This window comes from Photorhabdus caribbeanensis (genome assembly GCF_018448885.1).
In the GTDB taxonomy this organism is placed as follows: Bacteria; Pseudomonadota; Gammaproteobacteria; order Enterobacterales; family Enterobacteriaceae; genus Photorhabdus; species Photorhabdus caribbeanensis.
Map to the genome: position 1 here is coordinate 1 of NZ_RCWB01000032.1, position 57,671 is coordinate 57,671.

26 protein-coding genes and 1 pseudogene (1 of these 27 running past the window's edge) are annotated in these 57,671 nt (G+C 42.0%); 1 reads left to right on the forward strand and 26 read right to left on the reverse strand.

Annotated elements, in window-relative coordinates:
• The 21 genes from EAE90_RS24505 to EAE90_RS18250 form a co-directional block, all read right to left on the reverse strand.
• The coding region (locus tag EAE90_RS24505; protein ID WP_214054660.1) for a two-partner secretion domain-containing protein at nucleotides 1–4,069 on the reverse strand (4,069 nt) is incomplete at its 3' end.
• Nucleotides 4,070–4,099: 30 nt separating this feature from the next.
• Nucleotides 4,100–5,806, reverse strand: coding sequence for a ShlB/FhaC/HecB family hemolysin secretion/activation protein (locus EAE90_RS18155; protein WP_214054661.1), 1,707 nt, complete (start codon nucleotides 5,804–5,806; stop codon nucleotides 4,100–4,102).
• 794 nt (nucleotides 5,807–6,600) lie between these two features.
• A complete protein-coding gene (locus EAE90_RS18160) occupies nucleotides 6,601–11,061 on the reverse strand; it encodes a type I polyketide synthase (RefSeq protein WP_214054662.1) in 4,461 nt (1,486 codons plus the stop codon).
• 108 nt (nucleotides 11,062–11,169) lie between these two features.
• Nucleotides 11,170–13,734 carry a non-ribosomal peptide synthetase gene (locus EAE90_RS18165; RefSeq protein WP_214054663.1) on the reverse strand — a complete coding sequence of 855 codons (2,565 nt, stop codon included), beginning with the start codon at nucleotides 13,732–13,734 and terminating at the stop codon, nucleotides 11,170–11,172.
• A gap of 26 nt (nucleotides 13,735–13,760) precedes the next feature.
• Nucleotides 13,761–14,219 carry a GNAT family N-acetyltransferase gene (locus tag EAE90_RS18170; protein ID WP_214054664.1) on the reverse strand — a complete coding sequence of 153 codons (459 nt, stop codon included), beginning with the start codon at nucleotides 14,217–14,219 and terminating at the stop codon, nucleotides 13,761–13,763.
• Nucleotides 14,220–14,240: 21 nt separating this feature from the next.
• Nucleotides 14,241–17,375 (reverse strand): non-ribosomal peptide synthetase, encoded by a 3,135-nt coding sequence (locus tag EAE90_RS18175; protein WP_214054665.1) that lies wholly within the window; start codon nucleotides 17,373–17,375, stop codon nucleotides 14,241–14,243.
• Nucleotides 17,376–17,401: 26 nt separating this feature from the next.
• Nucleotides 17,402–17,731, reverse strand: coding sequence for a darcynin family protein (locus tag EAE90_RS18180; RefSeq protein WP_214054666.1), 330 nt, complete (start codon nucleotides 17,729–17,731; stop codon nucleotides 17,402–17,404).
• 5 nt (nucleotides 17,732–17,736) lie between these two features.
• On the reverse strand, nucleotides 17,737–18,486 hold the full coding sequence (locus EAE90_RS18185) for a thioesterase II family protein (RefSeq protein WP_214054667.1): 750 nt from the start codon (nucleotides 18,484–18,486) through the stop codon (nucleotides 17,737–17,739).
• 42 nt (nucleotides 18,487–18,528) lie between these two features.
• Nucleotides 18,529–24,330 (reverse strand): type I polyketide synthase, encoded by a 5,802-nt coding sequence (locus EAE90_RS18190; protein WP_214054668.1) that lies wholly within the window; start codon nucleotides 24,328–24,330, stop codon nucleotides 18,529–18,531.
• 17 nt (nucleotides 24,331–24,347) lie between these two features.
• Complete coding sequence (locus tag EAE90_RS18195) at nucleotides 24,348–28,820, reverse strand: non-ribosomal peptide synthetase (RefSeq protein WP_214054669.1); 4,473 nt, start codon at nucleotides 28,818–28,820, stop codon at nucleotides 24,348–24,350.
• Between the two features lie 60 nt (nucleotides 28,821–28,880).
• Nucleotides 28,881–30,308 carry a serine hydrolase domain-containing protein gene (locus EAE90_RS18200; protein WP_214054670.1) on the reverse strand — a complete coding sequence of 476 codons (1,428 nt, stop codon included), beginning with the start codon at nucleotides 30,306–30,308 and terminating at the stop codon, nucleotides 28,881–28,883.
• A 69-nt stretch (nucleotides 30,309–30,377) separates the two neighbouring features.
• Nucleotides 30,378–31,751, reverse strand: a complete 1,374-nt coding sequence (locus tag EAE90_RS18205) for an MATE family efflux transporter (RefSeq protein ID WP_214054671.1) — start codon at nucleotides 31,749–31,751, stop codon at nucleotides 30,378–30,380.
• A gap of 126 nt (nucleotides 31,752–31,877) precedes the next feature.
• The gene (locus EAE90_RS18210) at nucleotides 31,878–42,137 is read right to left on the reverse strand and encodes a type I polyketide synthase (RefSeq protein WP_214054672.1); all 10,260 of its coding nucleotides are present in this window, start codon (nucleotides 42,135–42,137) and stop codon (nucleotides 31,878–31,880) included.
• A gap of 234 nt (nucleotides 42,138–42,371) precedes the next feature.
• Nucleotides 42,372–43,517: an acyl-CoA dehydrogenase family protein gene (locus EAE90_RS18215; RefSeq protein WP_246550914.1), complete on the reverse strand. Its 1,146-nt coding sequence runs from the start codon at nucleotides 43,515–43,517 to the stop codon at nucleotides 42,372–42,374.
• Nucleotides 43,518–43,526: 9 nt separating this feature from the next.
• Nucleotides 43,527–43,784, reverse strand: a complete 258-nt coding sequence (locus EAE90_RS23980; protein ID WP_214054673.1) for a phosphopantetheine-binding protein — start codon at nucleotides 43,782–43,784, stop codon at nucleotides 43,527–43,529.
• Nucleotides 43,785–43,795: 11 nt separating this feature from the next.
• Nucleotides 43,796–44,920 carry an HAD-IIIC family phosphatase gene (locus tag EAE90_RS18225; protein ID WP_246550917.1) on the reverse strand — a complete coding sequence of 375 codons (1,125 nt, stop codon included), beginning with the start codon at nucleotides 44,918–44,920 and terminating at the stop codon, nucleotides 43,796–43,798.
• Nucleotides 44,868–45,713 carry a 3-hydroxyacyl-CoA dehydrogenase family protein gene (locus tag EAE90_RS18230; RefSeq protein ID WP_214054674.1) on the reverse strand — a complete coding sequence of 282 codons (846 nt, stop codon included), beginning with the start codon at nucleotides 45,711–45,713 and terminating at the stop codon, nucleotides 44,868–44,870. Before EAE90_RS18230 ends, EAE90_RS18225 begins: the two co-directional genes overlap by 53 nt.
• Before the next feature lie 484 nt (nucleotides 45,714–46,197).
• The gene (locus EAE90_RS18235) at nucleotides 46,198–46,644 is read right to left on the reverse strand and encodes a type VI secretion system contractile sheath small subunit (protein WP_214054675.1); all 447 of its coding nucleotides are present in this window, start codon (nucleotides 46,642–46,644) and stop codon (nucleotides 46,198–46,200) included.
• A gap of 612 nt (nucleotides 46,645–47,256) precedes the next feature.
• Nucleotides 47,257–47,547, reverse strand: coding sequence for a DUF6137 domain-containing protein (locus EAE90_RS18240; RefSeq protein ID WP_214054676.1), 291 nt, complete (start codon nucleotides 47,545–47,547; stop codon nucleotides 47,257–47,259).
• Between the two features lie 17 nt (nucleotides 47,548–47,564).
• Complete coding sequence (locus tag EAE90_RS18245; protein ID WP_214054677.1) at nucleotides 47,565–51,332, reverse strand: hypothetical protein; 3,768 nt, start codon at nucleotides 51,330–51,332, stop codon at nucleotides 47,565–47,567.
• 422 nt (nucleotides 51,333–51,754) lie between these two features.
• Nucleotides 51,755–52,210: an Lrp/AsnC family transcriptional regulator gene (locus EAE90_RS18250; protein ID WP_036778185.1), complete on the reverse strand. Its 456-nt coding sequence runs from the start codon at nucleotides 52,208–52,210 to the stop codon at nucleotides 51,755–51,757.
• A 262-nt stretch (nucleotides 52,211–52,472) separates the two neighbouring features.
• On the opposite strand from EAE90_RS18250, the gene EAE90_RS18255 reads away from it, so the two are divergent.
• Entirely contained in the window at nucleotides 52,473–53,087 is a 615-nt protein-coding gene (locus EAE90_RS18255) for a LysE family translocator (protein ID WP_214054678.1), read from the forward strand.
• Nucleotides 53,088–53,293: 206 nt separating this feature from the next.
• On the opposite strand, the pseudogene EAE90_RS23985 reads toward EAE90_RS18255, so the two are convergent.
• The 5 genes and pseudogenes from EAE90_RS23985 to EAE90_RS18285 all read right to left on the reverse strand — a co-directional run.
• Nucleotides 53,294–53,765: pseudogene (locus EAE90_RS23985) on the reverse strand (transposase); the annotation flags it as partial.
• 48 nt (nucleotides 53,766–53,813) lie between these two features.
• On the reverse strand, nucleotides 53,814–55,067 hold the full coding sequence (locus EAE90_RS18270) for an arginase family protein (protein ID WP_214054681.1): 1,254 nt from the start codon (nucleotides 55,065–55,067) through the stop codon (nucleotides 53,814–53,816).
• Nucleotides 55,064–55,771, reverse strand: a complete 708-nt coding sequence (locus EAE90_RS18275) for a cupin-like domain-containing protein (RefSeq protein ID WP_214054682.1) — start codon at nucleotides 55,769–55,771, stop codon at nucleotides 55,064–55,066. Before EAE90_RS18275 ends, EAE90_RS18270 begins: the two co-directional genes overlap by 4 nt.
• 10 nt (nucleotides 55,772–55,781) lie before the next feature.
• Nucleotides 55,782–57,635, reverse strand: a complete 1,854-nt coding sequence (locus EAE90_RS18280; protein ID WP_214054683.1) for an ABC transporter ATP-binding protein — start codon at nucleotides 57,633–57,635, stop codon at nucleotides 55,782–55,784.
• Between the two features lie 8 nt (nucleotides 57,636–57,643).
• Nucleotides 57,644–57,671, reverse strand: partial view of a cupin domain-containing protein gene (locus tag EAE90_RS18285; protein WP_214054684.1) — the end only. It continues 1,097 nt past the right edge of the window; 28 of the gene's 1,125 nt are visible here — the last part of the coding sequence; its start codon lies beyond the right edge, outside the window; its stop codon occupies nucleotides 57,644–57,646.

Consider the following 57,671-nt stretch of genomic DNA (forward strand, 5'->3'; position numbering starts at 1 on the left):
CATCCAGTCCTTTTTCACCAAAGGTTATCGTGCCTTTTTTCACTGCTAAGGCTGCTAACGCTCCGTCTTTATCAAATACCGGTTTTCCAGTCGATAAGGTGACTGCCGGGGTATTAACAAAGCCACAGCCATCACAGGTAATGCCGTTCGGGTTAGCAATGAAGACACTGGCTTTTTGTCCCACGACTTCCAACAAACCTTGCAGATTTGAGGCTAAAGTCCCCACCACTTCATTAATAATCAGCTCCGCCGACTTACCGTTAAAGTGAGGGTTTGCTTTAATTGGTCCTGCCAGTACGGATTGTGTAGCACCGGTAGCATTATTTAGTACCAGCCCTAAAGCCCCAACATTAAACTCCTGATAATAGTTATGAGAAACACCATTGAGGTTAGGCGCCGCAATATGGACAATAGGGAGATTATTTCTCACAGCAACCCGTGCCTGCTTATCTGCAAGTTTAATCCCTGGCATTCCACCTGCTATTTCGGGGATATTGATTGTCAGCCGGGGTACACTGCCTAACCCGAGGTCAATCAGCACAGAAGTCACCGGGGTATACTTCTCTTTAGCTGAGTACAACACGGAGCTGTTTTCGGCGATTGCAACTGCCCCTTCGGCTGACAAGATGGCCTCAGTATGAGTGATATTCCTATCAGCAATCACAGTTAAATTGTTGCCGGCATCGACCTTGCCGACATCAAGCGAGTTACCGCTTGTCAGGGTAATATCTTTCCCTGCGGTCAAGGAAATGCCTTCTAGATTTACCCCCGTGCCAGCATGGATCTCAATATTTTCATCCGCTTCCAATTGACTGAACTGACGCAAGCGCTGGTTAATGAGTTCCCGTCTAGCGTCATCATTCTGTGCATCACTATTCGTACTGTTCTGATTATCACTAAATTTAGCTAAACTAGGGGAGAGAAAAATCCTAATCCCCTCATTGCTAGCCAAAAAGATATTTTTCACTCCGTTAGTCAGCACATTTTCAAGAGAAATTCTTCCATCAGCGATCAAGCTGATATCGCCTTGCGTTGCGGTCAAATTGGCAAGGTTAATTTCCTTACCTGATTCGGTGCTCACCAGACGGATTTTATTGGCATATATCCCCCCCAATGGCCGGCTATCAATCGCTTCCCAAGGGTTATAATCTTCCCCTGTTATGGGGACAATGGTCCCGCGTTTGAAATCAATCTGGTTAGGACCTTGTGTCAACGTCAGGTTTTTCGCCTGTAGTTTACCGTTAAGCTTAGTGATCCGGCTGATAATATCGACATAATCCTGTGCCGTTGCATCCAACCCCTTTTCACCAAAGGTTATGGTGCCTTTTTTCACTGCTAAAGCATCTAACGCTCCATCTTTATCAAACACCGGTTTACCGGTCGATAAGGTGACAGCCGGGGTATTAACAAAGCTACAGCCATTACAGGTAATACCGTTCGGATTGGCGATGAAGACATTGGCTTTTTGCCCTACTACTTCCAATAACCCTTGCAAATTCGAGGCTAAAGTCCCCACCACTTCATTAATAATCAGCTCCGCCGACTTACCGTTGAAGTTAAGATTCGCTCCAATTTGCCCCGCCAGCAAAGACTGCATATCATTGGTAGAATTATTGAATACCAATCCTGAAGTCCCAACATTAAACTCCTGATAATAGTTATGAGAGAGGCCATAAGCATTAGGTGCCGCAATATGAATAATAGGGCGATTGTTTTTAGAGGTGATTCGTGTTTGCTTATCCGCGAGTTTAATCCCTGGTACTTCACCTTCTACTTCTGAGAAGTTTATTGTCAATTGAGGAGCGCGGCTTAGCGCACGTGCAATCAGCGCAGAAGTGACTGGCGTATACTTCCCTTCAACTGAGTTATACTTTCCTTCAGGTGAGTGCAACTCGGTGTTGTTTTTGGTGAGTGCAATCGTCCCTTTTGCTAATAAAGTCGCCTCAGTATCAATAATGTCACCGCCAGCATTAACGGTTAAATTGTTGCCGGCAGTGATGGTACTTTTTATTATCGGGAATTGAAATTGTGAGTAGGATTGTTCATCGTCATCGGTATCCTCATATTCATCTACATCATAATGCTTCTCATAGCCATTTCCATGTTCATTTTGATACTCATAGGAATCTTCCGTACTAATATCAATAGTACCACCACTTGTCAGAATAATATCTTTCCCAGCAGTCAAAGAAATGGTTCGTAGATCAGCAACCTTTCCAGCATGAACTTCAATATTCTCATCCGCTTCTAGACGACTGAGCTTGTGCAGACGATCATTAATTATCTCTTGTTTAGTCTCATCATCTAATTGAATACCTTCAGTGCTACTCTGCTCATCATCAAAATCAGTTAAATCAGCATAGGAAGAAATTTCAATCTTCTCATTGGCAGCCAAAAATATATCTCTCGCTCTGTTAATCAGAATACTTGAAATATTAATATGGCCATCGGCGATAATGCGTAATATGTTATCAGCAGAAATAGTTGTTAATGCACGTATTCCTTCCGGGGTATAGTCGTCTCCAGATTCAATAGAAAGAAACCCCTCAGAAAGCAAGGTCACATCTCGACCTGAGATATCATAACCATCCACATTAAGATGTGATTTGCTATCCAGCACGACATGGTTCCCTGCTTTTAAATTTCCTCGGCCTAAATATAATCCTCCGGCACCAATGGTTAGATTTTGTTCTGCCATCATTGATGCATTATTGACTAAACCTTCGGCGGTTAGGGTGATGTTTTTCCCTGCGATTAAAGCTAAATCAGTGGGTTTCCTTCCTTCTTTAAAATGTTCCTTATCCAAATCAAAACGAAATGTATCTTTAAATGTCGCCGTCAGATCTCCACCAGCACTCAACTTACCAATGATATTTCCCTGACTGTCTTTTATTGCTTTCGCTGAAAACTTTTTACCTGTCAGGCTGAGATTTTGCACCGCGCTTAACTCGCCAACATTATTTATCTCGTTAGCTGTAATGGTGTTGTTTTTACTCGCGGTAATAATGGGGTTACTTTGCTTGGCAGGGTTTACGTTATCAAGTTTAGTCGCTTTAATGGTGACATCACCACCAGCACGAATTTGCCCTTGATTCCGCAGTGTTTCGGTGGTCAATATCAGATGTTGACCCGCTTGCACCTTGCTTTTTGCCGCCGTTTCAATGGCTTTGCTGTTGATATTGATGTCCGTCTTGGCCTGGACCTCCCCCAAGGTAATATTACCATCGGCGGTTAAACTGATATCGTCTTGAGTTGTGGTCAGATTGGTAAGATTAATACCAACACCAGCCTCCGTTCCCACCAGGCGGATTTTATTAGCATACATTCCACCGATAGCCCGAGTATCAACAGCCAGTTGCGGCGTTTCTCCTTCTCCCGCTATAGGTGTTGCGGCCCCGCTCTTGAAATCAACCTGGTTCGCCCCTTGTGTTAGTGTCAGGTTTTTCGCCTGTACTTTACCGTTAAGTATCGTGGCACGACTGATAATATCGACATAATCCTGTGCCGTCGCATCCAGCCCTTTTTCACCAAGGGTTATGGTGCCTTTTTTCACTTCTAAAGCCTCTAACGCCCCGTCTTTATCAAACACCGGTTTACCGGTAGATAATGTGACAACCGGAGTATTAACAAAGCTACAGCCGTTGCAGGTAATGCCATTCGGGTTGGCAATGAGAACATTGGCTTTTTGCCCCGCCACTTCCAACTGGCCTTGCAGTTGTGAATCATTGGTACCAATCACCTCATTAATGATCAGGTCTGCCGACTTATCCTTAAGATTAGGGTTCGCCTCCATTGTCCCTGTCAGTATGGATTTCGCATCACTAGTAGCATTATTTAACACCCCCCCGGAGGGTCCCACATTAAAGTCCTGATAGATATTATGGGAAATCCCCGCTCCATTAGGTGTTGCGATATTCACAACAGGAATTTCTCCTTGCTGGACGACATGTGTTTGACCATTGGCAGCTGCAATGCCCGCACCAATTGCCGGGTGCATTGGATACACAGCCATCAGGTAAGTCAGCAGATAACTCAGATATTTCATTTTAGGGGGGTGTTGTTCGGACATAATAGGATATCTTTTCTTATAAGAATTAACTTAAAATTCAAATGAAACGGCGGCATAAACCGCCCACGCATCAGGCTTAAGAATATGTGGATAGTACAGCGGCTTACCGATCATCAACTGGGATGACAACTCACGCCGTGTCAGCGTGACGCCAAAAGCGCTACCCAGTAAGTGGGCTTCTTCTATTCCATAACAGGATTGTCCAACCAGATAACCATAATCCAATGCACCAGTGAGTGTCAGCGCCCCTACCTTACCCATGTTAAGTTGATGAGTGACTTCCTGACGCCAATAAAGCCCCTGATTACCACTCAAGGACTGTGCTTTATATCCGCGTACCGAGTACAATCCTCCGAGTGACAATCGTTCAGGAGATAGCAGATTGTCAGGACTCAATTGACCATAAAATGAGGTCAAATAGGCGGTATTAGAGACAATTGGATAATAATAACTGCTACTTAAATTGAATTTACGAGACGAGTTTCGCGTTGCAACGGGAGGCAATGTCACAACCTGCCCATACTCAAATGTGGGGTTAAACGTGAAATAACCTCTCCCAAGTACGGCACTGTACCGGGAACTAACATAGGCAGTTTTTACCACTGGACTACTCACTGCGAGTTTTTCACCAGCAATAGCATTTTTCACTACCTTATGGCGGCCGCCTAACTGCAAACTTAGCTTCTGTTTTCCATCCCGGTAAAGGGTACGACTGGTATCAACCTGGTGAGTTTGGTTTTCACTATCATAGGGGTAAGTGTTATACATGGACGTCAACGCTTGCCGTGAAGTATTACGAAAATAGTGATAACGCGCGGTCCAATAGCCATAAGGAACACTTACCGATAAGACCAGATTGCGACTGTGGTGTGCTGACCTAAAATCCGTATCCTGTGCCCAAGAAAGAGACCACTGTTCCCCAAGACTTAAAGGGGCATCCAACACTAATCCAGTGCTAGCCTGATATTCACCAGTACCTTTTTGACCACTGTTCTCTATGCTTAACTGTACTTTTCCGGGAAAATGGCTGACCTGTTGCCTAATGTGCACTATGGAATAACCAGGCTGTATGCCGGGTTGGATATCAATGGTAAATTGGGAAGAAGTCAAGCGATTGAGCTGTTCCAACCCTTGTTCAACATCTCGTAAGTTCAAAACCTTACCCGCCATTCCCGGAAATAGCATCTTTGCCATACGCGGTAGTTCGCCATCAATTTCGACAGATTCAACCCTACCTTCTATCATCGCAATATGGAGCTTACCATCCGCCAAGTTTTGCTCGGGCAGTTGCGCTTGCGAAGTGATATAACCATAAGTGATATAAGTATTAGTCACCGCCCTCACCAGTTGCTTGAGTGCAGCAAGCGTGACACAACGATGCAAATAAGGCTGAATTAGCGTGCTCTGTGCAGAAGCAGGTAAAGATTGAGCACCTTGCAACGTAATTTCATTAATGATGACACACCGGGTATCAACAGTTGAGGTACCATCGGCCTCCTGCTCAGATAATGACAGGGATTTCTGTAGATCCTCACGTTGTTGCTGAGCATCTTCAAGTAGTGTTTTTTGTTGCTGACGCTGGCTGTCCAGTACCGCGGAAGAATTTTCCAGATACTGCGCCTGCTGTTGCTGTTTTTGATGAATAAAGGGTAGCTCATCTGCCTGTACGGATTGTATGGAAAATACAGCCCATCCGACCAGACCTATTATTATTCTGCTGGGAATTACCATTGCCATTAATTGAACCAATAAGATTCTTAATCTTTACTAAATAATTATAAGAAAAATTTGAGGAAGGCTATTATGGTTAACATTGTTTAACTCTTAACCCAACAAATTAAAATTCAATCACAAAGTAATATTTTTAGTTTATTTCACCACAAATATAACAAAAAATCAATTTATTAGTGAAATTAAACATATATTGTATAATAATCATTCATTAAAAGCAGGGGGCTATAAGAAAGCTCAAAATATCGGCTCATGCCAAAGTGGGCAATAATGTCAGTAAGGCTTACCACTACCAGGAAATATCTCAAGATACTTTTTACCTTGGAAAAAAGATTTTGCAGCAAGGGGAGAAAAAGGGTTAATTAATAGCAAATCGTGCCCCGAAAACCCAACTGTTCGAGTTGCACCTATTATTGAAGAGAAAATTTTATACTTTGTAGAAATTTGAAAATCTCTATACCTGAAAGCTACAGTGTTCTATACCGTCACAGCCTTAACCTGCTTCCTCAGAATCTCAGAAAACGCTAAGTCAAATTGATTAAACGATTTGAAAAGAAAATATCGAGGCATCAATTATATCGTTGAGAAATTCCCTTTTAGGATCAAAAATTTTACTAATGACTGAACGATATAAGGAGACGTAAATTTAAAAACCAAATTGGCTGAAATAGGAGGGGAAGGCGTTTTACCACTATCACAAACCATATGGTGACTTGAAAAGTAAAACGCCTTATGAAACTTTGATTGAAAAAATGAGAGCTTAAAAATGCTCTGTCAGGGAAGGTCTGAGATCTAACATGTTATATTGCGTAATTAGCTGATTTTTTTACCCTCTTATTCTTCATTCTTTGCTTTGCAAGTTGGCTAGCTGGAGTTCGATGTTGTGATGATGCTACTTCATTTTCTTGAGTGTGATTCAATTTAGATGCCACTGCATTTTCTAGTTTCGACACGGTGCTGTAGGTAAACATCATTGATATAGGAATATCGTGATAGATACGTTGCTTAAGCCTTTCATTGATTTGAACGATATCCAATGATGTGGCCCCAAGTGCAAAGAAGCTGCAATGTTCATCAATTTCAGAAAGCCCGAGCTGGTGTTGTACTTCTTCTGAAATTATCTGTTTAATTGAAATGCTTTTATCTACGATCCCATTTTTAGTCTCTGCCAAAGTACTGGCTTTCTCTTTTTCCGAAGTATTTAATCTTTCCTCAATGGGTATGACAGAAACTAATAATCGTTGTTGCGTCTCCTGTGAAAGTGCTTGTAAAAATACGGCTTCACCTTGCTGATTGGTTAACCCTGCTGTGGATGCGTCAATTTTCATATTTCTCGACGCCATGCCCACTTCCAGCCAGCGATCCCAAGCGAGAGAATAGACCTTGAATTTTAGATCTCGTCTATCAGCAATAGCGTCGAGAAATGCATTAGCAGCAACATAAGCAGATTGCCCAGGAGCGCCACAGTAAGAAAGTAATGAAGAACATAAGACCATCGAACTTAGCTGTTTCTCTTCAAAGTACGATATCAGGTTCATCGTTCCTTCTACTTTAGCCGTCATGATCTTGCGATGGGATGATATATCTGGTTGCATAATCAACGCCCCGGCATCCGAGCCCGCGCTATGGATCACCATATTGATGGCCCCGTAATCACTTTCCAGACATTGTAACGTGTCGAAAAGTTGGGTTTTATCTGTAACATCCAATTGTCGCAGTATCACTTCGCCACCGAGTTGTTCAACCTTCTCCAAACACTCAATTTGTTCAATTAATGCCGATTGCTTCTTGTTTTCCTTGATACTTGCCCATTGTGAACGTTCAGGAATCGCTGTTCGAGATGCAAGCACAATACGGGCCTTATAATGTTGTGCCAGGCTTTGCGATAGCTGCAAAGCAATTCCCCCCAATCCACCACTGATTAAGACTAAACATCTCTCATGCAATCCATTACATTGTTGACGAGTTTCAACGCTTTTACTCGGCAGTGCTTTGAACTCAGGCAACCAAATTTGGTTATGTCTTATTGCCACTCGATAATTAATATCAGAACTAACTAAACGACGAAGTAAAGATTGGGTTGAATTATCCTTTGCTAATTCGTCGAAAGAGATGTCAATTTGATAGCCATAGTGTTCTTGATGCTCGTGGTTGATTGACTGTATTAAGCCTTTCAGTAATGAAAGAGCTGCATCAGTGACTTCATATCCGAGCACATTCTCAATTTGAGGCGTTAACAAAATAAACCGAGAAGCTGCAAGTGATTTAACGGACAATATCTCTTTAATACATGGAAGCCATTCAAGATAATGTGCTATTGGATCAGCAACAAAGTCTTCTGCATTAGGGATTAATACAAACGAACAACAGCCTGTTAGATTTAACGCAGGCAGCTTGTCAGCCTCATCGACAAAGATAACATTTTGCATTGGTAAAACATTATCGACTAGCGTTCTATTATTATCAGCTCCACGACGTGTGGTGAGAACATATATCTGCCCTTCATGTGTCATTTTCTCAATATCATTACACGAGCTTCTATACCACACGGGTTGATACAAAATATTTTGTTTTATATCCGGTGATTTAATCTGTGGTGTTCGACCTTTTACCAGTCTATCTCTGAGCTTTGTGAACTCTTTCTCAGCAAATGCGTACACAGGTAAGTGAATAAGACGACCAGATTGGCTGCTCGGCACTTGCCAGTCGCCTAATCCGACAGTACACCACAACTTAGCAATTTGACTGTAAAAATAGGCGACATCACCCTCAGGCAAATTCGGATGCCTTAGCATATTAGCAATATGTATTTGTTGATCCGGTTTTTCTTTAAAGAATTTTTGCACACAACTGGCGAGCGTGTTGCCTGGCCCTACTTCGATGAAAATAAGATCCTGCTGCGAAGAAAGCGTCTCTAAACACCCTAAAAAGTCGACTTTATCTCTTTGATGAGACAACCAATATGCCGGTTTTCTAATTTCATTGTCGTCATGCCAATCACCAGATAGGTTTGACAAAATTGGGATACCTACAGAATTAAACGCGACGGTTTGCAATACCTGTTCATATTCATCCTGTATTTCATCGATCGTTTTAGAATGGAACGCATGGGTAGTTTTTAGTTGACGCGAATGAATGCCCTGGAGTTGCAAGCAGGATTTCAGGTTCTCAATATCTTCGATAGAGCCAGACAATACTGTCGACTCTTTACCATTAACCGCCGCAATTTCTAAACTTCGCTCCAATAGCTCTGCCGCTTGCTCGTTTGATAAAGGTACGCTTAACATAGCGCCTGGAGACATTTTCGCCATCAATTGTGCTCGCCTACCAACCAAAAATAGAGCATCTTTTAGCGTAAAAACCCCTGCAATAGTCGCCGCCGCATACTCACCCAGACTGTGACCTAGTAATATATCAGGCTGAATACCCTTTGATTCCATTAATCGCGTTGTCGCGTATTCAATGATGAATATAGCAAGCTGTATGATTTCGGCAGGAAACGCATTAGAACTTTCCGGTTCCATTAAGTAGTTTCTTATCTGTTCTCTTTTTTCATCGTCCAACAGCGATAAACAGTGTTCTACTTGCTCTTTAAAAACCGACTCACGGAGATATAAACCTAGCCCCATAGTCTGATATTGCGAGCCTTGACCAGGATAGAGAAAAACAATACGTCTGTTTGCATGTTCACATCTACCACGAACGAAGTCGGCTGTAGAGTATGTCCCCCTGTCGTTTGAACAAACCAATACAGATCGATAACCAAAATGTTCGCGACCATTTTGTAAGGTATGCGCAACGTCGGCTAATTTATTAGGATTAGAGGCTAACCACGCGATTAACCGGTTCTCCATTTCACCCAAGCTCCACTCAGATTTAGCAGACAGCGGGAGTAGTTTTACTGCATCAGAAGCTTGATCATCGTGAGGCTCATCGACATATTCTTCCAGTATCACATGAGCATTTGTTCCCCCGATACCAAATGAGCTCACCCCTGCTCGCCTCACGGTTGCACTATCCCAATCTTTACTGTCGGTATTAACATAAAAAGGTGAAGAAGAGAGTTTTGTTTTGGGATTCGGATTCGTAAAGTACCGATTAGCGCACAGCTTTTTGTGTTTTAACATCAGAGCCGTTTTTATCAACCCGGCCATTCCAGCCGCACTATCAAGGTGGCCAATAATCGACTTTACCGACCCAATAGCAATACTCTGCTGTGGGACTTTGGAGAAAACTTTATTCAGAGCCGTTATTTCTATTGGATCACCAAGCTTTGTCGCCGTCCCGTGAGTTTCAATATAAGAGATGGATTCAGCTTCAACCTTAGACATAGCCAAAGCGCCTCTAATCGCTTCGAACTGTCCGTCAATGCTCGGCGCGGTGTAACCTACCTTTCTTGAACCGTCGTTGTTAAGCGCTGATCCCTTAATCAAGGCCAAAATAGGCCGTCCCTGCTCTAATGCAATTTTGAGCGGCTGCAACACTAACGCACCAACGCCTTCTCCACCGACAGTACCATTCGACATTTCATCAAATGGTCGGCAAGTTCCATCTGGAGAAGTGATCATGCCATCTTGATATAGGTAGCCTTGCTGATTGGGTGTCACTAAGGTCGCAGCGGCAACGAGCGCTGTCTGGCACTCACCTAATAACAAGGCTCTTGATGCCAAGTGTATTGCGGTGAGAGACGAAGAGCACGCTGTCTGGACGGTAATTGCAGGTCCTGTCAGACCTAATTTGTAGGCCAGTCGAGTGGCTGCAAAGTCTTTTTCTACTAAGTTAAATGCAGAAAAAAGACTGGCGCCATCTTGTTCACACTCGTCATAAGCGGCCATTTGCCAACTAAGTTGAGCGCTTGACGCTAAATAACAACCAACCGCCCCCTTGTATGCCGAAGGAGCAATACCGGCAGAACCTAACGCTTCAAAACCACACTCATGTAATTTTCGAATTTGTGGCTCCAAAAACTCAGCTTCACGTTTGTTATAATCAAAAAAATCAGCATCAAATGTTAAAGGGTTATTAATCACTCCCTTAGCATTGACATAATTTTGATTGGCATAATGCTGTTCAGGTACGCCATTTTTCGCCAATGTTTCATCAGAAAAACGAGAGATACAATCCTTGCCTTCTAAACAGTTTTTCCAGAAACTCTCTACTGTTTCACTATTAGGGAAACGACAAGAAACACCTACAATAGCTATTTCTAATCCTGTTAACTTTTGCCTGGTAAATTCGTGCATATGATTATCTTTTTTCATAATTTTCACTATTAAGAAGTGCTAGATTAATTATTGAGAGACGTTTAATTAAAACATAAATACATTGCAGTTGATATTTTCCAAATGGATAAATTAACAAAATTAAATTTAAAGACCAAATATCTTTAACGCTTCATCAAACTGTTCTGTTGAATTAGCGCCATTATCGGAACTATCTAATAGTTGTTCATTTCCATCTATATAGTGTGCTTGTGATTGAATCGTCGTGTATTGAAACAAATTGACAATTTCTATTTCTCGCGCAAACACTTCACTCAATTTAAAACTAAGCTGTGCTAACTTAAATGATGAACCACCTAAATCAAAGAAGTTATCTGTTAAGCTGATATTCTCTTTTCGCGTATTCAGTAAATCTGCCCAAATATCCAATATTTGCTGTTCCGTCTGGTTACTACAGGCCACAATTTTCTTTTGCACCACATCGCAGCGAGGATCAGGCAATTTAGTATTGTCAATTTTACCACTGCTATTTTGTGGGAATGTATCAACTGCAATGAAATATGCTGGTACCATATAATCAGGAAGATGAGATGCAACTTCCTGACGAAGTGCATCGAAATCAATTTCCTCATTAGAACAAATGTAAGCAATTAATAATTGATTATCAGGATCTTTATTATTTACTATCACATGGATATCAACCACGGGCTTAATATCAGCCGCGGAATACCGTTTTAATATCGCTTGTTGAATAACGTTCTCTATTTCGCCAAGTTCTATTCGATATCCGTTTATTTTTACTTGGCTATCTATCCGCCCTAAATACATCATACCTTCCTCACCGATATATCTTGCCAAATCACCGGTTCGATAATAACGCTTACCATTTATCAAGATAAAAGATTCTTGAGATAATTGAACATTATTGATATAGCCTTTTGCCAACCCTTTGCCGGATATAGCAATTTCTCCCACAGCCCCTTTGGGAAGAATCCGCATAAACTCATCAAGCAATACAATTTCCTCACCAGACATTGGCAAACCAATAGGAATCGTCTTGGTATTAATTTGGCTTGAAGCGTTAAATTCAAAAGAGAGCGATTGTACGCAACATTCTGTAGGCCCATATGCATTAGAGGCGTTAGGAACCGACGCCCAGCACTGGGCGAAACTCAACCAGTTTTGCTGTTCTAACTTTTCGCCGCCAATCATCAGATGCTTTACCTGACAATCAATGCGCTGGCCATTCATTTGTGACCTAATCATCCTTAAATGGGTTGGAGTGCAATCGGCAATGTGGATCTTCCTGTCACGCCAAAATTGGCTGATTCTCTTGCCGTCTTTCCTGATCTCATCAGGCACAATATGCAGCGTATGGCCCAGTAAAAGCGCTGGATACATCTGCTGTACCGACGCATCAAAACTGAGTGCTGATATCATTGAGACGTTCAAATCCCACGGGTAATGGCGATAAACCTTTTGATATAACCCTTTGACCAAATTGACGACGGCACGGTGAGGAATTTCAACCCCTTTTGGATTACCCGTCGAGCCAGAGGTAAAAATAACGTAAGCGGAATCTTGACCATTAATTTCAGGCAATTGAAGGTCTTGTTTTGCATCAAATCCATCTTGTTGCAGATTGTCATAGGTAATCTGGCGGTACTCTTCCAATTCCAACCTGGTATCAATTGACGATATAACTAATCGCATGTCTGCAATATCTAATACATATTTCTTTCTGCCAACAGGCCAATTTATATCGAAAGGACAGTATTTTCCGCCTGCTTTAAGCACCGCGAACATTGCTATTATTGCTGAGCAAGAGCGCGGCATATGTATACCAATCGTATCGCCTCTTTCGATACCTAACTCTATTAACTTGATGGCGCAGGCATCGCTCAATTTATCCAGTTCAGCATAACTCAACTCTCCCACACCATCTGCGATAGCCGTTTTTGCTGGATGAGTACCTACCTGTTGTTTAAATAAAGCCAATATCGACTGTTCGGTATTAATACCATTTTCTGCTTCAACAACATTTAAATAAAAGGGCTCAGGTATTAACAACTCAGAAATTTTACCATCAGAACGTATTTTACTTACCCAAGACTCCACCATATTCATTATAGTGATGATGTATTCTGAATCGTATATGGAAGTCACTTCACATGATATTAGCGCATTATCATGTTCAAAGCATAATTGCGATAAGGAGCGCTCAAAAAATTCATCAGACTCCTTTTGACAATTTTTCAATATCACAGCTAAAGGGAAGGTGACTGTACTATCAAAAATGTTTTGAAAAGATGCTACGGAATACGCCAGCTTTTGCTGAATATTTGTTGAAGCAGCTACGATCACCTCTTTTAAGGTACACTCACTATCGAAGTTAAACGGTAAACATAATACCTTTGCTTCAGTTGAATCTTCGAGATAATTTCCAGTAAGAACCGTTATCTCAGAACTCTTCAACATAATGGCCTGCGCATAAGCGACCAAAGACATGAGCAATATGCTCAACCGTTTATTTGAACCATTTGCAATTGAAAGTAAGGTCTTTGAAGTTTCTTCAGAAAAGCTAAACTTTGTTGGCTCAGATGAGATATCTTTGCAATAAGAAATCTCACACTCTGGACTATGGTATTCAGATAAGAATCCCTTCCAATAATTTACCGCAGCTTCACTAATTACATTACCATTATCAGCCATTTTTATATCTCATCTTTAAAAGTTAATTAGCCATTCCACTTCATTGTAATTTCTAACTCACCAGTATGTTCATCTACACCTTCCTTTTCCTCGATAAAGCCATTCATTCTATAAAAATCTCTCGCCAGTTTATTTTTTGAATAAACATTAAGAACCAAATCACTTCTTTTACCGAAGGCGTCTAATAGTAATTTCTTGCCAATCCCTTTACCTTGAAAATCAGGGTGAATAAATATTGACGCCAGAATATTATCAACCAAACTGATAAATCCAACAATTTCATCATTATACTTGGCAACTACAGTTTCAGCGCCAGGAATATAGATATTCATCATATCCTCCTTACATGAGTGCCAAAAACTCTCGCTAACAAAGTGATGGCATTTAATCGAAGCAAGATACCAAATATCTACAACCCTTTTTATTTCTTCAACATCACCATTTAACTCTGTTAAGACAACGTTTTTAACATATTTTGCAGTCATGATTATTTATCTCCATATTTATTAATTAACAAAACTAACTCTTTTCTTCATTTTTCCACGACGTTCCGCTAGCCGATCTCGTCTCGACATAGACTCTTCTTTATTGACTAAGTTTATTTCCTGTTTTTCACCGGACTCAATATATGAAATAAGAGTCGCCATATTCGTGTATGTGAAGAAATCAACAACCTTTAACGGGAAAGGTAGGAACTCATTCAAAACATTTGTGATTCTAAGAAGTTTTATTGAGTTAGCCCCCAAATCAAAGAAACTGGTCTTAAGGTCTATTTGATCTATCTCTAAAATTGAAGAGAATACCTCAATCACTTTATCTTTATAACTTGAACGCTCTAAATCAACAATATTTGGGCTTGTTAAATCAAGATCAGGCAGGCTTGCTAAATCGACTTTTCCATTTGTTGTCAATCTAATTTCATCGACAGCTTTAAATATACCAGGCACCATGTAACTAGGCAGAGATTCAGATACATAACGCCTTAGATTATTCTCTGCAATATCTTGATCAGAAATGTAATAAGCAACTAGCTGATCTTCTCCATGAATCTTCTTAATCACCACAACAGCATTACGGCATCCGTCATATGACTTTATTTTTGTCGCTATTTCATCTAGCTCAATTCTATAGCCTCTCAATTTTATTTGATTATCTACTCTACCGATATATTCAACGTCACCATCACCGTTAAAGAAAGCTAAATCACCGGTTTTATATAGTTTTGATTGATGATCAAACGGGTTATCAATAAATTTTTCAGCGGTTAAATCTGGCCGATTCAAATATCCCCTGGCGAGAACGCTCCCCCCGATATAAATCTCACCGGGAACACCTATTGGTTGAGGGTGTAAATTTTTATCTAAGATATATATTTTAGCGTTATTTATTGGTCTGCCTATGGGAACAACAGGATTTTCTTGTTGATCTTGTTGATATCGATAGATCATACAACCAACCGTGGCTTCCGTTGGGCCATATTCATTAAAAATAGTTACGCCAGGTTTCAGTTTATCCGTGATTTCTTTACACAATTTACTTTCTAATTGTTCACCACCGAGAATAAACGTCTGTAATGAACTTTTATTATCACAGATTTGATTGAGTAAATTTAATTGTGAAGGTGTGATTTTGACATTACTTAGACTTTGGTTTTTAGCCACATCTTGTAAGGCTTCAAATGATTGTTTATCGATAATTTCTATTTCTCCGCCAGAAATTAGCGGACACCAAATAGAAGTCACGGTTAGATCAAACGCGAGACTGGTAAACAAAGGATAAACCGAACGATAACCCTCTGCATGATAGGAACTCATCGCCCAGTAAATATAGTTCATAACCGTGTGGTGCTCCAACATCACCCCCTTTGGTTCTCCGGTAGACCCTGAGGTAAATATGGTGTACACAAGGTCATTTTCAGAGTATGCCAAACTTGGTCGCTGGCTGTCACCCTCTTTTACTTCTGACAAACTGAGCAAATCATCATGATAAATAATATGTTTAATGCCATTAGACAAGATCTTATTCACTCGTTCTTCTGGAGTGGATATATTGATTGGGACATACGCAGCACCCAACTTATTTATCGCAATTAACAGCGCTATCGTATGAATACTGGCACGACATTTGACGGCGACAAGTTCCTGATGCTTAACACCTTTTGCATAGAGACCTTTTGCAATTTGGTTAGATAGTTCATCGAGTTCGGCATAAGTGACGCGAGTGCCTTGCTGCCTAATAGCGATATCACCTTGATATTTTTCCACCGCAGCCTGCCATGCGAAAGTTAAGTGAGCAGGCCCAGGTAATGGAACATCATTATTATTAAAATCAATAACTAACTGATTATATTCTCTCTCATCTAAGAAACAGAGTTCAGATAACGTTTTTTCTGCATTATAAGCTAGCGCTTTTAATACTCTCGTGAACTGTTTCAGGATGCCATTAATAAAATATTCTTGGTATTTTTCGGAATTATAACTTAGTTTTAAAATCGCGGAGTCAAGCAAATTGACTTCTAAGCTCAGATCGAAATTTGTGGTTTCAGACGTTGTATATGAAAGAATATCCACACTTGCTGACAGCTCTTGTAACCTTCTTGAAATGGGGTAATTTTCTATCACCACAATACTATCAAAAAGATTATGCTTTATTTTATTAACACTTTGTATTTCAGAGATTGGATATTCTTTATAAGCATCCCTATCCAATATACTGGTTTGCACTCTCTTCATGATGCTTAAAAGCGTCGTTTGACCGGAGAGATTATCGACTAACAATGGTGGTGTTTGAATATATAAACCAATGCTATTTTCAATGCCAGGAATTAAATTATCTCTACCAGATACTGTGGTACCAAAGCAAATGGATTCTGCATCATTATACTTTGATAAAACAGTTGACCAAGCAGCGTATATTGCAATAGCAAGCGTAAATCCATTCCCTTTACAATATAACTCAACTTCGTTTATTAGATTTTTATCTAATGTACATTCAACTTTACCTACTCCTTTTGAGAGCAAATTCTGTTTACTTGGTAAACTAATTGCTGCGTCCTGAGATATGACGCCAGTCCAAAATCCTTTTGCTTCATTACATTGCTTAACTTTATTTAAATGAACGATATAATCTTCATAATCAAAAATTTTTCCAACACATTCTAATTGAGGATGATCATAATAATCCCAAAGTTGGGTTATGAGTAGCCCCAGACTCCAACCATCCATACAAATGTGATGATATTGAACATGAAGTATATAATTATCTTCACTGACTTTATATAAGTTAATCTTGATTGGGCAATGTTCTAAATCAATTTCAGTTTTTTGAGAAACTATCTCATTAATATTTTCTTGAACTTCCCTATAGCGATTATTTTCAAATGTTCTGAAATCTATATTAAGCGGTTTATTTTCAAAAATAATCTGAACTGGATGGCTTAACCCTTTCCAGCGATAAACCGTTCGTAATGCTTGATGTTCCGATACCACTCTGTTCCATGCAATGTCTAATTTCTTTTCATCAATCAAACCAGCAATGGTTAAGGTAAAGTTTGTCACGTAAACATCTTTGCCGCCCTCTTCAATGGAATGATAAAGCATTCCCTCTTGCATTGGACTTAAAGCGACAATGTTATAATTCACTGGCATTTCCTAATCCGTCCATTCCATTACATTTTATGTGACTTATATATTTCATGGGCATTTTCTATGCCCATTAATATATTGGAAATTTTTAAATACCCATCTGATATTACTGTTGTATTTCGCATATCCTGGAGCATACAGTAGTAATGTTCTAAGCTTTCCGTCTCAATAATAACAATATCTTGAAAATCGGCAGAAAACCCTTCCGAGTCTACGGTTCTAACACTAATAAAATCATGGTACTTCACTAGAATTTCAGGCAGCGATTCATTCTGCAATTGTTCTCTTTGAGAACGATTTAAAGCATTCCATTTATCACTAAAAACCAAGGTCCAAATAATCACATATTTCATATAAATCACCGATTGAAATTCAGATCACTTGCTATTTTATTTATTAAGCTACTTGGGAAACTATTAAGGTAAAAATGATCTCCATCAAAAGTACTATGAAGAAATTTACCATTAATGTAATCTTTCCAAGAAGAGATCATTTGAGGCGTTGCTACAGCATCATGTAGACCAGAAAAACCATGCACTGTCGTTTTGTCATTAATTTTCACATCACTCATACGCCAGGACTCTATTATTCTAAAATCACTCCTCACAATATCTAACATCATTTTCATAACAGCATGATCTTCACAAAAATCCTTCGAGCCGCCCAATTTCTCAAGATATTCGATTAACTCACTATCACTTAATGACGCACGAGATAAATTCTCTTTATTCTTTAAGTGTGGCGGTTTGAAAGCTGAAATACCTAACCAAACAGGGGGCGTACCTAAATTCTGTAACCTTAGCGTTAATTCATACGCTATAAGGCCCCCCATACTATGGCCGAAAATGGCAAATGGCTTATCCGTCTGAATTTGATTCAAAAATAACTCGATGACCTGCTCCATAGATTTTAAGAATGGCTCACCAAAACCCATGCCTCTTCCCGGTAGTTCAAGAGCGATACACTTTATCCAGCCCGGCAATAAATGCGCCCAAGGTCGATAAAGCATATGCGAACCACCAGCATGATGAATCGAATAGAGCCGAACATCTGCATTTTTGCTATCGTTAATATCTATAAAATTTTTCATATTTTTAAATAATGTCAATAAAATGGAGCGGGTTTCAGTTTCACTCCATTTATCAATCCACTAAAAATTAAATTCTAAAAGACTTTCATCTTTAGGAATATCCAAATTCACTTTTGCATGTTTAAAGTATTCAGAAATAGCAACATCCGGATTATTTAAAACATCATCTACCAAGTTAATATATCTCTCTATGAAAAACTTAATCTTTTCACTTGTAAATAACGCACTCTTATATTCAAAGCTAAATTCATATCCACCGCCGATCTCTTTCACAAAGAATGCCAGGTCAAATCTGGAACTCTCTTGTTCTATTTCATATCGGCTTAACTTCAAATTAGGCATCTCAAAATCAGCCATGCCAATATTCATATATGAAAATACGGTATCGAATATCGGCATTCTATTTTTCTTAGGTTTTATATTTATTGCTTTAACTATTTCTTCAAATTGAATATTAGAATTATCAAATGATGAGACAACAACATCAGAAACCGAGTTAACTAAATCCCTAAAAGTTGTCGCTTCATCAAAATCAAATGGAATGGGAAGAAGGTTGACAAACATACCGATTACATCTTGCAACTCACTTTGTGGCCTACCCAATATTGGTGTTCCAATACAGAATTTCATCTGACTTGTTAAATCAGCTAATAGCAAATAGTAGGTAGATATGAAGATCATGAAATTAGTCGCACCATCTCTACTGAACACATTAACGAGTCGTTCTGTCGTTTCATTTGCTAAATAAAAGTAGAGTCTCTCCCCACAATCATCGGTTATCTGTTCCCGATCAAAATCGTAAGGGAGTTTAAGTTCTGGTACGTTTTTCAGCTTTCCTAACCAGAAGTCTTTTTGCGCCAATACCTTACAACTATTTGCAATTTCATTTTGCCAAATAGTGTAATCTTTGTACTGTATATTGAGCGGCGCTAATTTTACGCCTTGATATATATCCAGGAAATCTCTCACAAAAATATCCTGAGATAGACCATCAGATATAATGTGGTGAATATCCAAGAAAAATAGATATTCATGTTGTTTTAACTCAATAAGAATCGGCCTAATTAGCGCATCTTGATGTAGGTTGAATGGTTTTATTAACCGTTTTACCTGTTCTTTAATTTGCAGCGGACTTAATCCTTCTGTGTTGAATTTAATATGTTTAAGTTCAACAATTGGCTCTTGGTGACATTTTTGCCGCGGCTCGCCATTAATTAATACTATCGAGGTTCTAAGCGATTCATGTCGTTGTATTAACTGCTGTAGAGTTTCCCTGAATTTTGCTATATCCAAATAGCCGACAATATTAAAAACTGCGGTTTCATTATAAGCAACAGATGCTTTATCAAACATTTGTTGTAGATAAATACGTCTCTGGCCGGGAGATAATGGATAAGAATCCTGTTCAGCAACAGGCTGAATTGCCTGATATCCTGACGTTTCAGATTGAACTCCAGCAAATTCGGCGATCTCTTTAACCGTTGGATGTTTGAAGAAATATGTCAGCGGCACATCAATACTACAGCTCTTGTGTATCTGCGACAGTAAAGTAATCGCTTTGAGGGAATTTCCGCCTAAATCAAAGAAATCATCCTCTATGCCTAGCGGCTTGATACGTAAAAACGCTTCCCAGATTCCAATCAGCTTAGTTTCAATTTCGTTACGAGCGGTAACAAAATCACATTCAAGATCTGGCCTGCCTGAATACTCTGTACTTCTATTATTACTCTCTTGCTCTTCAAGTTGACTTGGTTTAGACCATTGCGCAATGCGTGCATTAATATCAGCGGTCGAGATAATCAAAGCGTCTTTTTCTTGGTAATTGAGTACATCTGCCAGTAGTAAAATACCTTCTTGTTTCGTTACCAATAAATGCGACAAACTAGTGCCAATTTTCTCATTAATGTCACTTTTTACCGCGACTTCCCATCCATCCCAATTGATCAATGTCCAATTATTCTGGTTATATTGGTTGTGCTGAATGACAAATGCATCTAAATAAGCGCTAGCGGCGGCATAAGCATAGAACCCAAGCCCCCCTAAAATTGGAGCAAGTGATGAAATAACAACACAGAAATCATAATCAACTTCTGCTAATGCTTGCTCTAAGACTTCAATTCCTTTTTGCTTAGCTTCAAGGTGTGCCTGAATATAAGCCTTATCAGTTTCAATAATAGACCTTAGTGACGCCTCTCCTGTAATTCCCGCCAGGTAGAATACGCCATCTATCTTGCCATGATATTTAATAACGTTTTGAACAAGTTCAGACATGGCATCTAACTCTTTCGCATCAGCTTGGATCAACTGCAACGAAGAAGCCTGTTTATCTATTTGTTGCCAAGAATTATCCAAATAAGCACTAGAGCGCGACGTAATAATTAAATTAGCTTGATATTCTTTAGCGAGGTAATTTGAAAACGTTTTACCAATAAAGCCCGCGCCACCAATCAATAAATAAGTCCCTTCCTTTTTCAGACTGACGTGATTTCGATCGGCTAAAGACACGTAAGGAACGAAATCCTCACACCACCTTCTGTTATTGCGATACGCAACAGTCTCGTTTCCACCATATGCAATTTCAGCAAGTAGCTTTGTCGTCCCGCAATCTGTTGCCATATCGCCAACATCTATCGCACGACAAGATAAATCTGGAAACTCTTGCCGGATCACGGTGCTGATTGCCATAACCGCCGCTGATGATGGATCAATGCTCTTTTCATTGCATACCACGACGGCATATTTCACCAGCAAAGTGATATTTTTAAGAGTACTGTCGGCTGTTTGCGCACGATATGACTTTAAGAGATGAAGAATCTGTGACAGCAATTCATCGACAGCCAGCGCTGAGTCAATGCAATCAATAACAATGTTCGATACAGAAACATGACTCTGTTCGAGCAACTTAAAGAATTGATTAAAGTCTTCTTGGTTATCGAGTCTAATTTGGTTTTCGCCATCCAGATCAAACACCTTCTCGTTGCCCACATGAATCTTTATTAATTTCTTGTAGTAACGTTGTAAGCTACTCTCCATACAGCATGTTGGCGCCGATGGCTGTCCGAGTCGTAGCAAGAGCGTTGTTTCATCACTTGATGGCGCATTTGATGTGCTCAACGGCTGTTGTTTCCAGCCATGTTGATAAAACCAGTCAGACATCCGCCCTTTCCTTTCAACTTTTTTCTCTGCTTCTATTGCGCTTGATGCGTTAGAGAAAATATTCAGGAAATTTGCTTCCTTGGGCCAAAAAACACTTCTATCGAAGGCATATCCGGGCAATGGGATACGCCTGCAATTATCGGTAAATCGCACCTTACGCCAGTCAATCTGAACGCCTTGTTGCCACAGTTTACCCAACGCCCCCCAATATGAATAAGGAAGATCTGGCGCTTTGATCTCTTCTGGCAGTAACTGGATAAGCACATTAGAACTCTCCTCCTTAGAATCATCTTGAGAGAGATATCGCCGTGTGAGATTGATCAGATCACGGCCAACACCCACTTCAATAAAAATAGAGGCTTTGTGTTTTTCAATCAGGTGCTCAAATCCTTTAACGAAACAAACTGTACGTTCAGCTTGTTCTGCCCAATATTCCGCTGACATTGCCTGCGAGGCGGTTAACGGCAATCCTGTCACGGAAGAAATGAGCGGGATCTTTGGCGCACTGAGATTAAATTGAGCTATCACAGCCTGGAGTGCGCCATTAATTTGTTTCATCGCCGGCGAGTGCGCCGCATGCTTAGATTTGATTGGCGCGGTCAGGATACGCTTTTTCTTGAGGATCGCTGCGAATTCTTCGATATTTGCTGCCGATCCCGATACAACACACGAATCTTTATTATCGATTGCCACAGCTATCCCTGCCGGGCATATGGCGTTAACCTCTGCAACGGGCAGCGGGATACTCAGCATAGCCCCCACCGGCAAATCTTGCATCAGTTTGCCACGAGCAATCACAAAGCTAATGGCATCTTCCAAGGAAAACACTTCTGCAATCGTCGCAGCGACCAATTCACCAAAGCTGTAACCGAGCAAGCTTGAGGGTTGAACGCCAAGTTCCATCAGGCAATGCGCGAGCGCATATTCAACAATAAAAATAGCAGGTTGAGCATACTTCGTTTGCTGTAATTCATTTGAAACACCATCGGTAAACCACTTTTCTTTCAGAGATTCACCTAGATGGTGAGACGCTATCGCAAGACAATGGTCAACAATATCCCGGAATTCCGTATGAGTGTCATACAAGGCACGCGCCATATTGGTATATTGCGCTCCCTGACCGGGCATCAAAAATATTATCTTATGCTCTGTCCCAGAAACTTTTGTCGGTTGGGAACTTGGTTTTCGAAGGGCTTTAATTAAGTCGCCGCATGAGGAAGCAACAATTGATTTTCTATATTTATGATGTACTCGGCCCTCCTGCAATACGTATGCAACGTCAGATAACCTGATGTCCTGCTTAGTCTGGAGCAAGTCAGCTAAATTATGTTGATTATTAGTGAGCGATTCAGGCGTTTCGCCCGAGAGCAAGAACACATTCGGTAATATCTCGGCCTCTGTTTTCAGAACGGTTGGTTCATCCGCTTCCGCTAAAATGATGTGGGCATTCGTTCCCCCAATGCCAAATGAACTGACGCCGGCAATGCGTTTCTTGTTTCCTGAAACTGCCCACTCCATTGGCCTATCAACGACTTTGAATGGCGTCTCTTCAATATGTAGCTTGTCGTTAGGCTCGTTATAGTGGAGGGTTGGCGCGAGTTTCTTATTTTTTAAAGACATCACCGTCTTTATTACACCGGCAACACCAGCCGCTTCATCCAGATGCCCGATATTACTTTTCACCGCACCAAGCATGCATACATGATTGGCGTTTCCGAACACTTTAGACAGCGCTGATACCTCAATCGGATCACCTATCTCTGTAGCAGTGCCATGACACTCGATATAGCTAATATCTTCCGGTTCAACGCCAGCCAACATTTGAGCACTGGCTATCACTTCCGCCTGTCCTTGAACACTCGGAGCGGTAAAGCCAACCTTGCGCTGACCATCATTGTTTATCGCGGAGCCTTTAATCACCGCATGAACATGGTCATTATCTTCAATGGCTCTATCCAAAGGCTTAAGCAATAAAATGCCGACCCCACTACCGCCCACAGTACCATTGGAGTTGATGTCGAAAGGCCGACAGTGACCATCAGCAGAACGCACCATGCCTTGCTGATAAAGGTAGCCAGACTCTTGAGGTAAGGTTAAAGAAACCCCGCCAGCCAACGCTAAATCACAATCCCCGCTTAAAATTGACTGACACGCGGTATGAATAGCAACCAGCGACGTTGAACAAGCAGTGTGAATAGCCATTACGGGTCCATTCAACCCTAGCCGATATCCGGTTCTTGTGATGATGGACTCAGGTAAATTCCAATTCACTACATCGAATGTTTCAGAGGGAGTAAGTTTGCTCTTTAATAAACTTGATATCCAAGGAATATTTGAAGCCGCCCCGGCAAATAAACCTATTCTTTCATCGCTATTTTGGCCGATATAAGCAGCGTCCTCCAATGCATTCCAACAGCATTCGTGTAACAATCGACACTGCGGGTCCATTTTATCAACTTCGTCTTTTAAATATCCGAAAAGATGATTATCAAAGGATTTATAATCTTCAAGCGTCGCTTTAGCTGCGACAAAGTTGGGATTATTGATATCTTCTGCTTTATAACCATTAGCAAGTAATTCATCTTGCGTAAATGTTTTAATGCTTTCTTTTCCTGATATTAAGTTCTGCCAAAACTCGTCTGGATTTTTAGCATCTGGAAATCGGCACGCCATACCCACTATGGCAATATCAAATGAATCTGTCATAAGTTAATAACCCAAATTTAAATTGAAAGCAGAGATAATTCAGAGATCAGTTGTTCAAGTTCGGTATTTGATAATGAAATGGTAGGAAAATCACTTGGTATATAAAAATCCTTGGCATCATCATGGTTTAAATCAATAAGTTCCTTAAGCTTGCTCGCCATGACATTAATGATATTTTCAATTTTAGGAATATCTATCAACTGCTCAAGATAGCTCACGCTCACTTTACACCCTTGTTCCCAATAAACATTGAAATCAAAAGCATCCGTATAGATATTATCTACACTGGAAATAGCATGGGGGTAAATTGACTTGATGTTCACGACACCCTGGTGAGCCGATCCTGAAAAATCACCTAAATAATTGAACTTCGGCACGTTGTGAATACTACTTAAGTGTTTTTCTGTCGAGCAGTAACGCATGGATTGATAGGCCATGCCATTATCATTAACCCGACGCATTGCTATTTTGGTCTTTTTTATATGGGAAGATATATTATCTTCACAGTGGCATAGTAGTGGATAGATTGATGTGAACCAACCTATATTATGGCTTAAATCCACCTCACTCTGCTGTGAGCTTCTTCCGATACCTTCAAGCTCAACGGTAAAATTATTTTTATTGAAAGTCTTAAATAATGAGTAGGTAAATAACGAGAAAAACAACTCATTAGGTTTGATTTTCAACATTCCACATAATTTGGTAAAACTTTCAAAGCTAACAGCCTCTATTTTACTGGTTAACAAACCAAGCGTTAATTTACGATTATATAAGTCTTGATAAGTGAATAAAGAAGAACCACTTATTTGCTGTTGCCAAAAACCGATCTCATCCTCACTGACTGCTTTTGCATAGTGTTCAGTAAAATCAATCCATCTAGCGTAATTGTTATTTTGTCGGCGTAATTTAAGCGGCTGATGATTTAAGTGCTGCTCAACAAGTGTATTTATGTCTGTGATCAAAATACGCCAGGATACACCATCAATAATCAAATGATGGGCAATAAGCAATAATTCGGTCTCGTTACCATCATCAAGGATAATTGCCTGAAATAACTCAGATTCAGGCCAGCTTGATTCTTCCAGGAGCGTTCTCGCAACACATTCTCGTTGTTCAAACCCGGTCACATTCACTCTACGTGTTTTAACATGCGACGTCTCCTCTCGTACCTGCAAAGCGAAGTGCTTATCTTTTACATAGCTATTCAGGATCGGATGAGATGAAACAAGGGCAGCCAAGATCCTATCCAGCTCTGTTTGATCCAAACATGATGGCAGAGATAAGGATAACATCTGATGGTATATCTCTTTCTTTCCTAACAACAGGCCACTAAACCATTTCATAATTGGCGTAGGTGAGAAAGTAGATATTTCGATGACTTCTTCTTGCTCTATAAGCGCCGCTCGACTGTCAATATGGCGACATAACAGTTTTGGCGTTGGTAACTGGAGCACCTCTTTCGCTGTTACGCTAATGCCTTTTTTCTGTAGCAATGTGACTAATTGAATCGCTTTTATCGAGTCACCGCCAGATTGATAAAAGTCACTGTGTATAGATAACTCTGTGCTACCCAGTACCCGTTTAAACTCTTCGAGCACCGATATTTCTAAAGTGCTCATTTTTTCATTGTCATTGGCGCCGGTTTTATCATCTTCAAGCTCCAGCAATCTGGCACTATCAACTTTACCGTTAAAGGTTAAAGGAATTTCACGAATACATTTAATGAATTGTGGCACCATATAGTGAAGTAAATGACTCGATAAATACTGTTTTAATTCCTCGCCACAAACAGGCGATTCCTCCGGCAAAACAACAAAAGCTTTTAATATTGCAGCGTCAGGATTAGCTTCGTCGACCAATATAACTACGTCCTGAACATCCTGGCGCTCTAATAGCTTTGTTTCGATCTCTTCGATCTCAATTCGATGTCCCCTGATCTTGACCTGTTTGTCGATACGGCCTAAATAAGTGACTTGCCCAGACTCATTGCGATAGGCGAGATCGCCTGATAAATAGGCTCTTTGTTTTGGATAGAATCTGTCAGTGATGAATCTCTCCTCAGTCAACTCCGAGCGATTCCAATAACCGGCAGACACGCCATTGCCAGCAATGACCATTTCACCTTTCATGTACGGAATACAGTGGCGCCCATAGCCATCCACAATATATATCTGCGTATTGTCGATAGGTTCACCAATCGGCACGGAAACGTCTCTATCTTTGGCGGGATCAAACTGGTGAATCATACAACCAACCACGGTTTCTGTTGGTCCATATTCATTGAAAATATCGGCTTTACCACCAAATTGAAGGTATGTGTGATTTGCGACGCTAACTTTTAAGTTTTCTCCACCAACGATAAAGCGCTTAATCGCACAGCGAGGGCCGATAATTTCATGTTGGATAGCGCGTAAATGTGATGGCGTACATTTTACGACTGTCGCCACACCATCGTGAATAATATCACTCAGGATAAAGTTTGATGTTTCTGTGTATACCTTAATAGCCGAGCCGGAAATCAGCGCCGGGAACAGTGAAGTCACCGTTAAGTCAAAAGTCAGCGGTGTATAATATGCCGCGACATCAGATTTTTCGGGGTAATAAACTTGTGCGGCCCACCGGCAATAATTCACAAGCTCTGATTGACGAATAATTGTCCCTTTCGGCAGGCCGGTGGAACCAGAAGTATATATTAAATATGCCTCACTAGTCGGTTCACACCTTACTTGTAATTGCGACGAATCATCTTGTAGTAAAGTTGCAGATAAAGCCGCACTATCACAATAAGCCACGCCTGCCGGCAGTAACGATGCCCAATCATGATTTGTGATAACTAATGCACATTCACTATCGGTCAAAATATATTTTATTCTTTCCTTAGGCAAATCTTTTTCAAGCGGAATATATGTCGCACCGACGGCCATAATAGCCAGTAAAGTTGCTATCTGCTCTGCACTTTTAGGCAGTAAAATAGCAACTCTAGATCCTCCAGAGACTCCGTGACTTAAGAGATTGGCACTGATTGTGCTAACTAAGATCCGAAGCTCCTGGAAAGTCAATGATCTATTTTCTTCAATGATTGCCAGCCGATCTTTATTGCTCTCCACACTCTGTTCAAATAACGATATAACCGTTTCGGCGGTTGGCGCGGCATTGTTGGGCCCGGTTTCAATCAGTTGCAAATTATTCTTTCTTAATGGCGCAACCACCAGCAATTGACAATGCGGATCGATACTGACTTGATCTAGAATCTCAATTAATAAATTGATTACTGAGTCAATCTGCTGCTGCGTATATTCTTCTACCTTGTAGTCACAATATATTTTTGTCGTCCCCTCATTCAATAACTCTTTAAAAAGGAATTGAATAGAATACTGCTGTTCTCCAGGGAATATATCTTCAACAATCAGTGGACATTTACCCAGAATCAGATCATATCTCGTGTTGGCATAGTTGTAGCTAACATCAAACAAATCATTAACTGATGCCCCGCTTCTCGTTTCTTTAACCAACTCGGTGTAATCATATTTTTGGTGTCTGTATATCCGATTAGTATTCTCTAAAGCTGATTTAATTAAACTAGAAAAATCGGTGTATTCATCCACTGCTATTTGTGTTGGAACAGTAGATACCGTCATTGAATTCCGCACAAGATTTATCTTTTTCCTACCATGAAGCGGTATACCAAAAGAGACTTGTTTACTCCCTGAAAGTCGGGATAGCAAAAGAGCAATAACAGCATAGTAAAATACGTTTTCTGTGCATGCTAATTTTGCGCAAACATGTTTTATTCTGTTTGATATCTGGTGAGGAATATCATAAATCTTCCGTGTGGCTTTGGTTGAAAGATCTCTATTGCCCAAAATAAAGTTACTGTTCTCTCCCTTGTGAGCAAGGAAATTACGCCAAAATAATTTATCCTTATCATATTGACGACTCGATAAATATTTTTCCTCTAACGCCAAAAAATAGCTTTGATCATCATTAAATTCACAATGCACAATATCATTTAATTGATGATTATAACACTCACAAATCCTGGCTATAATATTTTGCATTGTCACGCCATCACAAACTAAGTGATGTATTTTGATTAAAAAACCACATTTTGAATCAGATACTTTATACAAACAAAAATAATATAAGCATGTCCCTAAATCCATTTTCTGAGACATACACGCTTCGCGCCATTGTTCAAATTCTCTTTGTGGATTTTCTCTGTTACCAAAATCAATAAAATCGATATTATTTTCCACTCGGCTATTTAAAACAAGTTTAGGTGGAATCTCATCATTTAAAGTGAAATTTAGAATTTGGGTTTCTTTAATAACTCTCTGTATCGCATTAGTTAACCTTGTGAAATCCAACACCGTTTCAACACTACAGGTACCACCAATATTAAACATGCTGGTCCCTTGGTGTTTCAACTCAGTTACCCAAACGCCTTTTTGAATCCCTGTCATTTCATATGATTTGCTACTAATAGACATAATTAAATCCGTATAAATTTAAATTCTGAACATTTTAAAAAAATCAAACCTCTATCAAACTCAATGCGCTGAGCGACGACGATATAAAACCTGAGAGAACAAAGAGAGACAAAGGAGCAAAAGAAGCACAAGAGAACAATACAAAACCCAAAAGCTATTAGGCATCCAAATCATAAATGTCGCCCAAGACAATCCAAGCAACAAATTTGGGAAGGTCAACACGACCAAGAGAGCAATAATGAATAAAGCAGATAAAATTGTCGCTTTCACAACGCCAAAGTTTGCAAGCCAACTTATATTTTTTCCTTTTAAGTTTAAATATATTAAAAAGAGGCAAGCCAAAATCACAAATACACTGACAACGAGAAAAGTGCTATCAAAAGTATCAAATAACTCAAGATCTTTAACGGTATTTAACCCTGTAAAGTCGCCCCCTTGAGCAAGCTGTTGCATGATTTGCTTGCCAAGTTCAAAAGTAATGTTGCTGTTAACATTTGCCATCACAGCAACCGCAGTGCCAGAATCCAGATCAACGGCAACGTAACTAGAGAACGTTGGGTTCATTCCTGTATGAAATACCCGATTCCCCTGTTTATACCATCCTAAGGTATATATCGCTTTTTCACTTTCGTTGGTATCAACACCAAACTTCCCTGAAAATACAAGTTTTTTGGCACTAAAGAGAGTTAAATCCGTATTGCTTGCTAAAAATCTCAACCAGTTAAGCATGTCGGAAGCATTAGTTTGTATATATCCCGCCGGTACATTGGCTAAGACAAACGGTGCATCGTATGGCCTGGCTTGCAAGAAACTGATTTGATGGCCTATTGCTTTTTTCGCCGCGTCTGGAAGAGTGGAAGTCGCATTCATCTGTAGCGGCGCCAAAATATAGGTTTGCAGTAGCTGTTGATAAGACTGCCCCGAAACTTTCTCCATCATTCTGGCTGCAATATCATAATTGAGTGTGGCATATGCATATTGCCGCCCCGGCATGGTTTGGAGATTAATTAACTTAATATCATCGATAACTTGCGAAAGCCCTTTTTGAGGCCGGGAGTAGAGCATATCAATGGTTTTAAAAGGCAGGCCCGATGTATGGTTGAGTAATTGTAAAAATGTCACATCAACGTTTTCACCGTCGTAATTCGTTTTTATCGATGGCAATATTGATGAAACTTTGGTTTGGGGCAAGATTTTGCCTTCTTCTATCATTTTGGCCGCAATTAAACCTGTAAAAGATTTACTGACTGATGCCAGCTCGAAAATAGTCTCTTTATCTAAATTTTGAGTACTATTTTTATTTTCATTTGTTAGCAATATTACGTTTGATTTTTTATTCTTGTCGACCGTCACTATAACTAAGCTCGGTATCTTGCCAAACTCCATATATTGCAAAATTTGACTTTTCAAATTCTCATCTGCCGAACTAATACAGGAAAATAGAAGAAGGAAAACCATAATAAAACACTTCATAACCGCCCCGTTCACATTTAAGGTTCCATTTCACTTCGCACCGGACATTGCTAACCAAGAAATTAATAAAATTTTCACAATCTATTAAATAACTTGGCAAACTTGAACACTATCTGGTTTAGACACTAAATTGCCTAGTGCGATCAGCGAAAGCACAACCGCCAAAATAAATACCAGCAAGTCGATTGAAAATAGAATAAGAGGAAAACATCCAACACCAAACAAAAAAGATAACGAAAAAGTTAAAGCAACCTGCAAGAAAAGTTTCAGAAAGACCAATAACATCGAATATTTCTCTTTTTTTACGCTTTGCAGAAAACCGATAAACACCAGCAACCCACCAAGGAAAAACAAGCCTAAAAAAATAAAAAAGGAGATATTCAAAACCGCTAATAACAAACTTTTATCATTAGTGAATAAGCCATATAGATGTTCCGGCAATGTAATAACCAGCAAGGTCATTGATATTGAATAAAATGAAGCATATAACAACGCCACCTTTAATGACTTTATACACCGATTATATTTTTCCGCACCAAAGTTATAACTTGATAAAGTTTGCAGCGCTGACATCATCGCAATCAACGGCAAGACAATAAAACTTAATACCCTGAAAACCAAACCAAAAGCACTAATCATATCTCCCGCGTTTTCAACTTCACTCGCTTTAATAAGATAATTGATAGTGAAAATAAGTATCCCATATGACAAATTTCCAATCAGTGTTGGCAATCCGATAAGCACTATATCCTGGCACTCTTTCACGTCTATACCGAAGTAAGTCGGTGAGAGAGTAAGGCGAGTATGATTACTATAAAAGAGCACTGCTGCACATATTAGCGCTATAGTATTTGCCAGTACCGTCGCAATCGCAGCGCCAAACATTCCCATGTCGCATACAACAATAAAAATAAAATCAAACGCAATATTAAGAATGGATGCACAGAGCATTATTGAGAACATGGCATTGGTTTTACCTTCTGCTCGTAATAGATCACCCAAAATAGTCTCTATCATGATAATAGGCGCACATAAAGCCAATGGCATTGCATAATCCAAAGCATAATTAATTATGCTTTCCGTAGCGCCAAGAAATAATAAAACCTCTCGTGCCCATGTTAGAAATAATATGCCAAAACAGATAGCACATACTCCAGCCATGAATATAGCTTGTGTCGCAACTCGATTCGCCAAATCAGGCTTATTCGCTCCCAGAAATCTCGCGACTAAAACAGCAGCCCCAGCTCCTAACATAACCCCGACCGCACCGACTAATAAAAGGACCGGGAAAAATATTGAAAAGCCGGCCATAGCATCTTTGCCAATATATTTAGTAATAAATATAGCGTCAATTATTCCATAAAGCCCTTGGATTGACATGCCAAAAAAAACTGGAATTGATAATTTTAAATATGCAAGGGGAACAGAATCATTTGCCATGAAATCGGTATTTTTCAATGATATCTCCAATAAGAAATTAATATTTTTAAATTTAATATTACTATATAAGAGTGCGAGTGAAACTTTCCAACTTAAATTAATATCGCGTCAGAGCTCTTATTACAAGAACTCTGACAGCAAGTATCACATTAGTTTGCCAATCACGCCCTCAAGCAACTGTTTAAATAACGTCATTGTGCTGGTGACGTCGTTAACACTGAGATTTTGATTATCAACGGCAATGAGTTTCCGAAGAGTTTCGGTCATACCCACCACATCGGTCGCCCACACTTGCCCATGATCAGGGATTGCCATAGCAAGGAAACGATGGAGAAGCTCCAACTGTGATAACCAGCGTTTTACAAACTGTTCCAATTCACTGGCTGTCATCGCCAATAACAACTCGGGACTTTCCATCAATTTATTAACAGCACCGATACCAACATAATGGTGTGTTTGGGTGTTTCCGTTCGTAATAGCCGTGTGAGTCTGCAATCCCGACAGGGTTTTATCTAGCGTCTTGCGTAATAGATGGTCAGTAGGTAAGAACTCTCCCGTTTGAACAACCGATATAGCAAGATAAGGACGAGATTTGTGATACACCTCATGGGATTTCATAAACTCAAGTCCTTTGAAACCGATAACAGTTTGCGCGAACTCATGATCACTTATTTCACCAAAGTAATTAAAGCTCCCGTCATAGATTTGATAACCTTCTGACGTGCGCCCAACCAAAACAAATGCATGTGGAATAACCTCTTCCTCATCGATTTCCAAATTATCAAATAGAGGCCGGAGTAAATATTCACTATGACTCAGCCCATAAGAAGGGGAAAACGGTAAGTGGTAATCTGAACCGGTTATAATAACCAGTTTTCCTTTCTCCAGTTCTTCCACACAATACGCGATATAAGATTCCAAATCGTCGAAAAACTGTTTGTGATAGGAAAACGAGAAACTTTCCTGTAACTGAGGCCAATCCAATAGTGCGCCATAATTCTGATAGTCACTCAGGATATTGCCTTGCGAGTCTGAGGGCTGTACGGCAAAACCAAACAGCAAGCTTCCATCTGATGCTCGCATTAAGCTGTCTGGACAATTCAAACCATAATCATGTTTTAATTTTTCTCTCACTGCCGAATACATACAGCTCACGTCACTGCCATAAAACTCAGGCTTGAACTGTGTATTGTATTGCCAACCACTCGAATGAGATGAATTAGGCGTATCGATCAAACGGATAATCTCATTCAGGCTCTTTCGCGATAGCAGCATATTCATATCAACGGGCATTTGTGCCGACTTCGCTTTCGCGATGACTTGTACTGCGGATAGTGAAGTACCACCCAATGTGATGAAATCATCTTCCCCGTTTACATCACTGACACCCAGTACATTTTTCCAAATAACCTTAAGTTCTTCTTCCACACTCGTTGTCTTTGTCGCGCCAGAAACTTGGTCTCTCCCCACACTTTGTGTAGACACTTGAGTTATGTCAGAGCCAACTTTACCTGAGAAAATGGCTTGTAGCCTTTTCACATCTTTAGGATATTCTTTACCTCGAATCGGCATGGGAGGAAGGTTTACCGGGGATATAACCGTCTTGTTCAATTCATGCGGCCAATCGACATTGACGTTCAACAGCGACAACATGCCCAGACTTTCCATAAGACAAGTTTCCTCTTCTTTGCCATGACTCATAAGAGAAATACAGACATGTTTTGTATTGAAATTCTGGTGATGTTTAATCAGGGACGACAAACCATTTCCAGGCCCCACCTCGACGAAAATAGCATCACCGCTTGCCAGTAATTCCTCTAACCCTTGAGTAAAGCGTACCGGCTCACGAATTTGACGAACCCAATAGTGCGGTTCCTCCATCAGATTTTTAGTACTCAATTCTCCGGTCACATTAGAGATGATAGGAAGTTTGGGTTGTGAGAGTTTCACGTCACCGATAACTCGCTCATAATCAGCCAAAATTGGCTCCATATAACGGGAATGGAAAGCACGGCTAACTTTAAGGCGTTTCGTCTTGATTGATCTGGATTCGCAAAGTTGCTCAAAGGCGGTGATTTCCTCGTCTGAGCCGGAGAGCACACAAAGTTCACTGCTATTATCGAGCGCGATTTCCAAGCGACCAAACAACATGGTTTGCGCCACTTTTGCCGAACACATAACAGATAACATAGCGGCGGTTTCAGTGGACTGCATCAAGCGACCTCTGGCACAAACCATCCTAACGGCATCGGCGAACGAGAATATTTCAGCAACCGCTGCTGCAACATATTCACCTAAGCTATGGCCCAACATCGCGGCCGGTTTAACGCCATAAGATGCAAGAACCTGCACCAGTGAATACTCAATAATAAACATTAACGGCTGAGCAAACTCGGTATTATACAATCTCTCATCATCTTCCCCGGTGAGGAAAAGCTGTTTTAAATCAATCGCGCAGTAATCGCTGGCTATTTCAAATCCTCGATCACACCATGTTTTGAATACATCATTGGTGTGATAGAGAGAGAGTCCCATCGCCGCATATTGCATGCCTTGTCCCGGGAACAGATAGACCACTTTTCTCTCTGACGTCATGCCGTTGTAGAGATAATCAGAAGATGATGACGACAGTCGCTGCAATAAACCTTCACGATCTCGGCTATAAGCAACAAACAGATAAGGCATAACGTCTCTTTGCATTAGACTCAATGCCATCTCATTGATGTGACTATCAACTACATTGCTTTCAACTACATTGCTTTGTATTGCTCGCTTCAACTGCTTCTTATAGCTGTCTAACGACTTTTCATCAGGAGCCGACAATACAATTGGCAGAACGCCTGGCTGCTCTCTGGTCTGTGTTTGTCGATTGACACTTGGCGCTTGTTCGAGCACAACGTGCGCGTTCGTACCACCGATACCAAACGAGCTAACACCCGCTCTTAATGGTCCCTGAGAATCATCAAGTCGGCTGTATTGATTGCTGATAATGAATGGACTGTTGACAATATCGATTTCCGCATTGATTCTGGCAAAATTGATTGTCGGCGGCAGCTCTTTATATTTAAGCGCCATTGCTGCTTTTATCAGTCCGGCAATACCCGCGGCTGAGTTCAGATGGCCGATATTGGATTTTACACTGCCCAATTTGCAGAAGTTTTTCTTATCAGTAGCAAAGGCTTGTTTAAGCGCTTTAAATTCAATGGGGTCCCCCAGATGGGTGCCCGTACCATGCGCTTCAACAAAGCTTAACGTGTCTGCCGAGACATTCGCATCTTTAAGCGCGGTTTGAATCACGTCAATTTGCCCCTGATAACTTGGCGCAGTGTATCCGACCTTTCTGCCGCCATCATTATTAATCGCTGTGCCTATGATGGTCGCATAGATATTGTCATTGTCTTTCAGGGCTTGTTGAAGTGGCTTTAATACAACAACACCAACGCCATCACCAAAAACCGTACCACTGGCTTGGATATCAAACGGACGACACTTCCCATCTTTTGCATGGATCATCCCCTCTTCGGATAGATAGCCGGCTTTTGTCGGTAAAGTAATGGAAACGCCGCCAGCAAGCGCAACATCACATTCCCCAGCTCTCAGAGATTTGATTGCCTCATTGACCGCAACCAGAGACGACGAGCAGGCGGTTGACAACACCATACTAGGGCCGGTCAAATTCAATTTATAGGAGACAATGGTCGCCATATAATCCTTATCCGCCACGGTCATTGCACTATATTGGCCCGCACTTCCCTCGGCCGTCGCCATCGCCTGAGCTAACCACTGCAAATTGCCTGACGCTGCCGCATAAAGGCCAATTTTGTATCTGCTTTCTTTGGGCTTAACGCCTGCGTCTTGCAGCGCCTGCCAGCAACACGTATGAAAAGCTCGAACTTGCGGGTCCATTTGCCTTGCTTCGTAAGGTGTATAGCCAAAAAAGTTAGCATCAAACTCACCCGCGTTAGGAAATACCCCTTTTGCTCTGATGTAATTGGGATTATCTAATAGCGCCTGATCTATCCCTTCTTCAAGCAGCTCTTCTTTGCTGAATATCGATATGGATTCTTTACCGTAAGTGAGGTTCTGCCAAAAGTCGTAAATGTTTTCGGCTTCCGGGAATGTAGCAGCAATACCCACAATGGCGATTTTGTTACTGATATCAGCATCGAGATCTTGGCTCCGTTGACTATTCCATGGAGTATCAAATTCTGCTGCTTTATTATTTTCAACCGCAGCTACTGATTGCTCCTCCACCATCATTACGTTTTGCTCAATAATAAAATCAGCAAGTAATTCTGATGTCGGATAACTAAACATATCCACCACGGACAAATCAATATAAAGCGCTTCGGTAATGCGTTTATTGACCTGAACCAGATCCAATGAATTTGCCCCTAATTCAAAGAAGTTATCACCACTATTAATCGAATGGATTTTTAAGAAGTTTTTCCAAATATCCATAATAGTGTCGATGATCTGCTGTTTTGAGAATATCTGTTTTGAATATGCTGAATGGGATTGATACGTAAAAGGCCGAATATGGGTGCCGACCCATTGTTCAAATCGCTGATTCAGATCCCCGGTAGAAACGATTAATTGCCCCGCAACAGGTGACTGTAAAACACGTTCTAAAATATAAAGACCTTCATCCGGCTCAATTAATAACTGGTCTAATGAAGAACCTATGACGTCATCAGCATCTTTACGTTCAAATACCCAACCATCCCAGTTGATACTAATCCAAGGCTTGCCCAACTGATTTTGTTGTTTGGCAAACGCATCAGCAAAAGAACTCACTGAACTGTAAGCCGAGAAGCTTAAGCCCCCCAAAATAGCCGCGATGGAGGAGCATAAAATACAGAAATCAATTTGTTTGTGTTCTAATAGTTCTGCAAGTAACTGGTAAGAATAAACTTTTGTGTCAAACTGGGGCTGACAATTCTCCATAGTAATATGGTTAATGCCTTGGAAAGAGTCTCCTCGCGTAACACCTGCCGCACAGATCACCCCATTTAACTGACCATATTGTGCTTCAATGTGTCCAATCAGCGTTTCCATCTCCTGTCGATCACACACATCTGCCGCGTAGTAATCAATATCCCCCTCACTCATCAGAGATAATTGATGTATTCGATCAATAAGTTTTGACTGAGGATGGGCTTTTACTTCAATATCACCCCACTGCGCTTTTCGAGGTAAATCCCTACGCCCCGATAAAATCACCTTGGCGCCATATTGCGTCACTAAGTGTTCCGCGAATAACAAGCCTAGATCACCCAATCCACCGGTAATCAGATAAACACCTTGTTTTTTGAAAGGCTGTTTTTTGGCAATAACGTCGGTAATCGGTTCATTATTCTCAAGCTGTTGGTAACGCTTTTCAAATCGCGCTTGTTGAGACCGTTTGACAATAAAACGCATATCGCTTGCTGTTAATTCTTGAGCAAGAATATCGCATGCCGCCTCAATAGATTCATCCGTATCTAATTCAATAATTCGAGGATGACATTTAGTGACTTCTTGAGCGATAACCTTAATTAAGCCATTGAGCAGACTGTGTTCCGGTAGTGCTGTAGTCGCCAATAATAAACGAAACTCAGATAAATGCCCCGATTTCCCCCACGATTGCAGGAATAAGATGACCGCAAACCAAGATGTCATTATGTCCTTGGTACCGGAGAGCGGCCAGGCAAAAATAATTGAGTCCGGCGAGAAACAAGAATGGGCTAGCTCAGCCATTAATTTATTAAAACTATTTTTATCTCCCGGTGTAACGCCTATTACTTGGCCGTCGACATAATACTCCGGCGACGGAACAATAAATTTAAGTTTTTGCCCCTCTTGATTAAAGCGCTTAGTAAATACATTACACCACGCTAAACTCGGCACAAAACAGACGATATTATTTGCCTGTTCGGTACTTTCGGTCGGTAACTCGATGGGTTGCCACTGTTCGGTATACAACCACTGTGTAAGTTCTTTTTTAGTTACTTTGGTTTCAGACGTCCGACCGGTCGTGGTAGAGGAAATATGATATTCAGTTAAACTTGGCTCTCTGATGAATTGATAGCCAGGAAGACTAATACGTCCCGGAGATACATTTTGGTATAAGACAGTCCAATCGATAGAACATCCCAAAGACCAAAGCTCTCCCAATACTTTGAGCAGACAGGCTCGGTCACTCTCTTCCTCAAGTGGATGACGTAACAGATTAAACACTGAAATATTCGCGTGACTATCCGCTATCTGCTTCACAAAAGTTGAAAGCGTGCGTCCCGGCCCTACTTCCAAAAATACATTTAGCTCCGGCTTTTGCAGGCAAGTTTCAATACCTTGTTGAAATTCAACCGCTTGGCATAAATGCTTGATCCAATAGTCGGCCGAACACGCCTCTTCGGGCAGCACCCACTGGCCTGTGACGTTTGATAAGAACGCCGCTTTTGGCGCTTTAAAATCCACTTTATTCAGTTCCGCGCGAAACTTATCGACGCCGGGCAACATCATCGCCGTATGAAATGCATGCGATGTCTTCAATAATCGACAACGGTAATTCTCTCGCGACAATCGCTCTTGTACCGCTTTAACCTCTTCCAAAGGACCCGCGATAACACATGAATTAGGCGAGTTAATCGTCGCCAGTGTCACGGAGTCCGTCAGAAATAGCTCAACTTTTTCTCTGCTCGAAGCGACACTGAGCATGGCTCCCGGTTCACACTCCTGCATAATGAGACCACGTGAAGCAACCAATTTAAGTGCCTCTTCCAAGGTCATCACTTCGGCTAATGTCGCGGCGACATACTCTCCCACACTGTGACCAATCATTGCATTGGCCCGGATACCGAAACTTTCCAAGCACTTCGCCAGTGCATAAGAGACAACAAAGATAACCGGTTGGGTGATGCGGGTATTTTGCAGTTCAATACTACGCTCTTCTGCATCCTCTCCATCGCTGTACAGGAGCGACAGCAGATCGATATCAAATTGTTCATGTAGTAGTTGATGGCATGTATCCACTATATTTTTGAAGGTGTCTAACTCGTGGTACAAACCTTTCGCCATCTCGACATATTGCGCCCCCTGCCCCGGGAACATAAAGACAAGACCGGGTGCATTGTCTGAAACCTCGCGCCCCTCCGGCTTGCCATTTGCCAAACGAGACAAAGTGCTGATCAGTGCTTCAATGCTATCTACAACCGCTGACGAACGGACATCAAACTCGCCTCGCCCTAATTGCAACGTGTAAGCTAAATCGGTCAGATTGGGTTCTTGCTCTGCATGCTGGATAGAGTCATGCAGTTTGCTCGCGATTTTAGCTAAACCTTGCTGGCTCTTGCTTGACAGCACAACGAGTTCTGGACGCTCATTATCCCTCTTTACTGGCTGCGCTATCGATTTAACCGTCAAGTGCACATTGGTTCCACCAATACCAAAGGAGCTGACTCCCGCGGTTCTAATCTCATTATCACTCTTCCAATGCCTTGATTTATCGATCAAAGTAAATCGAGTGTTAGACAATGAATCAGGGATCGCTTCCGTAACATGGCATGACATCGGCAATGTTTGGTGTTTAAGCGCTAATATCGTTTTAATAAAACTTGCTACGCCTGCCGCCGTATTGGTATGACCGATGTTGGATTTAACACTTCCCAGTACACAATTTTTGTCGCTTGCTCCAAGAGATTCTTTGATGCCCTCAATTTCGATTTCGTCGCCAACTAAAGTTGCGGTGCCATGCGCTTCCAGAAATTCAATATCATCCGGTTTAACACCGGCCATATTTAAGGACTGGCGAATACAATTTGCTTGTCCATTCGCATTAGGGGCGGTGTATCCCGTTTTGTCATGACCATCATTGTTGACGCCAAAACCCGCGATCACACCATAGATGTTGTCATTATCTCTCAGTGCATCCTCTAGCCTTTTGAGTGCCACCATCCCCAAACCATCACTAAATACCGTGCCGCTCGCTTCTTTGGTAAATGGACGACAGTGACCATCAGAACTGTTGACCATACCGCGTGCATAGACGTAACCGCTTTTAACGGGTGTGGTAATCGATACACCACCAGCCAATGCCAGATCACATTGATGAGTATATAAGCTCTGACAGGCTAAGGTGATAGCCAACGCGGAGCTGGAACAGGCGCTTTGAACCGTTACAGCCGGTCCGGTTAAATTCAGTTTGTAAGCGACGCGAGTCGTCAAAAACTCTCGGTCATTCAAAAGCGCAACGCCAAACTGTTCCGTTGAATCCGTCACCTCTTTTTTTAATCGCTCTAACCACTCATGATTCGAGCCACAGGAGGCAAAGAGCCCGGTTATCGGCCGGTATTTTTGATTGCCATATCCGGCATCATCGAGTACCTGCCATGTCGCTTCATGTAACAATCTGAATTGAGGGTCCATATACTGAGATTCACGAGCCGTATACGCAAATGCCTCTGGATCAAAATCAAACGAGCTCGATATTACGCCTTTTGCTTTGATGTAATTATCCAACTGCAAAACAGCCGCAGGAACACCGGCTTCAAGTAACTCCTCATCTGAGAAAAAGCTGATACCTTCATGACCTTCTAGCAGATTTTGCCAATATTCTTGAATGTTCTCACTGCCCGGAAAACGTCCACTCATTCCCACAACAGCAACCGCGTGTTGTGGGTAATTGTGCTTGGTATCGTCGTTTGAAACGGATATTGGCGATGTACTCTGAGGTGTGCGTTGGCTCTTTTGTAACGTTTGGCTATTACCTAATGAGCAAATATGCTGAGCTAATTTTTCACAGTTGCTATAACGGTAGTAATCACTGATTTTTAGGTTCAATCCATACTCAGTGTTTACCTTGTCATGTAAATGCGCAATATCGAGTGAACTCGCGCCAGCATCAAAAAAGTTGTCCTTAAGCGTAATCGCCTCTTTTGCAAAATGCGTTTTCAGCATCTCAAGTAGCGCGGTTTGTAAACCGGCCCCATCGAGTGAATGCGCTCGCGCTTGACGCACGTCTGCAACCTTCGCAGGCTGAACCTTTTCTTTTTGGACATGCGCAACAGGTCTAAACTCAAGGCGATCCGGCAATGATTGATATTGCAACTCCGCCAATGAAGGCGGTTCCCCGTCCCCATACTCCTGCAAAATGACGTGCGCATTGGTTCCACCCACGCCAAATGCGCTCACCCCTGCCAACCGCACGTTACCATTATCGATGTCCCACGGTTTGGTTTCAGTGTTTATATAAAAAGGCGAGTTATCCAACTCCAGTTTTGGATTAGCTTTTTTAAAGTGCAACGTAGGCACTAATGTTCTGAAATAGGTGCAAAGCGCTACCTTGATAAAAGCTAAGACTCCAGCGGCTGCGTCACAGTGACCAACATTAGACTTTACCGAGCCTAGCGCACATGAGCCATTACCCTGAAAAACGCTTTTTAACGCGGATAATTCAATAGGATCGCCAAGCAAAGTACCGGTTCCATGCGCTTCTATATAACCAATTTGTTCCGCGTCTACTTCCGAATACTCAAGAGCGTCCTGAATCACACTCTTTTGCCCCAATTCGCTAGGCGCGGTAAAACTGATTTTGTCACTGCCATCATTATTTACTGCACTGCCTTTAACGATGGCAAAAATTCTATCGCCACTCTGGATAGCATCCTCAAGACGTTTTAAAGCAACAACGCCAACCCCGTTACTGAATACGGTACCGCATGCATCCTCATCGAATACGCGCGTTTTACCGTCTGGGCTGTTAATCATCCCTTCCTGATATAGATAGCCGCTTTTATGAGGATGAGTAATACTCACCCCGCCAGCTAATGCAACGTCACACTCACCGGCTTGTAACGCCTGACATGCCATATGTATCGCGACCAAGGATGTCGAACACGCAGTTTGAATGGTGACAGATGGCCCTCTTAGGTTCAGTAAATAGGAGATCCGGGTACAAAATGAAGGATCATTCAAAGTCGCAACATGAAACTGCTCAGCCGCTGAACTAAATTGTGCATCTAATGCTTTAAACCAGGACCATTGGCTACTTGCTCCGGCAAAAACACCAATCTTTCCTTGGTATGTTTTAGAGTCGATATTGGCATGATTTAAAGCTTGCCAGCAGTTCTCTATCATTAAACGGATCTGTGGGTCCATCCTGACGGCATCAGAATGGTTAATGCCAAAGTAATCTGCGGCAAATTTGAATGGATGATTAATTATTCCCTTTGCCGAAATATAGTTTTCTTTTGAATATTGTTCTTTTGCAATTCCATTGGCTTGAAGTTCGTCTTCCGTAAATGAGCTGATACCATCTATACCGCCTCGCAACATTTCCCAGAATTCACTTACGTTGTCAGCACCAGGAAATTGCCCGGCCATGCCGACTACAGCAACCTCAAGTCCAGTAAAACTATTTTCCATAATTAACCTTTGTTTTCGTTGTTACACAGGCGAGTAATAGCAGGATATCAATGCTCATACGGAGCTTCGTTATTTTTCAACGCTGGAGCCAATAGAGCAGATCCTAATAGTCATGATTGAGCATCTCAGAAATAATATTTATTTTTCGAATAAATAAACTGCCAAGATACTCAAGACATTATCGCCAAATAAATTTGGCATGATGGTTTATTCTTGCAATTGATATGTCGAGATCTAAAGAACAGACTGTTTACGATAAAATTGTCTTAATGCATGTTGTGCAATCAAAACTTGCTGGATTTGGCTGGTGCCTTCGATAATTTCCAGCACTTTAGCTTCTCGATATAACCGCTCCACAGGATAGTGATTACACAGGCCATTACCCCCTAAAACCTGTACAGCATTATTTGCAACCTGAATAGCAGCTAAGGAACTCTGATATTTAGCAATATTGGTTTCCATTATTGCATCATGGCTACCTTGGTTTCTTAATTCACCAATCTTCTCGCACAGGGCTTTTGCCGCATAAAAAACCGTTGTTGAATCGGTAATCAAGCCTTGAATTAATTGGTGTTGAGCAATTTTTTTACCGAACTGTTCTCTTTTACGGGAATAGGTAACCATTTCCTCCAGAGCCGCATGAGCAATTGCCACCCCTGCCCAAGCGATACTGTATCGGCCATAAAAGAGCGCAGTATTCGCCACAAAACTTAACCCGGCGCCTTCTCGTCCTATCAGGCTATCTTTAGGGATCTCTACGTTATCAAAGCTCAACTCGGATAGATAAGCACCACGACTAGCCAACAGCCCCGTCATCGGTGTGCGACTCAATCCAGCCGCTTCTTTTTCCACGATAAAGGCGCTGATTTTGTCGCCATTCTTAGCAAAGACCAGAAACAAATCCGCGATTCCCGAGTAGGTGATCCACTTTTTACTACCGTTGATGCGATAACCTGAATCTGTCTGTTCGTAGGTTGTTTGAATCGAACCAGCATCTGTCCCGGCATTGGGCTCAGATAGTGCAAAACAGGCAATCTTCTCGCCTTTACACATCGCTGGCAGATACTTTTCCTTTTGTTCTGCGTTGGCAAGTCTCACTAAAGTTTCACCGACCAAACTGGTGTGAACCGTAAGCAATGCCCTGGCAGAATTGCAGCCTTTACCGATCTCTTCCGTTAAATAGCCGTATGACAGTGGATCAATGCCACTACCGCCATATTCTCGCGGTAGAATAGATCCCAGAAATCCTAAATCGGCCATTTGAGTAATAACTCCTCTTGGCACGCCGCCTTGTTGGTCGAACACACCGGCGTTAGGCCGAAGTATTTCATTTGAAAACTCTTTCGCTAATTTAACCAGCCGGTCCATTTTATTATTCATAAATAAAATCTAACCTTTTATTTTTTGGACAAGTTGTTGCATTTTTTCAATCGAAATAAAATTCTCTCTTTCAATATATTCATCTGGAATTGAGATCGAAAATTTATCTTCGATAAAGCATAGAAGTCTCATAGAAAATAAAGAGTTAACCAAGCCGCTTTCAAAAATATTAGTGTCGTCCTTTAACTCTATTTCATCATCTAAATTGGTAATATTATTTTCAATAAAATTACGAATTTCTGTTGATATAATATATGAATCGTTCACACACTCATCCTTTAATTAATTTCAATTTTGACATAACTCGGAAAATCAGGCACTTGATTTAGATCATGGGAGAAAATGATGGTATCATCTGAAAGTTCCTGACATTTTTTAAAACCAGCAAATTGATAGGTGACATACATTTGCCTATTACGCGGTGTCCGCTTAAACTCAGCATGCAAATTATGCGATTTTTCTTTAGCTTGCTGCATAATATAAGTCAGAGCGATACTGCCGACACCTCTGGACAGGGTTCTACATGACATCAGCAAAAGCTTTATATAATCCGTGTCGCCTTTATATTGAACCAAAGCAAGACCTATTTTTCCGTAAGAGCCATATTTATCGATCAACTCAAAGACAAACAGGTCATGATCATCAGAGGCCATAAGCTCTGATAATTCATCGCGACTATAAGTAATGCCGGTAGAATTGAGTTGATTAGTGCGTTGGGTTAACTCTTCCGCTCGCAGCAAATCTTCCTCTTCGGCTTTGGAAATATAGAATTTCATCTCTAATTGACTGAGGAAATCGTCAGGAGTGCCGATAAATTGCTCCTCCTCATTCTTCCTGAGAATATCATCTTGATAACGACGCCTTCTCAGTTTTGCATCATCGGATATTTCCATATTTGCAATTCGCGGTAAATCTAAAAGTATCTTATATTCTAAAGCGTCAATACCAACAACCTCGGGGTGTCTTGAATTAACCTCATCCCTTTCCATTATTTGGTCATCAACAAAAATAAAAGTATCTGTTGAAATATTCAGACTCTTTTGAATTTTTTCTATCGATAAAGACTTCGGCCCCCAATTGATTTGCGGATAAATAAAATATTCATCCAGTTCAAATTCTCGAAGTTTAGCCATCGCATCACTGGCATCATTTCTACTAGCGATAGACTGCAAAATGCCCATGCTATCCAGTTTTTTAATAATCTGGGGAATATTTTCTTTGAGTTTCACCTCATCCTGCTCAGATAAAACGCCTTCCCAAATCGTATTATCCAAGTCCCAAATCACACATTTAACTGGTTTATTTGTTACTTCAACTTGTGTGTCAATATTCATTTTCACACTTCCCTGATTATTTATATTTAAAGAAACCCATACCGCTTTTTTTGCCCAAATGCCCGGCATCGACCATTTTCTTAAGCAGTGGACAGCATCGATATTTTGGATCCTGATAGCTGTCATAAAGGACACGTAATGAATTCACCACAGTATCCAGCCCAATCAGATCAGCGGTTTCCAAAGGCCCCATCGCATGGCCATATCCATCTTTAAAAATCTTGTCTATATCCTTTGGCGTTGCAACGCCATCCTGCACCAGAAAAGCAGCTTCATTCATAAACAGGTGAGATAATCGGTTTGAAACGAACCCGGGGTAGTCTTCCACTACCACCGCGCTCTTATTAATACTTTGCAACAAAGCTTGGGAAGCTTCTAGCGTTTTGTCGCTGGTATGGAAACCTTTAATAACTTCTACACATTTCTTAAGCGCGACGGGATTCATGAAATGCAGGCCGATAACTTGCTCCGGATAAGGTAAGCATGAGCCAATCTGAGTAATTGAAATACAGCTAGTATTTGCAGCGACGTATGTCTTCTCATTAATGACAGACGACAGCCGTTCATACACATTTTGTTTAGCTGCCAGATCTTCTTTCACATTTTCAATAACCCAGTCACTTCCTTCAATTTCCTGATAGTCACTGACCACTGTTACTCGTTCAAGCAGCTCATTTATATTCACCGATTTCAGTGAAGGCTCAAGCATTCGATAGAGCCTAAACTCATTTTTTATCCGGGAAGGAATGTTCTCAAGTACTGTCGGATCAATGTCTAGAATAACAACATCATGACCAAAAGCGGCGCACACCATCGCGGTGTCTAACCCCATAACACCTGCGCCAACAACCGATATTTTCAAAGCAAATCTCCTTTTTAAAATTGTAACAACAGACTAGAAACTGACATATCTTGAAGTACGTACAACTTTGATGATTGAAACTGAGCGAATAGTTGAAATTAATCTAATAGTTGAAGGGATTTTCAATTTGCCTTTCAGCTCTTGAATATCTTTGCAATTCAGTTTTTAAACTGATGAACGTATCGTTGTCTTCCCTCGCTCCAGCAGCAAGAGTGTTCCATACATTTTATTTTCTTATAGCTGATGACAGGTTTAGTACGCTACCGCCCCTCGCCATGACCGATGCGCATAAGGTGTGGTTGTTATTTTTATGGGACGCTTTGCCGAACACCCGCCCTCGCAGACACTCGGCAAAACACAGCGGACAGTTACCCTTCCACTGACGAATTGTGCGATGACGCCACTCGCTTCAAAAATCGAAACGAATGCTGTTACCGACACGAGTCAATCTAGGTAATTTTTTCGTAGTGCAACTCAACCTGTTTCAGGTGATTGTGCTTATCTTTGGTCGGGTCTTTAATGTTGTACGTAACAGATTGGCCTTCACCACCTTATGCAGCTCATCGCTCGGCGTCGGCACTTTCAGAACGGTCTCTAGTTCTTTACAGAACACGGCGTTGTCTAGCAGATTGGATTTCAGATCACGAAAAGTCAGCGTGATTTTTTCTTTGTTGCCATCAGTAAACAAGGTTTTTTTAACAATGAGGTGTACAGCAGAGGAATATTCAGAGAGTGTGCTGTTACAGTCATTTTTATTGACACTCGCTTTTTCATGTTCAGGCGGGAGATGAGTTGCCTGCCTATGATTAAAATCGCTCAGGAATAGCAATTTTAGCGGCCACTCAACTTTTTTCTGCGCACTACCAGTATGGAAGCTCCGTTTAATATTAACGTGTACTTTCGGCACTTCGTTCATAAAGCTTTCAAACATAGTATTTATCCTAAATAGTAGCTCATGAGAAGGAAGTCAGCCATGCGACATTGACGGGATGTATTTTGCTTCTGCTTCACAGAAAGACAGAGCAATAATGCCTATACATAAATTTCCATTAACAATAACACACAACAAACATTCGCACTAAAGTAAATTTTTTATATATAAAAACGAATTATCGATTTATCAAGCTCTGTTATCTCAAATTAGCTAATCCTTATAAACTCAACAAAACACTTTAAATAAACTAATAATAATCATACTCAATAAATATTTATCATTCAAATAATTAATCATTCTAATAATATTACTAAAAAGTAAACTTTCGTGTACGGGATGACATGAAAGCCGTGACGCTAACGTTACGAAAACTTCTATGGGTTATATGCACAGGCTTAACTGGCGCCTCGGAGAGGCATGAGATAACGCCCAAGGCGTCATATCAATGGTAGGCGATGGCGATAAAATCACTTATGATTCAGAGGGTAAGGATATGTATGAATGTAAAAAACAAACAAAGATAGCAGCGCTTATCCGCCGCTTATCCACAAAGCTCTAAACAGGCGGCCTGAAAATTCACCGCCCGTGAAATAATAACTGTACAAAATTTTAAACAAGGTCTTCTTGGGGACGAGATAAGGTTGATGCAGTAGATGTACGCGCGTTAAGGGCATCACTCACGATTGCTGAAAATTTATCGATCTCTATTGATAAAGGCTCATATCGCAACCACCCCAAGGTACAATCGAATAGCGCTTCCAGTCGTACCACAAATTCAATCGCATCGCGTGCGGGGATCTCCAGTCGTCCGCGCTCGATTAACTCTTCCGCGCTATCACCTGTCGTGTCGCAAGCAACTTTGATAATCAATCGCCGAATGTAATTCTCTGATATTGACATGATTTTCCCTTGAACAGTCATACGCAAACCTCCGTACTTATGGCACGAATAATAGCAACAGGATCAACTTCCGCTAGTTTAAAACGGCCTTTCACCTCTGCTGCGGAGTGAGTTAGAGCACGTTGAATATAGGTTTCAATTTCCTCAGTTATGCCATAAGGCACCAACCCAAGTTGTTTGACAAATTGTTGGCATTGGCTGTCAGAGAGTAAATTGGCATGATAGGCAAGTAAGTATTCCTTACAACGCTTAAACTTACTTTGCCAGACTACAACTTTATCTGCGATTGTAGCGGCAGAGTTTGCATTCACTGCAATTTCAGGAACATGGTGTAACACTAAATCGCGCAAAACTGCATTTTTTGGCTCTGCAATTAGCCGTTGCAATGTGAGAGTCAAGTCACGACGATGCAACAGACTTACACCTATTCGCTCAGCGGCAACCGGTGATAGCGGCACTTGTACCATCCGCATTAGTGCCTGTTCCGGCCACATCGCTGAAAGCAGCAATCCCAGTTGCCCTGCGGTGGTGTGAAGGAGCTCCCACTGGTTTTGGTCAGCATCTGCTCTCTCCAACTTTTCAACCATACAATAAAAAGCTTTCCAGGCACCTTCAAAACCGGCAATGCACGCTCCAATTACCTCATCACGCACAGACTGGTTCAAGCAGAGTGCAGCTAACGTTGTGGCAAAGGGCAATGAATAGACGGTGATACGTTGAATAGAGAAATCAACCGCTGCACGATAAGCGGCATAAGCGCGAAGCAGCTCAGGCCAGGGAGAATGACCAATCATTTCATACACATGCGAAACTTCATCGTTAGGAACATACGAGAAGTCATAAGCTGTATCAAACAGCGCCCGTAGCCAGAGCACCAATTGATGAAGATCCTCAGCTTGCCAACGTGCGCCATCAGTACGCTGCATGCGCAAGAAAAGTGTCCAAGTGCCTAACTGACAGACTCGATTTAGTGATACTTGCCATATAGGTTGCCATTCGACAATACGCAATGCCAACGCTTCGAATACATGTAAACGGCCAATGTCCTCTTGCGGAGCGTTTGGTAGTTCAGCAAATTCAACGATCAGCTCCTTCTCATTGAAGAGGAAACTGGCCTTGTGTACCACAAAGGGTAGCGAAATCTCCAGAATGTTCCGTGTTAACTTCAATAGACAAGAACGTGCATCACCAAAGCCATCCGCGATATTTATCAGTCTGCGTAAAGGTGCAGGCAATTCAGAACCTGCTCCAGTTCGGAAGCGGGCCAGCATCCATTGGTGTAAGAGATTGTGTAGTTGATGAGCATTTTCTATAGGCAGTTGATCAGGCGCCATATTGCCGGCAATGGGTATTAAAACTTGCCAGCGTAAGAAGTCGTCGCCCAAACATTCCGCAACGTTTTCTTTTAACCCGAGCAAAAAATTATCTGGCATGGGTTGATAGCGAGCACGCTCTATCCATCTTAAGAAAGAGCGTAATGCGGCCTTTTCCGTGGCAGAAAGAGTCGACAGTTGAGCAAATGCGATCCAACCACTAAGTAGATCCAAGTAACGCTGATGCGTGACGGGATCACGTCGATCTACCACGTCGGTTAATACCGCTTTAAGCACTTGATCATAAGTATCCACCAAGTCAATGCGACAAAGGCCCTGCAATGTCGGTAAGTTCTCTTTATGAAGAGTCTCCATTAGGCTGGCGGTAGCTTGCAGTAAATCGGCTGCTTCGCGGGCTCCAGCTAATGCAGCGGCAGCCTTAAAGCATTTCAGCGGAGTCAAAAACGCCAGATAGGCAGCAAACGCTTTTGGGGCACATCCCAAGCTAGCGAGCACGATCGGTGCTAGTTGGCCGTGGTGTATTATCTCCAATAGAGAGGCCGGAGAAAGCGTGGACTCTGCCGCACCGACCAGAGAATGTACGATATTTAACCGCTCAGTATCTTCGTAAATGGGCAGAGTTTCTGTATCTGCAAGTACATAAAGTATACATTCCAACAACAAGCGTGCGTCGCTATATGGCGCAGTTATCGCAGCATCGATCAATGACGCCAGTTGGATGGACGGCAATTTTTCAATCCATGCCTCGGTTTTAATTAACTGCATAATTAGGCGCAGATCATTGAGCCAGATGAGCCTGCCAGCCAGTGTTGGAATAGCTTTGCATAATCGCGGTAATGCAGATTGCGGATTATTTTTGGCGCTGAGAGCACAGAGATAATCTGCTGTCGCATCCATTGTCGGCCAATCAGAGGGTAAAAACGCAATCGCTCTCTCACCTGCCTGTGCGAGGAGCCAACCGGTTAAACTGGGGCTCCGAATAGCATTACCATTTTGCAGCCAGGTGTCGGTTGGAAAAATCGTGCGCTGTTTAAGTGTGCTATAGGTTTTTTCCGTTAACACCGGTAAGCCAATCAACGCACTTTGCAGAACATCGGTAACACGTTGAGATGTAAGCTCGGTTATTGACAGGAATTCACTGTCGTCAAACACACGTTGTACTGAGGCAGGTAAATTAACCGATTCGGCGGTTTCCGTTTTCAGTTCGATAAACGGCTTTTGTGCACTAAAGTAGGCCAATTCCCCCATACTATCAATGACTACCCAGGGAACAGCGGGAATATCCGTTAGTTGGCTAAGAAAAACCGGCAAATTTTGTTGGCGAAACATAATGCCAGCGTGTTCACTAGCCACCCCAGATTCAACGAAGACAGCGGTAAGCGCCGCTTGCACTGACGGAGGGAGACGCAGGTAACGAGACCAGGCATCATCCAATGTCGATGCAGAAAGGAAGCTGCCTAAAGAAGGAGCCGAAGGAGGCAGTAGTGCTGTCACCGGTACTGTGTGCATACAATGCGCCAGCTCGGTTCGTACTTCGGCAGTTAACCGCTGAACACGACGTTCAAGCGTGTAACTAGGCGCAGGGCGCACCTGTACTAGCCAAAGTTTATCTACGCGTACTTGGCGTAATTGTGTGCCATACCACAAGGGAGCGGATAACGTCGGCCAATGATAGGCAACCGAATTTACCCTTGAACCGGGCGATTGTGCTGCCGCAAAGCCAAAACCAAACGCCAGTTCTCCCCGGACGCCATCAGAAGCAGCCAAGGTCAGTCCAGTGGCCGATACCAGACCATGATCTGTTTCCAATACCCACTCAGTATCCAACGCAATTTCAGAAAAATGTTGATGCAACTGCCTGATAATTCTGTACAAACCATGACATGCATCGGCTGTCAGATAAGGCGCCTGTAAAGGTTCCACTCTGGGTGGAATGCCTTCAATCAACCGCTGAACAAAACAGGTGATTGGCTGTGGCTGATAATCAGGATTGATTAGTCGTTGCTGTGCGATAGCCCGAGGTTCAAATCCACTGAAAGTAACTTCAGCAACAATGTCGGCAAAATCTGCTGTACGATGGCAAATTATACTCGCATAGCCACCCGCATTGACGAAAATTACACCATCTTCCAGACCTGCGCTACGAACAATCCAGGGAGGCGGGCCACATACTTCCTCTACTTGTTTTATCCAATCATGATGCTCCGTAATATGTTTGCTGTAGATGGTGCGTAACAAAGCAACATCAGCATGTGGAGAAGCCTCTGTGATGGCAAGCACCTCATCGGCAGGAAGCGCCAACAAAGGGGGAATAAGAGCCGAAAAATCGACGTGCCAGGCGAGCTGTTGTAATCGTTCAAATTTTGCAGTCATCAGTTTTATTTTCTTACCGTTAGAGTCAAAATCCCAAGTGAGTTTTCGCGTTGAATAAGTACGAGTCGCGACTTTCATACCAACCCTAATGCTCTACCTGATATCTCTATTATTGGTATCAGGTTTTTCTAGGTAAGTTTTTGCATTTTACGGTAGATCAAAACAGTTAAGCCGGCAGGCAATTCTCTTAAATGCTCTACTATTTTGGTGCGGTTATTTAGAATGCCTCCTGAAAAACAGCGATATAATTCCCATGTCTAAACACAGCAAGAGGAATATAAAAGAGCCAAGTATATCTCTCTGATAAGCAATTCCGTATTTCCTCCTAATCAACACTCAAAATATAAAAAAAGAATATTTCGTCACAAAAAAGCTTTTAAAATATTATAGAGAAATATTTTAGACCTCCCAGTTAGTTAACGAATATTTATACGGAGGTTTATCAAATTAATCGTCCGAACAAATCTGGCACGTTTCTTTCGTTGATAACCCTCAAATGCCTATGTCAACGGAAGAGGACGATCTTGGATAACGGTTTTCATGACGAGGGTAGATATTAGGCGCTGAACGCCAGGCATGCTAGACAACCGTTCGTCATAGAGCTTCTGAAAAGCGGGCAGATCATGCGTAACGACGTGCATAAGATAGTCAGGATCACCGAAAAGCCTTTGCGCCAAAATAATCTGCGGTATTTCCGTAACGGCGTCTTCAAATGACCTGATTGCCAACCTGTCCCCTTCACGCAAGGTTACAAACACAATCGCGGAAAAGTTAAAACCAAGGCTGCTAGGATCAAGATGGGCACGATAGCCTCTGATAATCCCCGATTGTTCCAGTGACCGTACCCGGCGATGACATGGTGAAAGGCTGAGACCTACCCGTTCAGCAAGGTCGGTCACGGAAAGACGACCGTCCGCCTGTAGTTCAGCAAGAATCTTGCGATCAATCTTATCCATTTGGAAGGATCTCTCTTTTATCCGTATCAAAATAACCAAAGTTGGAAGCACATTTTAACGATAGAAGGATATTCTTTCCACTGATGTAAACAGCCCGGATGTACTTATATTTTTCATCAAAATGGTAATCCGGAAATGGGAATAATAAAGGTGGAAATAATATGCGTATTTACTCATGTTGCAGGAATCTTTCAGACTGGAAGACACTACAACTTGTGACTGTAGAAGCTGTAACCCTGCAATCTAATTGGGGAATAAAACTATGGAATTAAGCCTGTTTGCTGCATTCTGGGTTGTCTCCGTTTTGCTTATCATCACTCCAGGAGCAGACTGGGCTTACGCCATATCTGCTGGTATGCACGGCCGTGTAGTACTTCCTGCGGTAACAGGACTACTATGCGGGCACCTCATTGCGACAATTGTTGTAGCAGCCGGTGTAGGAGCACTGGTTGCTGGTACGCCAGTCGCTCTGACAGTATTAACAGTAGCCGGAGCAAGTTACCTGCTGTGGCTTGGCATTAACATGATCTGTCATCCTTCTGTACCTACAGCAAGCGATGAGCGGGAGGTAAGCTCCAGGTCACAATGGGCGATAAAGGGGCTCTGTGTCAGTGGACTGAACCCGAAAGTCTCCCTGCTATTCCTGGCACTGTTGCCGCAGTTCACCGATCCGACAGCCGGCTGGCCGATCCCGGCACAAATTATGGCACTGGGTCTGCTTCACATTTTAAGTTGTGGTGTAATTTATCTGATAGTCGGGTATGGTTCCCGGGCAATCCTAAAAACCCGCCCACAGGCCGCGCACGTTGTCAGCCGGGTATCCGGCACCGTGATGATTATCATCGCGGCACTCTTATTGGTAGAACAATTCCTCTGAGAATGTAACAAATGTCTGATATCACAATCACACAACTGTGAAGATTATGAAACAGCACGCCCACGCCATATAAGGAGGGAAAGTCGGTGTTTGTGCCGTTATGCGTAAACTCTTACGGTTAGCTTATGATGAGATGAAATCGGACACATTATTTAACTCAGAAATACCGCTTGCAGTTTAATGACTGACACGGTATTTGAGCTCTCTTAAGCCGTCCCTAAGAAATCCTTTTCCGAATGGAAATATTCAGTGACGGTTTATTCTTTTTAAGGCAATAAACAATGATTCCGCCTAAAACCGTTAATATGAATCCCTTTACACTACGGTGACACAAATGCTCTATCTGAGAAATACTCTTTAACTGATCATTGAATGGTCTCTTAATAAAACACTTTGATAACATCATCTTATCCCACTCCGCAAATAGGTTGAGGTTTTCATCTTCTTACGTATTGAAGTGATGAAAGTGACTCCGAGCTTCATTAGATCGTTCATAAGGGATTGGCTAATATACCCTTTATCTCCGTAAAGAGAATTGGTTAGGTTTTTTACTAATTCACAAACAGGCTCACGGTAATCCACGTTGTCAGCAGTGATTTTGGCTGCCACAATTTCGCCTTGATGACTGACTATCAGATGTCATTTAAACTCATAAAACCATCCTATCGTGGTTTTTCCCCATTAATCACCCGAACGAATCTGGCATGTTTTTTCCATTGATAACCTTTAACGAAAAGGTGAATAGATACAGTGGTCGGCTACCACTGCCTTACTCAAATGAAAGAGATAACGACTAAGCAACCGAGCAGCCACTGCGGCTGCTCCGTGAGCACCTTGCGAAGCATCACCGATCTCGACAAACTCCATACCAACAATACGGAACTCGCTTAACAACCGCTCAAAACAAGCCAACAAAGGATAGAAATTGAGACCACCCAGTACAGGCGTTGCTGTCTGCGGCACCTCGGTACCAAACAGCACATCGACGTCAAAACTGATGAACCAAGGTAAAGAACGATCCATATTCCTGAATAGGCGTTCGTAACCCGCTGTCTCCGCTTCAAAAGCCGAGAGCACATAGAGCTTAGGCTCCACTTCTAACTGGAGGTTCTCAGTAGGTTGACAAAAATAATCACGAATACCAACCTGCCAAATTGATACAACATGAGGCATACGACGAACCCAGTGCATGACATTAGCATGGTTAAGCTGCAAATCGCAGGGCGCCCCCATAGCATACAGATCAGGATGTGCATCAAACTGCAACACCCCCAGACGTGGATAACGCTCACCTAAAGCCCTTATGCTGTAGAAAGCCTGGGCATGGTCCCCCCCTAGGATAATTGGACACGCATCCCGTTCCACAATATTACGGCATACATAGGTAAGCCGTTCACCAACATCGGTAGCACTATCCACACTAGGACGATATACGACATCGCCAAGATCGAACAAACGCAGACGTTCTGGCTCCAACCGAGTACCGAAATCAAGATCCAGTAAAACCCCTTTTCCCGCTGTACCCAGAGGATGCCTAAAGCACTGTACTAACTGAGAACGCACGCGTTGACCACCACCTGCAACCGATATCTCTCCTCCTGTTGTCGTCAGGATAGGAGCATGCAATAGCACGGCATCATCGGCCTGGAGTTCATCAAGATCAAAGACGCTCATTGACTGTCCCGCCGGTTCCGAAACCGGTATACAAAGCCCGCCTTCCAAGGCAGTACTCGCCTCTTCCGGCAGCAGAAAATGGTACTTCACCATAGCCTCAAACACAGCAAGCCCCAGATGCTGGACTATCATTACTCCGGCCAAAACAGCCTCTGACTTTATCTGTTCCAATAATGATCTTATTTTGCCGGACACGCGCAGCCGCTTAGTTCCCAGAGGAATACTGATCTCTATACGCCCAGGTTCAACAGGATCGTAACGCAGTCCAGGGTGAACACGGTATCTAAGGTTTACCCGAGCCTTCATGAGCTCATCCCTCCTTCCAACCAAGGAAGCAATTGGTGAAACTCTAGGGCTCGCGCGCAGTCAGCTACTTTATGAGCAATTTCTGGCGATACAAAATTCCTAGTCAAGCTAATAGTTGGCCCTTCATTCACCACCTCATGCCACCAAGTTGCAGGAATGTATAACAAATCGCCTTTATTGACCTCTAAGTAGCGCCACTCTCCTTGGTCGCAACGGGTTTCGAGCACTTGTAAGGCTTGAGCTCTCTGTTGCTCATACTCATGGTCCCAACAAACTGGCGCATGTAAAGCTAACCGTTTCTTGCCCTCAATCACAGCCAGCCAAGCATGAGTTTCCAACACATCGTAATGGAGAGCGGTGCCCGAACAATCGGCACCAATGAATATCCATAGAAGAGGCTTGAATAGCTTCTCTGGAATGCTTTGCAACAAATCACCGACAGCGGGTATAGGCTCATTGAAGTCCTGCAACATATCTGGATTATGCTCAAAGAATCTCCATCCAGAAGCATACAAGTTAGCCAACCGCCCTTCACCGCTTTTCAAAGCCTGAATATATTCACATACAGGAACTTCAACCTCGAACTCTCCATTTGCATTACTCAGCGCCAACTTCTGCTCCTTCATCCCTGCAAAGAATTCCCAGCTCCAGCGCCGGTGAGCAGCCCAGTCCAAAGTGACTCCCGTTAGTAAAATAGGCGACATCAACATCATTTCACTCATTTTTAGGGCCCATTGATGTTAGTTCCGACACAAATTGGTCTTCGCGATGCAATAAACGCTGAAAAAGGCCATTACGCGCCTCCAATTCACTCGGCGTCCCCATATCGATAATCTGCCCTTGTTCCATGACCACAATCAGATCAAAGCGACTCAATGTCGCAACACGGTGAGTGACAACGACCACCGTCCGTTCTGGCATTTTATCGAGCAAATAATTGAGGATACGAGTTTCGGAAATTGTATCTACCGAGGATGTTGCTTCATCAAAAATAAGTAATGGGGATTTCTTAAGTAAAGCGCGAGCAACACTCAAACGCTGCCGTTCACCGGTGGAAATTGACGCACCACGCTCTCCGACCAGAGTATCCAGCCCCTGAGGCAACCCTTCCACCAACATCATAGCTTGCGCCATTGTCAACGCATGAGAAACCTCTTCAGCGCTACTGACAGAAGATCCATAGGTTACGTTTTCCCGTACAGAACGGTTGAACATCAAGGCAGATTGCAAAGCTTCACTCGACACTCGATGCAAACTGCTCATCGAAAACTTGGCTAAAGGCAATCCATGCAGTTCCACTGTTCCGGAATCCGGTACCATGTCACCACGCAGCACAGCTAGCAGAGTAGACTTTCCTGATCCAGATGGTCCCACAATGCCCACTTTGGTACCCGGTTCGATACGCAGGCTAATATCACGAAGTACAGGTGTTGCACCATAACTGCTGCATACGTTGGATAACACAATTTGTCCTGGTACCGGTAATATTGGTGAAGGCTCTTTCGACTCGATGTCTACCGGAATTGAGGATAACTCTCGTAAGCTGGACCGGAGCACTCCCAAAGAGTCAAAAATATCAACAAAATGAAATGCAACGGACTCGAAGTGCCAGGATAGCGCAATAATAAGGGAACAGGCCGTGATGAGTTGAGGCAATGTCAGTTGATCTTGTTCATATTGCAAACCAATATAGAGTAAAGTAACGATGCCAAATAACCACTTATAGGTACTTTCAATGAGCAAAACAAATACCCAGTAACTACGTACCCGCCGACAAGCATAAAGATCTTGCCGCAACGCATGACCGAAATTATGCCGCTCTAAGCGATAAGCAACAAAGCTCCTGATCAAAGGTACGTTGGTCACTATTTCCGCCAAATCTGAGATCACTTTGGCATGAGCATCGCTGGCATCCTCAACAATATTCATACCGGTATAAGCCAAATAACTAGAAAGTAGTAATGCCGTGATCATCCATATCCCAGCAGCTATTGCCATAGGTGCTGATACGCCGACCAACACCAGCGTGGTGAGAAGCGCCACAGAAAGCAACTTGACCACTATCTCGGCCACCAAACCTACAACGCTTTGCAGACTATTAGCAGCTAACTCAACACGTTCGACAAGATTACCGACGGAGTTCCCCGCCAGGCTCATCGGTTTAGCGTGCATCAGTCGAGTAGTCAGATGGTCTGTCACGCCAATACGCAGATTTTGACTGGAGTACAGCAACGCCAGACTGTGAATAGCTTGTAGCAGTGGCGCAGCCCCCCAAAGTGAGATAATAATGGCAAGCATTATCACCACTTGCTCCTGTTGACCTAGCAAAGCAAGCTCAGTCAACCCGCCCAATACATAGGACTGACCAACATTACATATCGCCCCCAACACGGTCATGATAATCATGATAATGGTACTTACCGGCGCACAAGCCAGGATCGCAGCACGAATATACTGATATGTACAGTTACCTGACTGTTCAAGCGAGATCGCTTTTGGCTTGGCAATATTTAAAGAGGCCAAGCGAGCAATGCTATGCCGCCAGGCCGATTGAAAAATGGATTGCATTAGGTTCCTCATAGAGGCTCAATTAGCAAGCCGCCC

Bases quoted from the DNA above. Each gene is read 5' to 3' on its own strand.
- EAE90_RS18155 (WP_214054661.1), bottom strand. From the start codon at position 5,806: ATGGCAATGGTAATTCCCAGCAGAATAATAATAGGTCTGGTCGGATGG.
- EAE90_RS18160 (WP_214054662.1), bottom strand. From the start codon at position 11,061: ATGAAAAAAGATAATCATATGCACGAATTTACCAGGCAAAAGTTAACA.
- EAE90_RS18165 (WP_214054663.1), bottom strand. From the start codon at position 13,734: ATGGCTGATAATGGTAATGTAATTAGTGAAGCTGCGGTAAATTATTGG.
- EAE90_RS18170 (WP_214054664.1), bottom strand. From the start codon at position 14,219: ATGACTGCAAAATATGTTAAAAACGTTGTCTTAACAGAGTTAAATGGT.
- EAE90_RS18180 (WP_214054666.1), bottom strand. From the start codon at position 17,731: ATGAAATATGTGATTATTTGGACCTTGGTTTTTAGTGATAAATGGAAT.
- EAE90_RS18190 (WP_214054668.1), bottom strand. From the start codon at position 24,330: ATGACAGATTCATTTGATATTGCCATAGTGGGTATGGCGTGCCGATTT.
- EAE90_RS18195 (WP_214054669.1), bottom strand. From the start codon at position 28,820: ATGTCTATTAGTAGCAAATCATATGAAATGACAGGGATTCAAAAAGGC.
- EAE90_RS18210 (WP_214054672.1), bottom strand. From the start codon at position 42,137: ATGGAAAATAGTTTTACTGGACTTGAGGTTGCTGTAGTCGGCATGGCC.
- EAE90_RS18215 (WP_246550914.1), bottom strand. From the start codon at position 43,517: ATGAATAATAAAATGGACCGGCTGGTTAAATTAGCGAAAGAGTTTTCA.
- EAE90_RS18225 (WP_246550917.1), bottom strand. From the start codon at position 44,920: ATGCCGGGCATTTGGGCAAAAAAAGCGGTATGGGTTTCTTTAAATATA.
- EAE90_RS18235 (WP_214054675.1), bottom strand. From the start codon at position 46,644: ATGTTTGAAAGCTTTATGAACGAAGTGCCGAAAGTACACGTTAATATT.
- EAE90_RS18240 (WP_214054676.1), bottom strand. From the start codon at position 47,547: ATGTCAATATCAGAGAATTACATTCGGCGATTGATTATCAAAGTTGCT.
- EAE90_RS18245 (WP_214054677.1), bottom strand. From the start codon at position 51,332: ATGAAAGTCGCGACTCGTACTTATTCAACGCGAAAACTCACTTGGGAT.
- EAE90_RS18250 (WP_036778185.1), bottom strand. From the start codon at position 52,210: ATGGATAAGATTGATCGCAAGATTCTTGCTGAACTACAGGCGGACGGT.
- EAE90_RS18255 (WP_214054678.1), top strand. From the start codon at position 52,473: ATGGAATTAAGCCTGTTTGCTGCATTCTGGGTTGTCTCCGTTTTGCTT.
- EAE90_RS18270 (WP_214054681.1), bottom strand. From the start codon at position 55,067: ATGAAGGCTCGGGTAAACCTTAGATACCGTGTTCACCCTGGACTGCGT.
- EAE90_RS18275 (WP_214054682.1), bottom strand. From the start codon at position 55,771: ATGTCGCCTATTTTACTAACGGGAGTCACTTTGGACTGGGCTGCTCAC.
- EAE90_RS18280 (WP_214054683.1), bottom strand. From the start codon at position 57,635: ATGCAATCCATTTTTCAATCGGCCTGGCGGCATAGCATTGCTCGCTTG.